The sequence below is a fragment of the Pseudoduganella rivuli genome (genome assembly GCF_009674485.1).
GTDB lineage: Bacteria > Pseudomonadota > Gammaproteobacteria > Burkholderiales > Burkholderiaceae_D > Rugamonas > Rugamonas rivuli_B.
The window spans coordinates 1-57,671 of sequence record NZ_WKJJ01000027.1; the positions used below are offsets into that span (position 1 = coordinate 1).

Annotated in this window: 46 protein-coding genes, 3 tRNA genes and 1 pseudogene (1 of these 50 running past the window's edge); 26 read left to right on the forward strand and 24 right to left on the reverse strand. The window is 62.4% G+C overall.

What is annotated here, in order from left to right; translation table 11 throughout:
* Together GJ700_RS35085 and GJ700_RS30490 are read left to right on the forward strand one after the other, a co-directional pair.
* Window positions 1–734: pseudogene (locus tag GJ700_RS35085) on the forward strand (hypothetical protein); the annotation flags it as partial.
* A 135-nt stretch (window positions 735–869) separates the two neighbouring features.
* On the forward strand, window positions 870–2,285 hold the full coding sequence (locus tag GJ700_RS30490) for a cytochrome P450 (RefSeq protein WP_154381189.1): 1,416 nt from the start codon (window positions 870–872) through the stop codon (window positions 2,283–2,285).
* Between the two features lie 13 nt (window positions 2,286–2,298).
* On the opposite strand, the gene GJ700_RS30495 is transcribed toward GJ700_RS30490, so the two are convergent.
* The gene (locus tag GJ700_RS30495; RefSeq protein ID WP_154381191.1) at window positions 2,299–4,305 is read right to left on the reverse strand and encodes a DUF6351 family protein; all 2,007 of its coding nucleotides are present in this window, start codon (window positions 4,303–4,305) and stop codon (window positions 2,299–2,301) included.
* 139 nt (window positions 4,306–4,444) lie between these two features.
* Here GJ700_RS30495 and GJ700_RS30500 point away from each other — a divergent pair, with 139 nt between their 5' ends.
* The gene (locus GJ700_RS30500) at window positions 4,445–5,203 is read left to right on the forward strand and encodes a substrate-binding periplasmic protein (RefSeq protein WP_154381194.1); all 759 of its coding nucleotides are present in this window, start codon (window positions 4,445–4,447) and stop codon (window positions 5,201–5,203) included.
* Window positions 5,204–5,261: 58 nt separating this feature from the next.
* Here the strand turns inward: GJ700_RS30500 and GJ700_RS30505 are convergent, their stop codons facing one another.
* The 7 genes from GJ700_RS30505 to GJ700_RS30535 form a co-directional block, all read right to left on the reverse strand.
* Window positions 5,262–5,960 carry a DUF3334 family protein gene (locus tag GJ700_RS30505; RefSeq protein WP_154381196.1) on the reverse strand — a complete coding sequence of 233 codons (699 nt, stop codon included), beginning with the start codon at window positions 5,958–5,960 and terminating at the stop codon, window positions 5,262–5,264.
* A gap of 172 nt (window positions 5,961–6,132) precedes the next feature.
* Window positions 6,133–6,333 (reverse strand): hypothetical protein, encoded by a 201-nt coding sequence (locus GJ700_RS30510; RefSeq protein ID WP_154381198.1) that lies wholly within the window; start codon window positions 6,331–6,333, stop codon window positions 6,133–6,135.
* 113 nt (window positions 6,334–6,446) lie between these two features.
* Complete coding sequence (locus GJ700_RS30515; RefSeq protein ID WP_195764057.1) at window positions 6,447–7,160, reverse strand: fused MFS/spermidine synthase; 714 nt, start codon at window positions 7,158–7,160, stop codon at window positions 6,447–6,449.
* A 569-nt stretch (window positions 7,161–7,729) separates the two neighbouring features.
* Window positions 7,730–7,909 (reverse strand): ribbon-helix-helix protein, encoded by a 180-nt coding sequence (locus GJ700_RS30520; protein ID WP_154381202.1) that lies wholly within the window; start codon window positions 7,907–7,909, stop codon window positions 7,730–7,732.
* Window positions 7,910–7,989: 80 nt separating this feature from the next.
* Entirely contained in the window at window positions 7,990–8,238 is a 249-nt protein-coding gene (locus GJ700_RS30525; protein WP_154381204.1) for a hypothetical protein, read from the reverse strand.
* A 90-nt stretch (window positions 8,239–8,328) separates the two neighbouring features.
* A tRNA-Asn gene (locus GJ700_RS30530) sits at window positions 8,329–8,404 on the reverse strand.
* 162 nt (window positions 8,405–8,566) lie between these two features.
* Window positions 8,567–10,762 carry a TonB-dependent receptor gene (locus tag GJ700_RS30535; RefSeq protein ID WP_154381206.1) on the reverse strand — a complete coding sequence of 732 codons (2,196 nt, stop codon included), beginning with the start codon at window positions 10,760–10,762 and terminating at the stop codon, window positions 8,567–8,569.
* A 272-nt stretch (window positions 10,763–11,034) separates the two neighbouring features.
* Here GJ700_RS30535 and GJ700_RS30540 point away from each other — a divergent pair, with 272 nt between their 5' ends.
* Window positions 11,035–11,457: a hypothetical protein gene (locus GJ700_RS30540; RefSeq protein ID WP_154381208.1), complete on the forward strand. Its 423-nt coding sequence runs from the start codon at window positions 11,035–11,037 to the stop codon at window positions 11,455–11,457.
* Here the strand turns inward: GJ700_RS30540 and GJ700_RS30545 are convergent, their stop codons facing one another.
* Window positions 11,458–12,357 (reverse strand): LysR family transcriptional regulator, encoded by a 900-nt coding sequence (locus tag GJ700_RS30545; RefSeq protein ID WP_154381210.1) that lies wholly within the window; start codon window positions 12,355–12,357, stop codon window positions 11,458–11,460.
* Window positions 12,358–12,480: 123 nt separating this feature from the next.
* Between GJ700_RS30545 and GJ700_RS30550 the strand changes: the two genes are divergently transcribed.
* On the forward strand, window positions 12,481–13,437 hold the full coding sequence (locus tag GJ700_RS30550; protein ID WP_154381212.1) for an alpha/beta fold hydrolase: 957 nt from the start codon (window positions 12,481–12,483) through the stop codon (window positions 13,435–13,437).
* Window positions 13,438–13,664: 227 nt separating this feature from the next.
* Window positions 13,665–14,252 (forward strand): YdeI/OmpD-associated family protein, encoded by a 588-nt coding sequence (locus tag GJ700_RS30555; protein WP_154381214.1) that lies wholly within the window; start codon window positions 13,665–13,667, stop codon window positions 14,250–14,252.
* Between the two features lie 43 nt (window positions 14,253–14,295).
* Here GJ700_RS30555 and GJ700_RS30560 read toward each other — a convergent pair whose 3' ends face one another.
* Window positions 14,296–15,051, reverse strand: coding sequence for a LytR/AlgR family response regulator transcription factor (locus tag GJ700_RS30560; RefSeq protein ID WP_154381216.1), 756 nt, complete (start codon window positions 15,049–15,051; stop codon window positions 14,296–14,298).
* Complete coding sequence (locus tag GJ700_RS30565) at window positions 15,048–16,139, reverse strand: sensor histidine kinase (protein WP_195764058.1); 1,092 nt, start codon at window positions 16,137–16,139, stop codon at window positions 15,048–15,050. The genes GJ700_RS30560 and GJ700_RS30565 overlap by 4 nt, the downstream gene beginning before the upstream one ends.
* A gap of 142 nt (window positions 16,140–16,281) precedes the next feature.
* Here GJ700_RS30565 and GJ700_RS30570 point away from each other — a divergent pair, with 142 nt between their 5' ends.
* Entirely contained in the window at window positions 16,282–16,716 is a 435-nt protein-coding gene (locus tag GJ700_RS30570; protein ID WP_154381220.1) for a hypothetical protein, read from the forward strand.
* A gap of 181 nt (window positions 16,717–16,897) precedes the next feature.
* Window positions 16,898–17,344, forward strand: a complete 447-nt coding sequence (locus tag GJ700_RS30575; RefSeq protein ID WP_154381222.1) for a hypothetical protein — start codon at window positions 16,898–16,900, stop codon at window positions 17,342–17,344.
* 84 nt (window positions 17,345–17,428) lie between these two features.
* Here the strand turns inward: GJ700_RS30575 and GJ700_RS30580 are convergent.
* The 3 genes from GJ700_RS30580 to GJ700_RS30590 form a co-directional block, all read right to left on the reverse strand.
* Window positions 17,429–17,504 (reverse strand) — tRNA-Asn (locus GJ700_RS30580).
* A 70-nt stretch (window positions 17,505–17,574) separates the two neighbouring features.
* On the reverse strand, window positions 17,575–19,548 hold the full coding sequence (locus GJ700_RS30585) for a UvrD-helicase domain-containing protein (protein WP_154381224.1): 1,974 nt from the start codon (window positions 19,546–19,548) through the stop codon (window positions 17,575–17,577).
* A 3-nt stretch (window positions 19,549–19,551) separates the two neighbouring features.
* Window positions 19,552–21,303, reverse strand: coding sequence for a DEAD/DEAH box helicase (locus GJ700_RS30590; RefSeq protein WP_154381227.1), 1,752 nt, complete (start codon window positions 21,301–21,303; stop codon window positions 19,552–19,554).
* A 139-nt stretch (window positions 21,304–21,442) separates the two neighbouring features.
* On the opposite strand from GJ700_RS30590, the gene GJ700_RS30595 reads away from it, so the two are divergent.
* Window positions 21,443–23,317, forward strand: a complete 1,875-nt coding sequence (locus GJ700_RS30595) for a tetratricopeptide repeat protein (protein ID WP_154381229.1) — start codon at window positions 21,443–21,445, stop codon at window positions 23,315–23,317.
* Between the two features lie 37 nt (window positions 23,318–23,354).
* Here the strand turns inward: GJ700_RS30595 and GJ700_RS30600 are convergent, their stop codons facing one another.
* A complete protein-coding gene (locus GJ700_RS30600) occupies window positions 23,355–24,338 on the reverse strand; it encodes a zinc-binding dehydrogenase (RefSeq protein ID WP_154381231.1) in 984 nt (327 codons plus the stop codon).
* Window positions 24,339–24,437: 99 nt separating this feature from the next.
* Here GJ700_RS30600 and GJ700_RS30605 point away from each other — a divergent pair, with 99 nt between their 5' ends.
* The 6 genes from GJ700_RS30605 to GJ700_RS30630 all read left to right on the forward strand — a co-directional run bounded on the left by GJ700_RS30605 (window position 24,438) and on the right by GJ700_RS30630 (window position 33,228).
* The gene (locus tag GJ700_RS30605; protein WP_154381233.1) at window positions 24,438–25,319 is read left to right on the forward strand and encodes a LysR family transcriptional regulator; all 882 of its coding nucleotides are present in this window, start codon (window positions 24,438–24,440) and stop codon (window positions 25,317–25,319) included.
* Window positions 25,320–25,405: 86 nt separating this feature from the next.
* Complete coding sequence (locus tag GJ700_RS30610; protein ID WP_371868209.1) at window positions 25,406–26,716, forward strand: ABC transporter substrate-binding protein; 1,311 nt, start codon at window positions 25,406–25,408, stop codon at window positions 26,714–26,716.
* A 22-nt stretch (window positions 26,717–26,738) separates the two neighbouring features.
* Window positions 26,739–27,452, forward strand: coding sequence for a response regulator (locus GJ700_RS30615; protein WP_154381237.1), 714 nt, complete (start codon window positions 26,739–26,741; stop codon window positions 27,450–27,452).
* A complete protein-coding gene (locus tag GJ700_RS30620) occupies window positions 27,445–28,905 on the forward strand; it encodes an ATP-binding protein (RefSeq protein WP_154381239.1) in 1,461 nt (486 codons plus the stop codon). Before GJ700_RS30615 ends, GJ700_RS30620 begins: the two co-directional genes overlap by 8 nt.
* A gap of 371 nt (window positions 28,906–29,276) precedes the next feature.
* Entirely contained in the window at window positions 29,277–31,883 is a 2,607-nt protein-coding gene (locus tag GJ700_RS30625) for a TonB-dependent receptor (protein ID WP_154381241.1), read from the forward strand.
* Window positions 31,884–31,893: 10 nt separating this feature from the next.
* Window positions 31,894–33,228, forward strand: coding sequence for a sugar MFS transporter (locus tag GJ700_RS30630; protein ID WP_229507334.1), 1,335 nt, complete (start codon window positions 31,894–31,896; stop codon window positions 33,226–33,228).
* A 74-nt stretch (window positions 33,229–33,302) separates the two neighbouring features.
* On the opposite strand, the gene GJ700_RS30635 is transcribed toward GJ700_RS30630, so the two are convergent.
* Window positions 33,303–34,709, reverse strand: coding sequence for a M56 family metallopeptidase (locus GJ700_RS30635; RefSeq protein WP_154381243.1), 1,407 nt, complete (start codon window positions 34,707–34,709; stop codon window positions 33,303–33,305).
* On the reverse strand, window positions 34,709–35,080 hold the full coding sequence (locus GJ700_RS30640) for a BlaI/MecI/CopY family transcriptional regulator (RefSeq protein WP_154381245.1): 372 nt from the start codon (window positions 35,078–35,080) through the stop codon (window positions 34,709–34,711). The genes GJ700_RS30635 and GJ700_RS30640 overlap by 1 nt, the downstream gene beginning before the upstream one ends.
* Window positions 35,081–35,248: 168 nt before the next feature.
* On the opposite strand from GJ700_RS30640, the gene GJ700_RS30645 reads away from it, so the two are divergent.
* Window positions 35,249–35,578, forward strand: coding sequence for a DUF2322 family protein (locus GJ700_RS30645; protein ID WP_154381326.1), 330 nt, complete (start codon window positions 35,249–35,251; stop codon window positions 35,576–35,578).
* Between the two features lie 58 nt (window positions 35,579–35,636).
* Here GJ700_RS30645 and GJ700_RS30650 read toward each other — a convergent pair whose 3' ends face one another.
* Window positions 35,637–38,096, reverse strand: coding sequence for a DUF3857 domain-containing transglutaminase family protein (locus tag GJ700_RS30650; RefSeq protein WP_195764059.1), 2,460 nt, complete (start codon window positions 38,094–38,096; stop codon window positions 35,637–35,639).
* A 623-nt stretch (window positions 38,097–38,719) separates the two neighbouring features.
* Between GJ700_RS30650 and GJ700_RS30655 the strand changes: the two genes are divergently transcribed.
* Window positions 38,720–39,031, forward strand: coding sequence for a hypothetical protein (locus GJ700_RS30655; RefSeq protein ID WP_154381249.1), 312 nt, complete (start codon window positions 38,720–38,722; stop codon window positions 39,029–39,031).
* A 350-nt stretch (window positions 39,032–39,381) separates the two neighbouring features.
* Here the strand turns inward: GJ700_RS30655 and GJ700_RS30660 are convergent, their stop codons facing one another.
* Window positions 39,382–40,164, reverse strand: a complete 783-nt coding sequence (locus GJ700_RS30660; RefSeq protein WP_154381251.1) for a hypothetical protein — start codon at window positions 40,162–40,164, stop codon at window positions 39,382–39,384.
* Window positions 40,165–40,173: 9 nt separating this feature from the next.
* Window positions 40,174–41,523 (reverse strand): caspase family protein, encoded by a 1,350-nt coding sequence (locus tag GJ700_RS30665; RefSeq protein WP_154381253.1) that lies wholly within the window; start codon window positions 41,521–41,523, stop codon window positions 40,174–40,176.
* Between the two features lie 817 nt (window positions 41,524–42,340).
* Between GJ700_RS30665 and GJ700_RS36165 the strand changes: the two genes are divergently transcribed.
* Entirely contained in the window at window positions 42,341–44,269 is a 1,929-nt protein-coding gene (locus GJ700_RS36165) for a DUF4214 domain-containing protein (protein WP_154381255.1), read from the forward strand.
* A 54-nt stretch (window positions 44,270–44,323) separates the two neighbouring features.
* Here the strand turns inward: GJ700_RS36165 and GJ700_RS30675 are convergent.
* Window positions 44,324–44,399 (reverse strand) — tRNA-Asn (locus GJ700_RS30675).
* Window positions 44,400–44,576: 177 nt separating this feature from the next.
* On the opposite strand from GJ700_RS30675, the gene GJ700_RS30680 reads away from it, so the two are divergent.
* The 5 genes from GJ700_RS30680 to GJ700_RS30700 are packed head-to-tail and all read left to right on the forward strand — an operon-like array spanning window position 44,577 to window position 48,926.
* Complete coding sequence (locus GJ700_RS30680; RefSeq protein WP_154381257.1) at window positions 44,577–45,236, forward strand: hypothetical protein; 660 nt, start codon at window positions 44,577–44,579, stop codon at window positions 45,234–45,236.
* Window positions 45,233–45,949 (forward strand): ABC transporter ATP-binding protein, encoded by a 717-nt coding sequence (locus GJ700_RS30685; RefSeq protein ID WP_371868210.1) that lies wholly within the window; start codon window positions 45,233–45,235, stop codon window positions 45,947–45,949. Before GJ700_RS30680 ends, GJ700_RS30685 begins: the two co-directional genes overlap by 4 nt.
* A complete protein-coding gene (locus tag GJ700_RS36355; protein ID WP_371868211.1) occupies window positions 45,939–47,177 on the forward strand; it encodes an ABC transporter permease in 1,239 nt (412 codons plus the stop codon). Before GJ700_RS30685 ends, GJ700_RS36355 begins: the two co-directional genes overlap by 11 nt.
* Window positions 47,170–47,916 carry an outer membrane lipoprotein-sorting protein gene (locus GJ700_RS30695; RefSeq protein ID WP_154381259.1) on the forward strand — a complete coding sequence of 249 codons (747 nt, stop codon included), beginning with the start codon at window positions 47,170–47,172 and terminating at the stop codon, window positions 47,914–47,916. Before GJ700_RS36355 ends, GJ700_RS30695 begins: the two co-directional genes overlap by 8 nt.
* A complete protein-coding gene (locus GJ700_RS30700) occupies window positions 47,913–48,926 on the forward strand; it encodes a hypothetical protein (protein ID WP_154381261.1) in 1,014 nt (337 codons plus the stop codon). Before GJ700_RS30695 ends, GJ700_RS30700 begins: the two co-directional genes overlap by 4 nt.
* A 147-nt stretch (window positions 48,927–49,073) precedes the next feature.
* Here the strand turns inward: GJ700_RS30700 and GJ700_RS30705 are convergent, their stop codons facing one another.
* The 3 genes from GJ700_RS30705 to GJ700_RS30715 form a co-directional block, all read right to left on the reverse strand.
* On the reverse strand, window positions 49,074–49,871 hold the full coding sequence (locus GJ700_RS30705; protein WP_154381263.1) for a LytR/AlgR family response regulator transcription factor: 798 nt from the start codon (window positions 49,869–49,871) through the stop codon (window positions 49,074–49,076).
* Window positions 49,872–49,874: 3 nt separating this feature from the next.
* Complete coding sequence (locus GJ700_RS30710) at window positions 49,875–50,942, reverse strand: sensor histidine kinase (protein ID WP_195764060.1); 1,068 nt, start codon at window positions 50,940–50,942, stop codon at window positions 49,875–49,877.
* Window positions 50,943–51,082: 140 nt separating this feature from the next.
* Entirely contained in the window at window positions 51,083–52,444 is a 1,362-nt protein-coding gene (locus tag GJ700_RS30715; RefSeq protein ID WP_195764061.1) for an HD-GYP domain-containing protein, read from the reverse strand.
* 230 nt (window positions 52,445–52,674) lie between these two features.
* Between GJ700_RS30715 and GJ700_RS30720 the strand changes: the two genes are divergently transcribed.
* From GJ700_RS30720 to GJ700_RS30730, 3 genes are all read left to right on the forward strand, one after another.
* Window positions 52,675–53,064, forward strand: coding sequence for an ASCH domain-containing protein (locus tag GJ700_RS30720; protein ID WP_154381269.1), 390 nt, complete (start codon window positions 52,675–52,677; stop codon window positions 53,062–53,064).
* Between the two features lie 92 nt (window positions 53,065–53,156).
* Window positions 53,157–55,955: a DUF4214 domain-containing protein gene (locus GJ700_RS36170; protein ID WP_154381271.1), complete on the forward strand. Its 2,799-nt coding sequence runs from the start codon at window positions 53,157–53,159 to the stop codon at window positions 55,953–55,955.
* 12 nt (window positions 55,956–55,967) lie between these two features.
* Window positions 55,968–57,671, forward strand: partial view of a DUF4214 domain-containing protein gene (locus GJ700_RS30730; RefSeq protein ID WP_154381273.1) — the 5' portion only. Its footprint extends 411 nt past the window's final position; 1,704 of the gene's 2,115 nt are visible here — the first part of the coding sequence; its start codon is at window positions 55,968–55,970; the stop codon falls past the right edge of the window.

Sequence of the window (57,671 nt, forward strand, 5' to 3'; positions counted from 1 at the left end):
CCCCTGCCGCATCGGCGGCGGCACAGGCGGCCCAGAGCGCGCAAGCGGCGCTGGCCGCATTGGCGTCGCAGGCGGCCCAGGCTGTCCAGGGTACGCAGCCGGCGCAACAGGCGCAGGCGGCACAGGCCGCGGCGCAGGCATCCGTCCCCGTGGCAACGCCGGACGCGCCCGGCCCGGCCCCGGTCGCGGCGCCGACCATGCCGAAAGGCCCGACCGCCACCACGCCGATCCAGCGCGGCGGCATGGGCAGCGCGGTGGCCATCGTGTATTCTGCGGACGGCAAGCCGCTACGCCAGGTGCAGGGCAAGGTGGCCAACGGCCGCCCCGTGTTTGCCGCCGAGCAGGATGGCGGCTCGGTCTTCGCGCCGGAAGCGGCCGCGCTGGCCCTGGCGCCGAAAAGCGGCTACCGCTGGCTGCCCGGCTATTTCGACAGCGTGCGCGCCACCCGCACAGGGCTCGGCACCGTCATGTGGTCCGGGCTGGAAGCCCAGCCGGGCGATGCGCCACTGCGCAAGCCGGGCACGGTACAAGGACTGGGCGGCGCGGTGGGCGCCTACATGGAAGCCGATGCGGTGTCCGTGTACGACGCCGCGCAGCGCCGCCGCCTGGCCCGCATCCCGGTGGAAAAAGCCACGGATGCCGCCTGGTCGCCCGCCAACCGCATGCTGATGGTGGAGTCGCCCGCCCCCGGCAACAGCGGGCGCATGCAGCTGAGCGCCTACGAGCTGGATTAGCCGGCGCATGGTGGCGCGCGGCAGCGCACTGAAGCGTACAGTGCCACGCAATGCCTGCCGCGTGACTATAATCCAGAGGACGTGCCCATGCGGCGCCAGCCGGCAAGCATGGTGCAAGGGACTTGGGAGGTTTTCATGCCGCCAGACACCATCGAACCCGGCATCCGCACCCTGGCGGAGTTGCCCGGCCCCAAAGGCATCCCGCTGCTGGGCAACGCCCTGCAACTGGACCCGGTACGCATCCACCTGATCCTGGAGGAATGGGTCAGGCAATACGGCCCCGCCCTCACGATCAGGCTGGGACCGAAGCAAGTGTTCGTCAGTTCGGACATGAACCTGCTGCAGACCGTGCTGCACGAGCGGCCCGACCGCTACCGGCGCTTTTCGCCGATCGAATCGGTGCTGTCGGAAATGGGCGCCAACGGCGTGTTTTCATCGGAAGGCGATGCCTGGCTGCCACAGCGCAAAATCATCATGCATGCGCTGGGCGCCAACCATTTCCGCGCCTTCTTCCCGTCCATGCAGGCCATCACGCAACGCCTGCTGGAGCAATGGCTGCGCGCCGCGCGCCACGGCGAAACCGTCGACATGTGCCGCGACCTGACGCGCTACACGGTCGACACCACCACCACGCTGGCGTTCGGTGTCGACCCGAACACGCTGGAACAGGCGGGCGGCGCGATCCAGGACCACATGGCGCATATTTTCCCGATGATCCTGTCGCGCGTGAACGCGCCGTTCCCATGGTGGCGCTATTTCAAGCTGCCGCGCGACCGCCAGTTCGACCATGCATTGCGCGAAGTGCAGCATTACGCATCCGGCCTGATCACGCGCGCGCGCCAGCGCCGCGCCGAGCATCCGGGCGAAGCGCCGCAAAACCTGCTGGAAGCCATGCTGGCGGCCGGCGAGGAAACCGGTTCGCCGATGGCGGACGACGTCATCTTTGCCAACACCTTCACGGTGCTGATGGCCGGTGAAGACACCACGGCGTTTTCGCTGGCCTGGGCCATGTATTGCCTGTGCCGGCATCCGCACGTGCAGGAACGTATGCACGACGCGGCGCTGCAGGCGTTCGGCGATGCCCCCCTTTGCCCGACGTTCGAAGACGTGCGCAAGCTCGATTATTTCGATGGCGTGGCCCACGAAGCCATGCGTTTGAAACCCATCGTTCCACTGATGTTCTTCGAACCGGTCAAGGACGTGGTGCTGGGCGGCGTGGCGCTGCCGGCCGGTATGCCGCTGTTCTTCGTGCTGCGCCCGTCGATGGAAGATGCGCAGCGCTATGGCCAGCCGGAGGCGTTCCTGCCGGAGCGCTGGGCCGCGGGCCACCAGCATGTGCAGCCGCACGATGCGCACGGTTTCCTGCAATTCGGCGCCGGCCCCCGCGTATGCCCGGGACGGCACCTGGCCAGCGTCGAGCAGCGCCTCGTGCTGTCGATGCTGGCGCGCCACTTCACGATGGAATTTGCCGGCGACCCGGACCTCATCAAGGAGGAATCCGCCTTCACGATGCGGCCGTCCTCGATGCCGGTGCGGCTGAAGTTACGTTAATGGACTGCGTCGATCACCAGCCGGGCGGCCGTCCCGCGTCGCCCTGGCTGTAATCGCACACGCCTTGCGGGAAGATACGCGCCAGCCACGCCTGCTGCTGCGCACTGAACGTCACGGCGCCATAGGTGCCATCTGCCAGCGCCGCCGATACCGGCTTCAGCGCGCATTTGAACAGGTCGCCCCGGATGCCGTCCCCCGCCACCATGCGCGGGCTGCCATGGACCGGATAAGCGCGCGTGCAGGCGCCCGGCGCCTTGCCGTCGAGGATGCCGTCCCACACGCCCGGGCCGGACGCCAGCACGGCGCCCTGCGCGCCAAAACAGGTGTCCGCAAATTCCGGCGGCGGCGCCTTGGCGGTGAGATAACGGTCCATCACGTCGACGCCTTTCAGCACCGCCTTCACCAGGTCGGGATCGGTCTGCGTGAACCACACCACCTGGTTTTTCAACTCGGCGGGATTGGCTTGCCGCAGGCGGGCGCGCACGGCGAATGACTGGCGCGCATTGTGCATGTTCAGCTCCGGTTCCAGGTAAGGCCGCAAGTCGATCACGGGAATGCCCAGCCGCGCCCCCGTAAACACGTGGCCGGACGTATAGGCCTTGCGCATGGCGTCGATGCTGCCGGCCCGGCGTGGCGCGGGCGCACCGTCCGGTTCTCGGCACGTTGCGCTGCGCCGCATGTTGCGGCTGTCGTACGGATCGCCCTTGTCATCCCACTGCACGAATTCCGGCTGTTCCTTCCAGCTGCCGACACAGGCATTGATACGCAGGAATTCATCCGGCGCCAGCTTGCCGTTCGCCAGCGCCGCCAGCCCGTATTGCACGCCCACGTTATCGACGGGAATCGGCGCATAGCCCTGGCTGTCGGTGCCGTAAATGTCGGCCAAATCGTTCCAGTGCGTCCATTTCACCGCGTCCAGCGTGCCTGGCGCATAGCCATAGGCTTTCGCACCCTTGTCGAAACGGGGATCGCGGTACTTCGGATTGATCACGGTGGGCATCGCGAATTTCCAGCCATTGATGCATTCCGTCGACCCGGTGCCGCCCGTCAGCGCGTTGCGCGCCGTATCGCTGGCATTCATACCCTCCACCAGGGTTTGATTGCTCCACTTCGCCCACGGCGACTGCGGGTCACGGGCCACCGCATCGGCAAAGTACTGTCCCAGCAGCGGGCAATCGGAGACGGGGATGGTTTGCGTCACCATGTCCGGATAGGAATAGATCGGGATGCCGCCATCGAGCAGGCCGGGCGCGTTTTGCGCGAACAGGTATTGCTGCACCGCGCCGCCGGAACCGCCGATGCCCAGCGTGTACGACGGCTGGCCATAGGCGGAGACAAAATAGGCCTTGGTCATGCGCGCGGTTTCCTCGGCCAGGCGCATGTTGTAATGCACGCCGGTTTCATTGCCGGACGACGTCACCACGGCATAGCCACGCCCCAGCAAATGCGGCATCAACGCCCGCTCCGATGAACCCAGCTGGCCGTTGAACCACATGGCCAGCCCCTGCTGGTGGCCGATGCCGACGCCACCGCGCAGCCAGTAAATCAGCTTGCCGTTCCACGCCAGCGACGTCGATTTGCCCGTGCCCGGCGCTTCCGCCGACGGCGGCCGGGGGGCCAGCATGGCCACCGTGTACATGAAGCGGTTGATGACGCCCCCTTCGACCCGGATCACGAACGGCGCCGGCGCGCCGTCATACGGGATGGTTTTCAGGTCGGCGGGCGGCTGCGCATAACCGGTGGCGGGATCGAACGGCTTGAAGGCGCTGCCGTTGAAATAAAAGTATTCGGTGCGCGGCGCAATGTGGCACAGGCGGCTGTAACCGGCCACCTTGCCGGTGGCGGCGTCCAGCACTGGATGGCCGACGCCATCCTGGTTATCGATCAGCGGCTGCCCCAGGCCGGATTCCTGCGTGCGGCAAATGAACGGTTGCTGCTGCTCCGCCGCCGCTGCCGGCAGCGCCGATGCGATGCCGATGGCCAGCGCTCCCGATACACTCCATACGCGATTTATCTTCATGCAATTCCCCTGTGCATTTGTTGCTCAAGTGTACATGCAAGCCTATCGCGGCGCAGTGCGCAAGAGTGCAAACAAAATAGCCACACACGGTTGACATACACATCGGACGATACTTTCCGTGGCATATCATGTATCCATCATGCATACCATATTGAAAGCCACATTGGTGCTGGCGGCCTGCGCCTGCGGGCCGGCCACGTATGCCCAGGATCCCGTGCGTTTCCTGGTGGTCGACGGCCGCTCGTTGCCGATGGGGCTGATGCGCAACACCCCCCATGGTCCGGAACTGGTCGACGGGCTGATCAAGGATTGGCAAGATGCGCTGGCGCAGGAACTGGGCCGCCGCCCGGTCCATTTAGTCTTGCCCCGCAAGCGCCAGGATTGGGCGGTCGAAGGGCACAAGGTGGATTTGCGCTGCTTCGTCAGCCCGGAATGGCTGACGCAGGACATCATTGCGGAATATGACTGGCCCGCACCGTTCATGGAAGTGGAAGAACGGGTGATCGGCCCCGCCGGCGCCCCGCCGGCGCAATCGCTGCACGACCTGGAAGGCAAGACCATCGGCGGCGTGCACGGCTATACCTACCGCAAGCTCGATGCGCTGTTTGCCTCCGGCAAAGCAAAACGGGAAGATGCGCCGGGCGAAACCGCGCTGCTGCTCAAGCAACAGGCGGGCCGCACCGACTATTCGGTAATGCGCATGCTGGATTTCCAGTATCTGCGCCGCAGCGATCCGCGCATGGCGGCGCTGGCGATTTCCCCGTTCGTGGTCAGCCGCTTTCCCATGTATTGCGCGCGGACCAAGTACAGTGCGGTGACGTTGCAAGAGCTGTCCGCCGCGCAAGAGCGGCTGCAGCAATCGGGGGCGCTGGAAAAGATGCTGCAGAAGTACCGCTGAAATGTACTGCCGAAATGAAACAGGGGGCTTGCGCCCCCTGCTTCGTTTGCGTCTTACCTTACATGCCCAGCGATTTCAGCAATTCGTCGCTGTCGTCCGACGACATTTGCTGCGATTCGCCTGCCGGCGCACCGCCGCCAGCCTGCTCCTCATCCAGCAGCTTGTCCGGATCCGGGATTTCCGCCGAGTCGAAATCGTGCAAGCGGATGAATTCCGTGCGGTCGATCGCCAGTTCCAGGTAAAACACGTTGTTCTTTTCCGTGTAGAACGACACGCGGCGCATTTCCGGACGGTCCAGCGGCGTGTCGACGTTCAACATCACCTGCTTGGTCAGCACCAGCATTTTCGGCTGGTTTTGCGTGATGTTGGTTTGCAGTTCGCGCCGCACCTTGCCGGTGAAGTCGCCGACGATCTGGTTCATCAGTTCGCCCATGATGTTCGACACTTCGTCGGACGTGTGCGAACTGGCCAGCTCCGACTTCGGCATGCCCATGTGCAGCATGTAGCGCTCATAAATTTCCATGGCCGTATCGGCCGAGAAATTCAGCACGACGAGGCCGGTAAAGCCGCCGTCGAACAGCACGAAGCAGCCGATATCCGGTTTCAGGCCGACCTTGGTGATGCGCTGCACCATGGCGGAATAGTGAACCTTGCTTTGCGTGGCGATGCCCAGCACGCGGGTCACCGAATTGCACAAACTCGTTAATAAATCTTCTGTACCGTACACAATGTTGTTATCGTCTACATCCACTGCCATGCTGCCCCCTGTTTTGGTCTGGTACTTGTGACAAGCATTGCTTGCCCTTAGTTAATACCATGAGAATACTGAAGCGGCCCAGTCCCGTCCACAGTAATCGCCGATTCCGTGGAAATGCCGCAGCGGAAATGTTAAAAAGCAAGATTTTAACATTTCGGGACGGTCGGCGTGATCAGGCCAGGGCTTCCTTGGCGGCTTCTTCGGGCGACAAGCCGTCATAGAACAGGTCCGTGAACCACTCGACCTGCTCTTCGATGTGCTCCTGGGCCTGCTCCACCGTGGCGCCGCCTTTCACGAGCCAGCCCTCCACTTCGATACACCACTGGATCAGTTCCAGGGTTTCAGGATCCAGCTCTTCTTTCTTCTTTGCCATTTTGATGCCTCGCTTGCGGTAACCCACCATTGTAGCAAGTTCGGTCCGGCAGCCGGCAAATCAGGGGTTGGCGAATAGATTGCCGCGATTTTTCATGTTCCGCTCCGCGACGGTCAGCCAGCCAGCTCTTCATCCAGGCCGAACCTGCCGGGTTGCAGCGGCAGCCCACGGCTGCCCGCCACCATTTTCAAAGTAAATTGCAATGCGCGGGCCACGGCGCCCAGTGCAACCGGATGCAGCATGTCCAGGCTGTCGACGCGGCGCCACAGCGCCGTGTCGTCCAGCGCCGGCAAGCCGTCCTTGCAGGCAAATACAATGCGGTTCTGCGAATCGACCGCGTCGACCGCCAGCACAGCCGCGCCGAAACTGGCGCGCATGCGCGCGATATATTCCTGCGTCTCCTCCATGTTGTCGCCCAACAGGTTCACCACCATGACACCGCCCGGCGCCAGCGAGCGGTGACAGTCGGCATAAAACGCCCGGCTGCACAACTGGGCTGGCTGGCCGCCGCGGTCGAAGCCATCAACCATCAGCAAGTCGAACAGCCTGTCGGCGTGGCGCACGAACTCCGCGCCATCGATACAGTGCACCGCCAGCCGCTCGCTGCCGTCGGGAATATGGAACTGGTCACGCAAGGCGATCACTTCCGGATCGATTTCCGCCACGCTGATTGCCGCCTCCGGCAAATGGCGGTGGCAAAACTTGAGCAGCGAACCACCGCCCAGTCCGATCATGCCGATGTGGCGCGGGTCGGGCTGGAGCAGCAGCGCCCCCATCATCGATTGCGTATACCCCAATATCAATTCATCGGGGTTATCGACATGCATTTCGCTCTGAACCGAAAAGGCGTCGAACATCAGCGATTGCGTGCAATTCTTCTTGATGACAACAGGCTTGCCGGATGCAATAGACCGCGAAAATTGGATGTATCGCTCCAGCAGCATGGCGATAGAAGTGTTATCCGGCAAAAGATTCTCCGCAAGCAACATCGATTCGATGTAATAACGCATCCGCACCCGCCAGCGGGGCGCCGGCATGGCGTGCGGATACAACTGCGCCGCCCGCGCAAGGCCGCGCGAGACGTGCAATTCAAAAAACGGAGGCGGACGCGAGGATGGCATGGGTTGGTAGCGCATGATGATCATTATATGATAATGTCACTCACATATAACCATCATGAAACGCGCACGTTATGCGCATTTCATTGGAACTTTATGCAACGCAGCCATAGCCGGGCCATCAGTTCATCCGGCACGGCGCGGCTACGAGCGTGCCGGGCTACGCCAACATGGCATAAAGGGAGATGTTGAGGTGTGACGCCACAGGCCGGCGCCGCTGCGCCGGCTTCTCTGCAGGTCAATGAGAAATGTTGGGCGGGTGAATTCCCCAGGCCGGCTCAGCGGCTACTGATCCTGGCCTTGGTCGCGTAATCCACGTTGTGCCGCTCAAGGTATTCGCGGATCATCTGGCGGATCACTTGCGATGGTGTCTGGTCCTGCAGGGAACACAGTTCCTCGAACGCTTTTTTCTTGGCAGGATCGATCAGTATCGTCAACCGTGCGGTCTTGGATTCCATGGCAGCGTCAATTTGCATGTTAATGTGATTAACATTATACACACATCCTGTCCGCACCTTTCCTGCCACGGGGCATAATGCTACTGGCCTACGCAGATGATCCTGGTCTCGTATTCGTGGGCCGCCGCCTTCTTCTTCCTGGCCCAGTCGATCACTTCCTGCGCTTGCGCAACCGTCATCACTGTCGCCTTTTCCTTATTCTTGATAAAGGAAACGCCTTCGAACACGCCCTCCTTGCTACGCATGACCTTGGCGAAGACCGGCGGCTTCTTTTCGCCGTCGCTGATTTTGTTCTGCTGAACCAGGTAACGTTGATCGGTGTTTTCCATGGGCGTCGCTCGGCTATAAGGGGGATTGAAGTATTGTAGGCATAAAAAAAGTGGCCGCACGATTTCTCGTACGGCCACTCTTCTGCATTCTGGCTCCCCGACCTGGACTCGAACCAGGGACCTGCGGATTAACAGTCCGTCGCTCTACCGACTGAGCTATCAGGGAAAAGAGGCCACATTATAGACAACGGGTTGCGGCCTGTCCAGTCGAAGTTGCAAGTTTCTTGCTTTCTCCGTCTAGGGGCCTGGCCCCTTTTTCACTATAGCAGCTTAGCTGGCAATAGCCAAAAAAGGGCCAGGCACCGAAATGTCGACTAGAGCAGCTTAATCAGAAACTGCCCTTGAATTGAACGCCCCACTGGCGCGGCTCGTTGATGAAGCCGGTCAGGTTGTTGAAGTCGATGGCGCCCGTGATGCGCTGGGTGTTGGTGATGTTGCGGCCGAACGCTGCCACTTCATACTTGCCGCCCGCCCAGTTGTAGCCCACGCGCAGGCCGCCTTCGGTCAGCGGTTTGCCCGTGAATTCCACCGCGTCGTACAGGAAGAAGTTCACCTTGCTGCGGTACGACCAGTCCGTCAGCACGAACAGGTTGCCATCGGCCAGCGGCACGTTGTAGCGGGCGCTGGCGTTGAAGATCCACTTCGGCGCCTGCGGCAACGCGTTGCCGTTGATGACCACGCGGCCTGCCGCGTTGATCGGGTCCAGCACCGTGCACTGCGCGCACTTGTTGACGGACAGCGACGGGTCGCGGATTTCCGTGAAGTTGTACGAACCGGACAGCGATACCTTGAAGTCGTTGGTAACGAAACCTTCGATCTCGCCTTCCACGCCACGGCCGCGGGTCTTGGCCGCGTTGATCAGCTTGGTGACGTTGGAATTGCCGCCCACCACCGTCAACTGCTGGTTTTTCACGTCATAGTCGTACACCGACAGGGCCGCACGCGCACGGCGGTTCAGCAAGTCCGCCTTGATACCGGCTTCATACGACACCAGCGTTTCCGCATCGGCCACCGTGATCGGCACCGCGACCGAAGCGGCCGCGATACTCGGTGCGCGGAAGCCCGTCGCCACGCGGGCATACAGGCTGACATCCTTGTTCAGCGTGTAGGTGCCGCTCAAGTCCCAGTTGAACTTGTCCTTGCTGGTGTCGACCGACTTCGGACCCGTCAGCGTGGTGTTGATGGTTTCCAGCGTGGTGAACTCTTTTTCATCCTTGGTATAGCGCAGGCCGCCGCGCACGGTCAGCACGTCGCTGACAGCGTAGTTGACGGAGCCGAACGCCGCCCACGCGGTGTTCTTCTGGTTGCTGGTGACGCGCGTGGTGCGGCCGCCGGCCACGTTGAAGTTGTCGGAGCTGCCGGTGGCGTCTTCATCGAAGTAATACACGCCGGCCTGCCAGCTCAACGGACCCGCGGTTTTCGACTCGACGCGGAATTCCTGCGAATACTGCTTCAAGTCGGGAATGCTGCCGGCCGTCTCCACCTGGAACGGCACGGTGCCCGGACCGTTGACCGGATTGCCGCCATCGATGTCGCCACGGCTGTAGTACTTCGCCACGGTTTCATAACCGGTGATCGAATACAGCTTGACCGCGCCCAGGTCCCACGACAGGCGGGCATTGGCGCCGCGCGTGTTCAGGCTCTGGTAGTTCTGGCCATTGGTGTAAATCTTTTCCGCATCGAAGCCATCAACGAAATCGTTGGTGCCCTTCTTGATGATATTGGCGCGGAACAGGCGCGAGCTGCCCGTGCCGGAACGCTGGTGCACATTGAACAGCGCATTGAACTCGGCATTCGGCTTGTACAGCACCTGAACGCGCTCGGCGTGTTCGTTGTAACCCTCCATCGAATCCGGCTGGTTCTGGAACACGTTCGACACGTAATCGTCGCGGTGCTGGCGCAAGACCGATGCGCGCAATGCCCACTCGGACGCCAGCGGCACGTTAACGGCCGCTTCCACGTTGGCGGTGGCGTGCGTCGCGTACGACAGGTTGTAATAGCCTTCCACGCCTTTCAGCGATGGTTTCGCCGATTCGAATTTCACCACGCCGGCCGGCGTATTACGGCCGAACAGCGTGCCTTGCGGGCCGCGCAGCACTTCCACGCCAGCCAGGTCGAACATCGGGTAACCCTTGAGGATCGGGTTTTCCTGCACCACGTCGTCATAGATCAGCGACACCGGCTGCGACGCGAACGTCGAGAAGTCGGCATTGCCGTAACCGCGGATGTAAAAGCGCGGGAACACGCGGCCGGTCGACGATTCCACGTTCAGGCTCGGCACCTTGCCGGCCAGAACGCGGATATCCTGGCCACCGGAGACCAGCACATCGAGTTTTTCATCCTTGATCGCGGACACGGACACCGGCACGTCGCGGATGTTTTCCGTGCGGCGCTGCGCCGTCACGGTCACGGTTTCCAGCTGGCCGGCCTGTTTAGGCTGTGCTTCCTGCGCCAGCGCGATCGATGGGGCCAGCGCGGACAGCGCCAGCAACGACAAATTCTGCATATTGGACATCTTGGTCATCACATTCCTTAGGGGTTGTGTACGTTGACAAGGCGTCTCCCTCTTCCGCTGTAATTGTTGTTGGCCCGGAAAGCAAAAAAGGCCGCGACTGTCGCGGCCTTAACATTTCGCTATTCCCGGGTCGGGAAGTGCGCAAATTATAGCTATCCGATATTACAAGGGCAATTACAATTTCCACCAACGGAATGTTAACATTGCAGGGAGCGGCTCCACAATTGCTCCACATTAATGTCATATCCTGGGCGCAAGCTAAATCACATACGGAGCCCCCCATGCCAGCAGCCCCAGGTGGAGCAAATGCCGCCATCCCTCCAGCAGCCCTGCCCCCTGCTGTCGTCAATGCGCCCCAGGTGCCCGCAGTCGAACCAGCGCCATCGGTGGCCCGCGTGCTGGTGCAGCGCGGCTGGGAAGCGGCGGGACGCAACGGTGATTTCTACTACCCCAGCGCCGATTTTCCGCGCATCCACATCGTGCTGTCCGCGAACGCCACGCCGTTCGATGCGCTGGTCAACCTGTACAAGGATGTGAAAACCGTTGAGGTGCAGGACGTCAAGGTCGGTGGCGGCGTCCTCAGCTACACGTTCTGGCTGGACGACGTCAAGCAGCGCGACGATAACGTGCGCCTGAAGGCCGCCTACGCACTGCTGGCGGCGCAGTCCCGCACGATACTGAACGACTTGCTGGTCGAAGCTTGATCAGCCGGCGCCACGCGCCAATTGCACGCGCAGCGCATCGACGAACACCCGCGTCTTTTTCGGGCGGTAGCGCGCGGCGGGAAACACCGCGTGCACGCCGCCGCCCGGCAAGCGCCATTGCGGCAACAACCGCACCAGCAAGCCGGCCTGCACGTGGGCTTGCACCGCATGGTGTGGCAAGATCGAAAAGCCGGCGCCATGCAGCACGGCGCCCAGCACGGCCAGCGCGGTATTGCAGGCGAAGCCCTGCCGCAATTTGACCGCGTGCTGGTCCTCATCGCGTGTAAACGTCCATGACCATGGTCTGGGCAGCACGGACAAGCCGATGAACGGCAACCCTTCCAGCTCGCCCGGTTGCTGCGGCAGTTGCAGCAGCAACTGCGGCGCGGCCACCACCCACTCTTCGAATTCCGCCAATTTTGCCGCCTGCAGCGACGAATCGCGCAAACGGCCGATACGCACGGCCACGTCGATTCCCTCTTTGACGAGATCCGCCAGCCCGTCGCCGGACAGCAGCTCGATGTCCAGTTCCGGATAGCGCTGCCGCAGCTGCGCCGCCACCGCGACGACGGGACCGCAGTAATCGATGGGCGCCGTCACGCGCAACATGCCGCGCGGTTCCACACTGGCCTGCCCCGCCTGCGCCACCGCTTCCGCCGCGTCATGCACGATCCGCTTGCTGGCTTCATAAAATGCTTCGCCCGCGTCGGTCAGGCTCAGGCTGCGCGTGGTGCGCAACAACAGCGATGCACCGGTCTCCTGCTCGAGCTTGCGGATATGGGCGCTGACCACGGTTTTCGTCAGCCCCAGCCGCGCGGCGGCAGCCGTCAGCGAACCAGCGTCCACGACGGTGACGAACACCAGCAGGCGGTTCAGGTTGAAATCGGCCAAGGGTTCCATTGTCAGCTCCTGACGCACAGTGAATAAAGAATTAGCTATCTTATCAAACATAATCGTTGGGCCTATTCTGTCTCCATCGCAGCAGACAACTCGATCACCCGATCACCTGACAAGGAGCCCATCATGAACATCGCCCACCTGACCGCCGCCATCGCCACCGCAACCGCCCTGCAGGCCTTCCCGGCCCATGCCGCCAGCGCAGGCAATGCAGCGCCAACCATCGGCCAGCACGTCATCGACGTCGACGGCCTGCCGATCGCGTACCGCGAAGCGGGCGACCCGTCGCTGCCCGCCATCGTGCTGCTGCACGGCTTCCCGTCGTCGTCGTACATGTACCGCAACCTGATCCCGCAACTGGCGCAGCGTTTCCACGTGATCGCCCCCGACTATCCTGGCAGCGGCGACAGCGTGGCGCCGCAAGGCTACACGCCCACCTTCGAACAGTTGAGCGTGGTGATGGAACACTTCCTGGCGAAAAAAGGCGTGCAGCGCTACACGCTGTACGTGCAGGATTTCGGCGGCCCGGTCGGCTTCCGCATCGCGGCGCGCCACCCGGAGCAAGTCAGCGCGCTGGTGATCCAGAACGCCAATGCGTATGACGAAGGCTTGTCGGACAAAATCGCATCGAACATCCGCACGCTGAAAGTGGGCATCAATGCGGAAACCGACGTGGTGCTGGAACACATCCTGAGTCCGGACGGCGTGAAATTCATGTACCGCCACGGCACGCGCCAGCCGGAACAACTGGATGCCAGCACGTGGACGCAGGACAGCGCCGTGCTGCGCCAGCCGTCGGCCAAGGCCGTGCAAAAAGGCTTGCTGGTCGATTACCACAGCAACGTGGCGCAATACGGCGCATGGCAGCAATACTTCCGCACGGCGCAACCGCCCGCGCTGATCGTGTGGGGTAAAAACGATCCCTTGTTCACGGCGGCGGGCGCGCAAGCCTTCGCCAGGGATTTGCCGAACGCGGAAGTGAAACTGCTCGATACCGGTCACTTCGCGCTGGAAGAGGAAAACGATGCGATTGCCGGCAGCATCCTGGCGTTCGCCGACCGCATCGGGCTTGGGCGCAAATAACAGCTTCGATCCACCGGGAGGCAACGGCGCGCTGCAAGTTGCGGCGGCGCTGTACGCTTCCCGGCAAGCGACGCGCGAGCCGTTCGTGCCGGACCTTGCCTATCATGGCAACATGGCCGATGATACTGCGCTGACCAGGTGGATAGCTGCGGAACTAGCAGAAACGAAGCCGGGACAAATACCACACGATTAACACGCCGCTCAGGCTCCAGACAGGGAGGTACGCCATGGCAGAAACGAATCCGAAAGTCGACTGGTTTTTTGACAAAGACACCCAATGGCAGCAAGCCTACCGCAAGCTGCGGACCATCATATTGGGTTGCGGCCTGACGGAGGACTTGAAGTGGGGCGTGCCTTGCTACACGCTGGATGGCCAGAACGTCGTGCTGATCCACGGCTTCAAGGAATACTGCGCCATGCTGTTCTTCAAGGGCGTGCTGATGAAGGATTTCAACGCAATCCTCGTGCAGCAAACCGCCAACGTGCAGGCGGGGCGGCAAATCCGCTTCACCAGCGCGGCGCAGGTCGAAGAAATGAAGCATGTGCTGAAGGCGTACGTGGAAGACGCCATCGCCGTGGAAAGATCCGGCCAGGAAGTGGAGTTCAAGAAGACCGAAGAATTCCCCATGCCGCTGGAATTCCAGGTCCAGCTCGACGAGCTGCCGGAACTGAAAACCGCGTTCGAAGCGCTGACGCCGGGCCGCCAGCGCGGCTACCTGCTGCATTTCTCCAGCGCCAAGCAAGCCAAGACGCGCGAATCGCGCGTGGAAAAATGCATCCCAAAAATCATGGAAGGCAAAGGCCTGGACGACTGACCGCAGCCCTGCACGCATGGCGGCTCGATACCCCCGATCCGCCCTACGGTGCCAGCGCCGCCTTGACGCTGGCCGCATACCGCTCGCTGACCGCCAGTTCCGCCCCGCAGCGCAGCGCCAGCACATAGCCGCCCTCCCCGCCCTGGCGCAGCGCCTGCATCTGGCTGCGCCGCACCAGCGTGCGGCGGTGAATGCGCAGGAAAACGGCTGGATCGAGATAACGCTCCAGTTCCGTCAACGTGCTCCGGTGCAGCAGCGAACGCTGCGCCATGTGCAGCTCCACGTAGTTGCCCGCGCTGTCCAGCCACAGCACATCCGCCACATCGACCCGTTCGATGCGCCCCACCGAGCGCACCGCCAGTTCCTGCCAATACCCGGGGGCCGGGTCGGCAAAGCTGCGCAAGGCCCGCGTATAGGCGGCGCGCTGGTCCAGCAGCGCAGAAGCGCGTTCCAGCGCCTGCCGCAGGCGGCGCTCGTCGACCGGCTTGACGATGTAATCCAGCGCGTGCACGTCAAACGCATCCAGCGCATGCCCCCGGTGCGCGGTGACAAATACCACCAGCGGCGGCGTATCCTGCCGGCTCAATTCGCGGGCCAGTTCCAGTCCCGACTCCTGCGGCATTTGCACGTCGAGCAGCAGCACATCCACGCCGCCCGCCGCCAGTTGCAACCGCGCGGCGGATGCACTGGCGCACTCGCCCGCCACGCGCCAGCCGGGCAGCTCCTGCAACGCCAGCCGCAAATTCGTGCGCGCGTGGGCTTCGTCGTCGACGATCAACACGTTCACGGGCCGGCTCATGCCGCCATCCTCGGAATGCGCAGCTCCGCCACGAAGCGGCCGTCCGCTTGCCGCGTCTCCAGCGAGGCGGCGTCGCCGTAAGCAAGGCGCAACCGGGCCCGCGTGCCGCGCAAGCCGATGCCCAGCCCCGCCTTCGGCGCGGCGTACCCGGCGACCGGATTGCTGACCCGCGCCAGCACGCATGCCCCCTCCTGCGCAAACGACAGCACGATATCGCTGTCCCCGTCATGGCACTCCAGGTCGTGCCGCAGCGCGTTTTCCACCAGCGGCTGCAGCAGCATCGGCGGGCACTCGATGCCGCCATCCAGCGCATGCGTCCCTTCGATGCGCACTTGCAGGCGGGGACCGAAACGCAGGCGCTGCAAGTCCAGGTAATCCTGTACGAATTGCAGTTCCTGCTCCAGGGTGATCCAGTCGCGCTCACTGGTGGTCAACGCGTATTGCAGCAAGTCGCCCAGGCGCGCCAGGCCATCCAGCGCCAGCGGCTTGTCGCCAACCCGCACCAGTGCGCCGATGGCGGACAGCGTGTTGAACATGAAATGGGGTTCCAGTTGGCCGCGCAGCGCGGCCAGCCGCTGACGTTCCAGTGTCAGCCGCGTTTGCGCCAGCTCGCGCGCCTGTTGCTGCCGCTGCCGCCACAACAGCCCCGCCGCCACGGCGCCAAAGGCCATCGTCAACAACACGAAGCCGACAAACCATTCGAACTTGTACATCGACACGACGTAGCCCCACGCGTTCTCGAACGTCAGCGCCTTGTGCTGCTTGACGGTGCGCCAGGCGCCCAGTCCCAGCATGGCGCTGGGCCAGCCCAGCACGACATACACGGCATAGCTGGCCGCGATGCGGCGCGGCGTCGACAACAGCACGGGGTAACGGCGGCACACCATGTACAGCAGGTAGCTTTGCACCATCATGACGACATAGCCGCGCCACCAGCCCAACGTCATTTGCCAGTAGCTGCGCGTGTCGCCATGCTGCTGCGCGTCGCCATAGGTGGTGATGCCGGCCAGCGCGCACAGCACGGCCCACAGTGCGAAATTGGTCACCAGCGCGCGCAGCCATACGGGGATGGAAAAAGGAGGCGTCATGGCGGCGCAGTATAGCAGCGCAACCCGGCCATTAAGCCTGGTATTCACCCCTTTGTTGGCGGCATTCATCACATTGCCGTCCATCGCACCGTCAGCGGGAAAATCGCTATAATTATTTCTCCACATCAAGGAGACATCACCCATGGGCTACCGCGACGATTTCTACAAAAAAGAAAATATCATTGGCTACACCGGCGACCTCAGTGACATCAAGTTCACGGTCTATTTCGCCGATGCGGGCGGCTTGAATCCCCGCACGGTGGAAGTGAATGGCAAGCAGCAAGTCCTAGTGAGTTTCGGCCGCATCACGCAAGACCACCCGCACAAGAACAACATCGGGCGCGGCAAGGTGCACGAAGCGTATTCGTATTCGATCTTCAACGACGGCGACCAGGCCAAGGAATGCGTCTACGGCCGCAAGGAACTGAAGGCCATCGGCATGAAGGAAAAAGGCGGCGACGACGAGCACTTGTCGTTCCATACCAGCCGGAACCGTTTTGAAGAAGTCACTGCGGGGAATATCGAGATTCTGGCGACGGCGATCAAGCGGTTTCCGAATGCGAAGGACAAGGTGTGACAGGCTGAGCGCAAAAAGCCCAGCCGGACCGGGGCTGGGTTTCAAGGTTTGCTGCGTATTGTGGCGCCCGACAAAGACTCACACCAAGGACCCGCGCATTAACAGTTCGGTCGGTCTGGCCGACACTCACGCATGGCCAACAGCTCACGGCCTAAACTGATGAAATCAGTGAAAGAACTTCATGGACTATCAAATTATTTTCTTTTGCGCCAATAATCAAATAAACAGCATATCCGGCGCACACCGCCATACCGCAGTCTACCTTCCTAACGATAGAGCCGCATTCAGCACCGGTGCCGCAGATACCCTGCTCAGTACCAATGGTCCGGCTGGCGCGCTAAGATCGGCGGGGCACAGTGCGCTGCCGCCTGGCGTGTATTACCGTAGTGATCTGGGCTTCGGCCATTGCGTACTGACAAGCACAACACGCGCGGGCGTCACCTTAAGCGAAGTGAGGACCCATGCAACCTCGTGGTCTGCCGCCCACCCGACAACCGGCTCTACTCATTACCCGCATAATTGCCGCGGTTATGCGGACGACTTCATCCGAAATTTTTCAACCTCGCTAAGTTCGGCTGAAGAATTGCGCCGGGGGTTACAGGCATTATTTGATCGCTGCAAATCTTAAATTTAAAACCAAAAAACAGCCGAATTCGGGTACAACCCAACGAAAACGGCCCCGTGATCGCTCACGGGGCCGTTTTTAGCATTCTGGCTCCCCGACCTGGACTCGAACCAGGGACCTGCGGATTAACAGTCCGTCGCTCTACCGACTGAGCTATCAGGGAAAAGAGGCAAGATAATAGCCGCTGGCGCCCCGCCTGTCCAGCCTCTTCGTGCATTTTTCATCAACGCGGCTTAGCCGGACGGGGAATGGACCGTGAACGCTTCCCGAATGGCCTCAGGCACCGGCTCCGACGAAATCACAATCAACCGCGCCCCTGCCCGCGTCATCGCCATATACAGCTTGCGCGCATTTTCCTCGCGGTCCGGCGCGGGCAGCCGGTCCACCGCCAGCAATTTCTCCACGCCGATCAAAAACACCACGCCGGCTTCCAGCCCCGTCGCCGTATCCAGGTTCGCCAGCCGCACGTGCGTGCGCTGCACGCCACCCGGCGGCGCCTTGCGCTGGTCGTCCTTGTTCAGCCACCACACGCGGCCGGTGCCGAAGCGCTGGCACAGGCGCCGGTAAAGCAAGGTTTTCTGCACCTGCTCGCCATAGATCACCAGCACGTCGGCCAGCGTAAAACGGTTTCCCTGCACACAGGCGCTTAATTCGTTGACCAGCCGGTCGACGGCGTCCTGCGGCGAGTCGGTATACACCAGCGCCGGTTTGACGCCCGGTTCCATGCCGTCCAGATCGGGCACCAGGAAGTCCTCGGGATCGCCCTGCGTATGCCGGGCCAGGACCACGCTGGCGGCGGCCAGGTTGGCCTGCGTGGTGCGGTAGGATTTGCGCAGCTTGCGCGTCCTGCCCGCCACGTCCAGCCCCACGCTTTTCCAGCTCAGCCGGTTCTTTGTAAACCCCTGGTTCGGATCGGCACACAGGAACAGGGAACTGCCCGGATGCATGGCCAGCCGCACCGTGTGGAACCACGACGGTGCGCAAAACTGCGCCTCATCCAGCAGAACGTGATGGTATTGCTCCAGGCGTTGCCGCTCTTCCGCCAGGCAGATTTCCAGCGGCAGCGCGCTCCACAGCGATAAGCCCTGCGCCTGCAACGACGACGTCACCGCGCCAAACAGCGACCACACGGCGCTGCGCTCCGACGGCCGCAACGCAAAGCCGCGTCCCGAGCGGCTGGCGTTGGCATATTGCGCCTCGCCGGTGATCAGCGACTCGTTGATGAAATCCAGTTCTTCCCTGAGCCGCTGCACGGGCAATTTGAGGTCGGGATAAAGGCCGCGAAAATGGTGGATCAGTTCCTCGACCATGCGCGTATTGGACGGCATACGCGGATAGCGCTGGTGCACGTTGCGCCATTGCCGGTGTACCCAGGCGGAAAAGGTGTTGATTTCCAGGTTGTCCGGCAAGCGGCCCCGCGTGCGGCGCAGTTTCGCGTGGATGTCGGCCACCACCGGCGCGTTATGGATCAGCATCAGGATGCGCTGCGCCGGATACATTTCCGCCAGCAGCAAGGCGCGCGACAGCGCGATCAAGGTCTTGCCGCTACCGGCAACGCCGTTCACGAGGCGCACCGCCACGTCCCGCGAGATGGCCGCCTGCTCCTGCGGCAGCGCCAGGTCCAGCTTCGCCGCGCTCTCCTGCTGCACGTCGAGGAAATAGCGCTGCAGGGTGGCCGAGTTGTCCCGGTTGAAATGGCGGCGCGTGGTGCAGATGGCGGCGATTTCAGCTTCCGCAAAGTACCGCTCCATCAGCGCCTGTTCCGTCTCTTCCGTGATCGGGGTGGCCAGGCGCGGCGCCAGCGTGTCGCCCGTTTCCAGGAATTCGGCTTTCGACACCAGCCGGATCCCGCACTGCGCGCCCATCCGGGCAGCCACGCGCCGCACCTCTTCCGTATTGCACTGCCACAGGACGACCAGTTTTCCCGGCCCCTGCAGCGCCGCCATCTGGCTCAGCAGCGCATCGAACGCAGCGCGTCCCTCGTCATCGAATAACTGGCCGCCCGCCAACGCGTCGTAGGGCGTCTCGCTGACGGCGATCGCCAGCCAGCCTTGCACGGGATGCTGGATAAAGAAGTCGGGCGCCCAGCCGTCAGGCCGCAACGGCGTGCGGACCACATAGGCATCGTCCAGGCGGTTGAGCGCGCGCTTGATGTGGATGCTGCGCGCGCCCAGTGCGCCGACCCGGGCTGGAATAAAAGTCGCCATGGATTACAGGACCACGTGATGGCATTGCGCGATCAGTTCACGATACCAGTTTATCCATTGCCGCAGCGATGGTTTTTCATGGGCCGACGCCGCTTCAACGTCCGGCCCGATCACAATCAGCTTGGTCTTGGCGCGTGTGATGGACACGTTCAGCCGCTCGGGCTGGAAAAAGAATTCCGCCACCGCGCCGAGGAATACTTCATCGCCGGTGGCCAGCGACAGGATGATCAACTCCCGCTCCTGGCCTTGCATGCGCTCCACGGTATCGGCCACCACCTGCCGCGCCACGCCGTGGCCGAAACGCTGCACCAGGCAATTACGGATGGCCCTGCCCTGCGCGCGGTAGGGCGACACGATGCCGATGTCGGCCGGCGCCAGGCCGCCGGCAATGGCGGCCTCACAGATGTCCGTCACCAGCTTCGCTTCTTCCCAGTTTTTCATCCGGGCAGAACGGTCGGGGGTCCGGATAAACACGGATGAATGGACGCCGTCGAGCACGCCGGCGAAGCGGGCATCGACCACGTCAAGCTGAAAGCGCCGCTCACGGTTGCCCCCTGCCGCCCGCAGCGCGCCGCCATAGAAAGTCTTGCTGGGCCACGCGGTCAGCCAGCGGTTCATGCGGTACGTTTCTTCCAGCATCACCAGGTGTTCGGCATTGCGCGCCGTCAGCCGAGCAAACACCGAGTGGGTTTGCTTGTCCAATACTGAACGAGACAGCAGCACCGGCGGCAATTGCCGCTGGTCGCCGATGAAGATGAAGCGCCGCCCCTTGCGCATGGCCATCAGCGCCAGCGGGACCGTCACCTGGCTGGCCTCGTCGAACACGATGGTATCGAACGTATAGTTTTCCAGCCGCGTGGTACAGGTAGCGAACGGCGTCGCGCCCACCACGTAGCCATTAGTGGGCCGCTCTTTCCAGCCATCGAGGCTGTCGACATTGCGCACCCCGACGGCCAGGCCCCTGCGCTGCGTAGCGGCGCCCACTTTCACCACCGGCACGCCTTCGTCATGGATCTTGTTGAGCGCGTGGTTGATCGCCATGTGCGTGTGCGACGTGACGAGGATGCGCTCGCCGCGTTCCACCGCCAGGCGCGCAATCAGCGCCAGTACCCGGGTCTTGCCGGTCCCGGGTGGTCCCTGGATACAGGCGACATGGCGCGCGCCATGCGCCCAGCCGACCGCCTCCGCCTGCTTTTCATTGCATCCTTCCGCGCGCGCAATGCGGATGGCGTCATCCATATCCCGCTCATCGAACGCAATCGTCAACCCGTTCTGCAGCAGGGGCAACACGACTTGCCGGCCGATGTGGCTGGTTTCGATGTCGTCCAGCGCGGTTTCATAAAACGGCGTCAAGTCCATCGTATCGGGATCGGCATAGCAATAGCCGCCCTTGTACGCTTCCAGCGCCGCGCCCGCCCGGTTGCCGCGCAGCAGCCAGCGCTCGTCGTCCTCGAATTCAAACTGCAGGCGGCGGCTCAAGGCTTCCTGGCAATTGCCCTGATGCAGGCAAAGCAGGTCGCCTTCGCGGAAGCGCGATTCGCCGTCATCGGGATACGCCCACAGCGTGCCGGGCTCCTCGCCCCGCTCGATGTGCGAGAACCGCTGCGTCCAGCCCTTGGCGAGCTTTTCCGCCAGCGGGCGCTCCCAGACGTCCAGCAAGCGGTAAATGCCGGCATCCCGCTCGTCGTGGATCAGGGTCTTGAGTCCCGCCAGCAGTGATTCCGATGGCGACGTGGGTGGTATCAGCGTAGGCATAGCGCCGATTTTACAGGGGCCGTTGCATGGCAGGGCCGCCGCCCGCACCAAATTACGAAATCCACCAAATCCACTTATGTTTTTTTCGCACCGCAGTAGTTGGACTTGCCACGACGTGCCTGTCGTATAGCATCGCCGGATGCATACTCACACCCTATCCCCCCGCCCCCACCTGATCGATGCCGCGCGTGGTTTTACCATCGCCTCCCCGCTTGCCCGTTGCGCGCTGACCTCGCTGGCCGCGTTGACCCTGCTGTGCACGCCCGCAGCCCGCGCCCAGCAAGCCAACCCGGCCCCGGCCGAGCCAAGCATCACGATCCAGGGCCAGAAAAACCCGTCCGCCTGGTTCAAGGCGGAAAGCCAGCACTTCGTGGTCTACACCGACTCGTCCCGGCAAGACGTCGAGGATCTCTTGCGCAACATGGAGCGCCTGGACTTCCTGCTGCGCGTCTATACCAAGTCCTACTTCAAGGCCCGGGCGCACGAATCCAAGCTCACCCTGTATTACCACAACAAGGCGAACGACCTGGCCGACCACGCCGGCGGTGCGCCGGCCGACGCCATCGGCCTGTACAACAGTTGCAGCGCGGGCGTGCAGGCCGCCGGCGTGAAGCTGGACCCCATTGCCCGGATCGAGAATGCGCGGTTGGTCACGGCGCCCGCCAACGACACCCTGTCCTACCTGTTCGAAGGCTACGCCCGCCACTTCCTGTACCGCCACACCGATATCCGCGCGCCGCTGTCGTTCATCGAAGGCTTCGCGCAGTATTTTGCCAATGTCCGCTTCTCGGACGATCAGCTGGCGATCGGCAAGACGCCGCTCGACGTCGGGCGCTACCTGAACTTCATCGAGGATGGCCACCGCTACAGCTTGTCCTATGAGGACGTGCTCAACGATAACGACAGCCAGAGCCAGAATTACGCCGGCACGGCGGGCGTCAAGCTGGAGTTCGCGTCGCGCTCGTGGCTGCTGACCCACTTCATGCTGTCCACGGAAGAGAACCGCACCAAACTGGCGCGCTATCTCAACCTGGCCAACCGCGACATGTCCGCCGCCAAGGCCTTCGAAACGGCCTACGGCATCAAGACGGACCAGCTCGGCGAAATGCTGTGGCGCTATCGCCTCAGCTCCGTCAAGGTGATGCAGGTGGAGGTGCCCACCCTGCCCGCCGCCCAGATCGCATTTACCAGCCTGCCCGACTCGGTGAGCAGCTATGTGATGATGGATGCCAGGCTGAAAACCTGCCCCGGCCGCGCCGTCGGCGAATCCCTGTTGCGCAAGATGAGCGCGCCGGCCGGCGGCGCCCCCAACCACCCGCTGGCACGCATGGCCCTCAGCCGCGCCCAGATCGACTGGGGCAATCCGCAGGACGCCATCCCCTACCTGAGCAAGCTCGCCGGCGACGGCAAGGGCAATCCCGAAGCGCTTTATCTGCTGGGCCTCGCGCACCTGCGCACCGCAAACCAGCAGCAAGGCGCCGCCAGGGCCGGCACGCTGGATATTGCCCGCCGCCACCTGGTCGACGCCGTCAATGCCGATCCGGCATCGGCCGAAGCGGCTTATGCGCTGCTCCGCACCGAACTCGATTCCGGGGAGGCGCTGACTGAAACGGCCATGACGGCCGCGCAACTGGCCTGGACCAACGGGCGCGAAGTCAATGAATACGCGCGCACCGCCGCCCTGATGTACGCATTTGGCGGCAACAGCGCCATGTCGCGCCAGGCCCTCAGCATGCTGGCCCACAACCGGCGCGACCCCGCCATGGCCGCCTGGGCCACCCGGTGGCAGGCGCGCCTGGCGGCCGGAGTGCACCGCGACGAACTGCTGGCCGAGTTGCGCCGCGTCCCTGCCGACGAACCGGCATCGAAGGAATGGACGATAGACAACGACAGCGTCATGCGGGCCGTCGTCAGCGGCGCAGGGGTCGAAAGCGCGCGCCACTACCTGCAAGGCCAGCCGCAAAACTTCGACACGCCGGAAAAAAACATCAACAACACGCCATTTACCCGCTGACGACATGCCGCGGCCATGCGGCATGAGCGAAGGGCCGTCATTGGCGGTCCGTTGCGTCAAGTTGCACGACCAGCTTGCCGTTCGCCCGATGGCTCTCCATCAGCGCGTGCGCCTCCCGGATTTGCCCGAAATCGAAAGTACAGGCAGGACGCCCGCGCAATTGGCCGTTGGCCATGGCATCGACGATGTCCTGGTAAGGAATGGCATCCATGCCATGGCCCGGGCCGCCGAAATTGAAACTGCCAAAGAAACTGAGTTGCACCGTGGAGGGCATGTCGGCCAGAGGATTGAAACCATCCAGTGGCGCAAGGCCGGCAAGGAATCCCGCCAGGCACACGCGGCCGCCCGGCACGGCAAGGCGCAGCGAATCGCGCAAGCTGCTGTTGCCCAGCACATCCAGCACCGCATCGAACTGGCCCGCCTCGGCGGCGCTCAGCGATGTCCCGGCAACGATCACGCGCCCGGCGCCCAGCGCTTCCAGTTCGGCAATGTGCCCCGCCGAACGCGTGGTGCCCGTGGCGTGGGCGCCGAGGAAGCGGGCCAGGTCGAGCGCGGCGCGGCCCAGCGACGAGTTCGCGCCGCGCACCAGCACGCGCTGGCCCGGCTGCAGTTGCAAACACTGTTTCAGGCAACTCCAGGCGACGCCATACGATTCCGGCACGATGGCCAGTTGCGTCCACGGCAGGCGGGTCTCGACCGGCACCACGTTCGCCTGCGGCACGGCGACAAATTCCGCATAGCTGCCCGCGATGGTGCGGCCCATGCCTCCCATGGCGGCCAGCACGGTTTGACCCGGCGCCAGCCGCCCGTCCGGGTCGTCGGCCACGGTGCCGACGCACTCGATCCCGCTGACGGGCGCCACGCTTCCCCATTCGCCGCGCCTCATGTAGAGTTCGGCGTGGTTCAGGCCAAACGCGCGCACCTGGATCAGGATGTGTCCCGGCGCCGGCGCCGGCCGTGGCAACGTCTGTTCAATGAGGACTTCGGGACCGCCGAATTGCTGTCGTACGATGGCGCGCATGGTGTACTCCGGTTGTGAGTTGAGAGACCCGCAGCTTAGTTCGGCCAGGCGTCCACGGATATTGGCCATTTCGAACCATCCTGTTTCAAAAACCTGAACATGTCCCGTACACCCAGCCTGCACCAGCTTGAATGCTTCCTCGCCCTGGCGGATGAAGGCAGCTATGCGGCCGCCGCGCAGCGCCTGCACAAGTCGCACACGGCGGTCTTCGCCACCATCCGCAACCTCGAAGAAACGGTCGGCGTGGCGCTGCTGGACCGTGGCGGCTACCGCGTTACCCTGACGCCAGCCGGCGAATCTTTCCGTGAAGAGGCGGACCGCGTGGTGCGCTCCCATGCGGCGTTGGCACGGCACGCGCTGCAGTTGCGCAGCGGCGCCGAAGCCGAACTACGCATTGCGCTGGGCGACTTGTGCCCGCTGGACAGCACGCTGGCGCGCTTCACGGGCTTCTTCCGCGACGAACCGCAGACGCGCCCGGTGTTCCGCAGCGAAGTGCTGGCCGCACCGTGGGCATCGCTGCTGCGCGGGGAAGCCGATCTCGCCATCCACCACATCGACCAGCCGCGCCCGGAGCTGGAAGCATGGCACCTGTTCGACGTGCGTGTGATCCCGGTCGCCGCACCGGGCTTGCTGCCGTTCGCGCCGCATCGGCAATTGCAGCCGGCAGACTTGCGGTCCCTGCGCCAGTGCATCCTGCGCGACGGGGCGCTGGACTGGCCCGCACCTTCGTATCATGTGCTCGATGGCGCGCCGCAAGTGAGCGTGGGCGACCAGGCGACCAAGCGCGAAGTGTTATTGCAAGGGTTGGCCTGGGGGCATATGCCGGAGCATCTGGTCCAGGCCGACCTGGAAGCGGGACGCCTGCTGCCGCTGACGGGCGAACATTTGCGCGGCGCCACCCTGCCCCATTATGCGCTGCGGCTGCGCGAGGTGAAGCATGGGCCGGTGGCGCAGCGGTTGTGGCGGCGATTGCAGGGTTGACGCCGAAGCAGCGCTCCGCATCGGCATCGCGCCGGTGGCGATATCGTTATCCGATATAATTGCCCGTCAATTTTGGGGAGGATTGGGTGGGTGCGTCGATTCGTCAGGTGACCTGGTTGGCCACGCGCGGCAGATTGCTGCGGCTGGCACTGCTTGGCCTGGCCTGTGCGGCACCGCCGCCGGCGTTGCCGGCAGCGGCCCCGGAGTCCTCCCTGCAAGTGCTGCATTGGTGGACTTCCGCCGGCGAGCGGCGCGCGGCCCGGGTGCTGGCCAGCCGCCTGGGCGACGAAGGCATCGAGTGGAAGGACAATGCCGTGCCCGGCGGCGCCGGCCTCGGCGCCGGCAAGGTGCTCAAGAGCCGGGTCCTGGCGGGCGACTCGCCCGGCGCCACGCAGATCATCGGCGTCTCGGTCGGCGAATGGGCCGCACTGGGCCTGCTGCGCGAGTTCGACAGCGTCGCCGCCGCCGGCAACTGGAGCCGGGTGCTGTTCCCCACGGTCTACGCGCTGGTGCAGCACCAGGGCCATATAGTCGCCGCGCCGCTCGGCATCCACCGCATCAATACCCTGCTCTACAACCGCAAGCTGTTCGCCCGCCTGCAACTGGCGCCGCCCGCCAATTGGAACGAATTCGAGCAAGCGGCCCGCAAGCTGCGCGCGGCCGGCGTGGCGCCGCTGGTGCAAAGCAGCGAACCTTGGCAGGTCGCCACGCTATTCGAGAACCTGCTGCTGGCCGAGGGCGGTCCGGAATACTACCGCGACCTGTTCGTCCGCCTGAACCCGCAGGCCGCCGCCGACAAGCGCCTGCCGGACACCCTGTCGCGCCTGCGCGCCATGAAAGCCTGGATGCAGGCGCCGCTGGAAGAACAATCGTGGACCGATACGGTGCGCCGCTTCGCGCGCCGCGAGGCGGCCATGCTGGTGATGGGTGACTGGGCCAAGGCCGAACTGAATGAATGGGGCCACGCCACCGACGATGAATTCTCCTGCGCCCCCATGCCAGGCACCGCCCGGCTGCACCTGTACAGCGTCGACACGCTGGCCATGCTGGGCTCGGACAGCAGCCGCATGACGGCGCAGGAAAAGCTGGCAAAGCTGGTCGTCACGCCCGCCGTGCAGCAGCAGTTCAATGCGGCGAAAGGCGCGGTGCCGGTGCGGCGCGATGCCGACACCGCCGGCATGGACAGCTGCGCCCGCGATTCCTGGATGACCTTCGCCAGCGGCGCGGCGGCCCAGGTGCCCAGCCTGGTGCACCGCATGGCGGCGGACGAGGAAAGCCGCGACGCGATCATCGCGGAAGTACACCGCTATTTCATGAACGACAGCATCACCGAAGCCGACGTGCAGCGCCGCCTGGCGACGGTGCTGCGCGCGCTGAACCTGCGCCGGCGCAAATGACCGGCCACCACGAGGAAAGAGCATGGCACGCAAGATCCTGATTGTCGACGATGACCAGAAAACCCGGATGCTGCTCAAGACGTACCTGGAAAAGAACCAGTACGAAGTGATCCTGTCGCACAACGGCGAAAGCTTCCTGTCCGAGCTGCACCTGCAGGCGGGCCAGCTGTCGCTGGTGATCCTCGATGTGATGCTGCCCGATACGGACGGCTTCGCACTGTGCCGCATCGTGCGCCAGCAATCGAACGTGCCCATCATCATGCTGACCGCCAGTTCGGACGAGACCGACCGTGTGGTGGGGTTGGAACTGGGCGCCGACGATTACATCGCCAAACCCTACAGCCCGCGCGAACTGCTGGCCCGCATCAAGGCCATCCTGCGCCGCGTGGCGGTGGAACCGGCTGCCGCGCCGCGCTACTACCGCTTCAACGGTTTCACGCTCGATGCGCTGGAACGCAAGGTGGTCGACAGCGACGGCCAGCCCCTTGCGCTGACGGGGCTGGATTTCCAGCTGTTGAAATACTTCGTCGACCATCCGGGCGATATCCTCGACCGCAGCGTCCTGTGCGAGGAAACCCGCGGCCGCGACGCCGGCCCGCTGGACCGCTCGCTCGACGTGCAGATCAGCCGCCTGCGCCTGCGCCTGAATGACGACGGCAAGCAACCCATGCTGATCAAGACCGTGCGCGGCGCCGGCTATGTGTTTTCCGCGGACGTGAGCGTCTCGCATGTCTGACATGCCTGCGCGGCGGCGCTGGTGGACGCGCTGGTGGCCCCAGTCCCTGCTGGGCCGGCTGTCGCTGGTGATGGTGGCGGGCTTGCTGGTCACGCAGGTGGCGGGCAGCGCCATCTGGGCCACGCAATTGCGCGCCAGGGCCGATGCGGACGCCAGGTCCGCCGCCCAGTACCTGGGCCAGGGCGCGGCCAGCTCGATCCGCTTCTTCCGCAGCCTGCCGCCCAGCTACCGCAGCCTGCTGATCCAGCAATTGCGCGAAATGGGCGGCACGCGCTTCTTCGTCAACCTGAACCGCGCCTATGTGCCGGTGCCGCCGATCGCGCCCAACGCGCTGGCCGACACCGCGCTCGCCACGGTGGACGCCACCTTGCGCAAGGACTTGCAGCACGACCAGTTCCGCCTGGCCTTCGCCTGGCCCGAGCGGCTGGCCGTTTCGCCGGATGGCGTGCACCTGGGCGAATTGCCGGAAAACTGGGTGCGCCATATCCTGCTGCCCAAGCCGGATCCGGCGCCGATCCTCGTGATCCAGACCGAGCTGGAGCCTGGCAACTGGCTGTACATGGCGACGCTGATGCCCAATCCCTACTTCCTCAGCAATAACGACCCGCTGTCCTCGGACCGGCTGGTGTTGCAGGGCTTGTCGCTGGCCGCCGTGCTGCTGCTGTCGATCCTGGTGGTGCGGACCATCACGCGCCCGCTGGCCGCGCTGTCCGATGCGGCCGAAGCGTTCGGCAAGGACGAACACACGCCCGCCTTGCCCGTCACGGGCAGCCGCGAGTTCGTCAACACCGCGCGCGCCTTTGCCGCCATGCGCGACCGCATCGCGCGCTACATCGAAGACCGCGAACGCCTGTTCATCTCGATCTCGCACGACCTGCGCACCCCCATCACCCGCCTCAAGCTGCGCGCCGAACTGCTGGACGACGAGAGCCTGCGCAATGAGTTCGAGGAAGACCTGGACGAACTGGACATGATGGTCAAGGGCGCGCTGCAATGCGTGAAGGACAGCGACATCCATGAAAACCCGACCGACATCCGCCTCGACAGCCTGATCAAGCGGCTGGTGCGCAGCGCCGAGCTGGCCGGCCACAGCGTGGCCTTCGACGGCACGAGCGTGGTCGTGCGCGGCAAGCCGCTGGCCCTGAAACGCGCCATCGGCAACCTGCTCGACAACGCGCTGTTCTATGGCGAGCGCGCCGAGATCAGCGTGCGCGAGGTGGACGGCTGGGTGGAGATCGCTGTGCGCGACCACGGCCCCGGCGTGCCCGACGACGCGTTTCCCAGCCTGTTCGAGCCCTACGTGCGCCTGGCCCACGGCCGCGAGCGCAATGACGGGGGCATGGGGCTGGGGCTGGGCATCGCGCGCGGCGTCATCGAAAGCCATGGCGGCAAGCTGCTGCTGGCCAACCATCCCGACGGCGGACTCAATTCCGTGATCCGCCTGCCCGCCTGACGCGTGAATGACACACACGTGGTCACCCCCGTGTTATTTACGCATGCGTTTTGTAATGTTTTGTAAGCCTGCCTGACCTGCCGTTACACGGCCGGCGGCGGCTTGGCGGGCGTACTGTAAATATACGTAAGCAAGCCGCTCTCCTCCCCACGCCATTTCCCAACAAAATCAACAGGTTACGATATTCAAGCCGTGGCAGGCGGCGTGCTGGTGTCACACGGCGCCCCGGTGCTAGCATGAATTTATCGGCAACATTTACTACCGTTCACACTCCCCCTTGGTGTGTGATTTTGTCCGGCGCCATGCTGGCGGCGCCGGTCTTTTTTGGCCGAACGATGCCGGCATTGATAACAATATTTAAGGGAAATCGCATGTCTGAGTCACTGATTCGCAAGAAACACCTGCCCCAACTGATCGCCATGATGCTGGGTACCCTTGCCGTACCGGGCCACGCGGCCGGCCAAACCGACGCCCCAGCCGCCGATGGCGGCACTGTCGTGGAAGTGCGCGGCATCCGCGAAACGCTGAAGCGCAACCTGGCGGAAAAGCGCGACGCGATGAACATCGTCGACAGCGTGACGGCGGAAGACCTGGGCAAGTTCCCGGACAAGAACGTGGCCGATTCCCTGCAGCGCGTGCCCGGCATCTCGGTCGACCGCACGTGGGGCGAAGGACGCGACATCTTCGTGCGCGGCACCGATAAAAACCTGAACATGACCCAGCTGAATGGCCAGTCGGTGGCGTCGGCATACTGGTGGAAAAACGATTCGCAAAGCCGGGGCTTTAACTATGACATCCTGCCGTCCGAACTGGTGGGCAGCCTGGACGTCTACAAGAGCCCTTCGGCCGACCTGGATGAAGGCAGCATCGGCGGCCTGGTGATCGTCAAGACCCGCAAGCCCCTGCAATTCAAGCAGCCACTCACGGCGCAGTTCTCGGCCGAAGCCACGTACAGCGAACTGCCGCGCAAGACCGACCCGCAATTGTCTGGCCTGGTGGCATGGAAAAACGATGCGAAAACCTTCGGCGTGCTGGCCGCGCTGAGCCGCCAGCAGCGCACCATGCGCCGCGACGGCCTGGAGAACTTCACCGACGCCACCAAGTACAACATCGTCGACCAGAATGGCGCGAGCACGCCGAACGCCTACGCATCCTGGGGCGGCGGCTCGGCCATCTTCCGCCAGGACCGCGAACGCACCACCGGCAACGTGACGCTGCAACTGCGCCCCACGCCCGAATCCGACATCTCGCTGAACTACCTGAATTCGTCCATGGACATGGACAACAACAACCAGAACTACCTGTGGCAGGCGGGCGGCCTGGCGGACGCCAATGGCGTGCTGCGCGTCACCAATCCGCGCTTCATCACCACCTCCGACGGCACCAAGGCGCTGGTTGGCGGGACAGTGGGCCCGACCACGGGCGTGTCGTTCGAGCCGATCTACCGCGAAGCCTACATCAAGTCCAAAGTGCTGGACCTGGAAGGCACCTACGACGGCGACAACTGGAAACTGCATGCGCAGGCCGGCACCACGTCTGGTGCGGGCGGCAGCCGCCACGACCGCAATTTCTGGTTCACCGGGAATACCCGCGCCACCATCAACCTGGCGCCGGATACCTATGAAGTCTCGTACCTCGACATGAGCCCGCTCGATCCCACCAAGCTCACGCTGCAGGGCGCGCGCGACTGGATCCGCCGCATGGAGAGCAAGGAAAACTATGGCCAGGCCGACCTCACGCTGGACTTGAACAATCCGTTCATCAAGAACGTGAAACTGGGCGCCAAGCTGCGCGACAATACCGTGCAAAACCACCGCACCATCGGCACCGTCGGACCGGGCAGCGCGGGCTGGCAATCGTTCTCGCTGGCCGACCTGTCGACCGGTCCGTCGCCGATGCTGAGCCAGGAAGCCGCCACCAAGGGTTCGCTGACGCAATACGCGTGGGTCGACGACAACCTGGCCTTCAGCAAGGGTTTCCCGATGTACGACAAGGGCATGGTGTATGCGGAAGCGAAAGGCGAGTACTACCGCATCAAGGAGCGGATCTCGGCGCTGTACGGCAAGGCCGAATTCGCCTATGACAAATTGCGCGGCGACTTCGGCCTGCGCTATGTGCGCACCCGCCAGACGTCGCAGGCGAACCAGGACTTGAGCGGCACCGGCACCTACACGCTGGGCAGCGTGGAACGCAACTATGACGACTTCCTGCCGAACCTGAACTTCGTCTATGAATTGCGGCGTGACTTGCTGGTGCGCGGCGCGGTGTCCCGCGTGATGGCGCGCAATACCTTCAGCGACCTGAGCGCCAGCACGGAAGTCAGCGGCACGACCAACGCGGCCACGGCCGGCAACCCGCTGCTCAATCCGTACCACGCCAACCAGGCCGAGATCGGCGCGGAATGGTACTTCGCCGAAGCGTCCCTGCTGTCGACCACGCTGTTCACCAAGCGGCTGGACACCTTCATCTATACGTCCACCGCCGTGGAAAACGTGGCCGGCGTATCGCGCCCGGTCACCCGTCCGCACAATGCCGACAACGGCGCCACCATCAAGGGCCTGGAAGTGCAGTGGCAGCAGGCGTTCGGCAACGGCTTCGGCGCCATCCTCAACTACACGTACACCGACGCCGTCGCCGGTTCCGTGCCCGGTGGCCGCAAGCTGAACGTGGTCGGCAATTCCCGCAACCAGCTCAACGCCAGCGGCTACTACGAGCGCAACGGCTACAGCCTGCGCCTGTCCTACAACTACCGCTCCAAGTCGTACGGCGGACTGGATGAAGGCGGCCAGGACGTGACCAGCGCCTACGGCCAGTGGGATGCCACGGCAAACTGGGACATCACGCCGAAGTACAGCGTGTACGCATCGGCCGTCAATATCGGCAACGCCGTGATCCGCACCAACACGACGGACGGCCTGCCGGTCGGCGTCTATGAGAATGGCGCGCGCTACAGCGTTGGTTTCCGCGCGAAGTTCTGAGACGATGACGATGAAGAACCAAGCAATGGCACACGGTGCGCGGCCGGGCGCGGCCAGGGATGTGGTGGTGGCGATGGCTTTTATCGGCCTGCTGTTCTTCATCCTCGGCTTCGTCACCTGGCTGAACGGCTCGCTGATCCCCTTCCTGAAAATTGTTTGCGGCCTTAACAATTTTCAGGCCCTGTGGGTCACCTTCGCGTTCTACATCGCCTATACCGTGATGGCTCTGCCCGCGGCCTCCGTGCTGCGCCGCACCGGCTACCGCAAGGGCATGGCGCTGGGGCTGGGCGTGATGGCCGCCGGTGCGCTGCTGTTCATCCCGGCGGCGATCACTACGTGGTACGGGCTGTTCATGCTGGCCCTGTTCACGCTGGCCAGCGGAATGACGCTGATGCAGACGGCAATCAATCCCTATATTGTCTGCATCGGCGCACGCGACAGCGCCGCCATGCGCATCAGCGTGATGGGACTGCTGAACAAGGCGGCCGGCGTGATCGTGCCCTTGGTGTTCTCCGGCCTGATGCTGTCCGGCATCGGGCATTTTTCGGACGCCGAACTGGCCGCGCTGACGCCGGCGGCGCGCGACGCGCTGCGCGCCGAATTGTCCATGCGGCTGGTGTTGCCGTATGCGGCGATGGCCGGCTGCCTGCTGCTGGTGATGCTGCTGGTGCGTTTTTCGCCGCTGCAGGAAATCGCCGGCGAGCAGGCGGAAAAACCGGTGGAACGCTTCGGCATCCTGCGCTTTCCGCAACTGGTGCTGGGCGCGCTGTCACTGTTCGCCTACGTTGGCGTGGAAGTGATCGCGGGCGACACCATCGGCTTGTATGGGCGTAACCTCGGCGTGGAAAAATTCGGCATCCTCACCTCGTACACGATGAGCTTCATGGTGCTGGGCTATATCGTGGGCGTACTGGCGATACCCAAGTTCCTGTCGCAAAAGGAAGCGTTGCTGCTGTCCGCCATCAGCGGGATCGGTTTCACGGCCGGCGTCGCGCTCAGTTCACCGGCCAGCACCGGCATCGCGCAAGTGCTGGTGACCTGGGCCGGCGTGCCCGCGGTACCCGACACGGTGATGTTCCTCGCCATGCTGGGCTTTGCCAACGCGCTGGTGTGGCCGGCCATCTGGCCGCTGGCGCTGGAGGGGCTGGGCAAATACACGGCCAGCGGTTCCGCGCTGCTCATCATGGGTATCGCGGGCGGCGCCCTGCTGCCAATGCTGTACGGCCACCTGTCCGACAACCGTGGTCCGCAGTCCGCCTATTGGGTCATGCTGCCCTGCTACCTGCTGATCCTGTTCTATGCGGTGAAGGGCCACCGGCTCCGCTCGTGGCGCATCGTCCCCTGAGTGAGACAGGCCCGATGCTTGCGCATCGGGCCTGTCGTATTCCGGCCGGACCGATGCGGCCCGAGCGCCCGGCATTATTCGGCCTTGCTCACCATGACAGACATGTCGAACCCTTCGAAGCGGCCGGCCTTTTGCTCGCCAGCCCGGATGCGCGATGGCTGCCCCAGTTTGGCGACCAGGCGTGGCGCCGAGGAGAGTCTACCCGCGCAGACCGACCTGGCGCTGACCTGGTAAAAATCCGTGCCCGGTGTCGGCATCACGCGGAACTCATAGTCGCAGCGCTCGCTCCCCTCCCCGGAGGAAAAGGTGGCCGTATTGTCGCCGACACCGACGCCCTTCATGGCGATGGATTGCTCGCTGCTGTCATTCACCTTGAGCTGGATGTTAACGTCGACGCGGTCCGCCGCCGGCGCTGCCGCCGGGACAGCGCCGCCCGCCGTGGCAGCCGGCGCGGCGCGCGCTGCGCCTGCCGCTGAAGCCAGCACCGGCGCCACCTCGGCTTTCTTCGGCGCAGGCGCCGGCTTGACGCCAGGCGTCGCTGCCGCCTGGGGCGCAGCGACAGGCTTGGCGGCAACCGGCGCCTCGGCCTGCGCCCCCAACGCCCACGCCGCGCCGCAACTCGCAGCGATACCGACAGCCAGCGTCCATTGACCGGCGATGCGAACGTGCTTCCCAACAGGTGGCCTTGCGATGCTCATAATGCGTCCTTTTAACGGGTGGGTGGATTGCCATGTGCAGGCAAATGCTTGCCCGCTGCTGGCCAACTGCGTCTTAAAGATGGCGTCCGCATAGCTGCGGCGGGCGCCGGGGAAATCATCGAGGACAGCCGCGTCGCAGGCCAGCTCCTGGTCCAGGCGGAAGCACCGCACCGCGACATGCGCCAGCGGGTGAAACCAGAACAGCGCCAGCAACGTGCCGGCAACGACGTTTGACAGCGCATCGCCGCGGCGCGCGTGCACGCGCTCATGCGCAAGGATCAGTTCCTGCTCCTGCGCGGTGTAGCGCAATTCAAAATCATGGGGCACCACTATTTTCGGCCGCAGCACGCCAACCAGCGCCGGCCCGGACCTGTCACTGGCGGCGCGATAGACCCCATCCACGGGCGTCGCATGCAGTTCGCCCATGCCGCGCACGAAGCGGCGATGTTGCATGGCCATGGCTCCCGCCACCAGCACGGCGCCGGCCAGCCAAACCGCCAGCAGCGGGACAACGGGAATGCGCGGCGCACCAGGCGCCGCAACGATGACAATCGCTTCCCTGACCATGGCGGGCGCGGAGAACTGCGCCGGACTGATCAGCGCCTCCTGCTGCGGGCGCGGAAGCAAGCCGGCAACCAGCATCATTGGCACCAGCAGCCAGCATGCGTAAGAAACGCCGGCGCCAAACACCCGGCGCAGCACCGGCCGCATGGCAAGCACCAGCAGCGTCGCCGCCGCCAGCGCAGCGGACAGCAAGGCCAGCACGTGGAATGCGTCGTCCATCAGGATTCCATCTCGTCGATGATACGGCGCAACTCGGCGATATCGCGCTTGCTCAACTTGCGTTGCTTGCTGAAGTGGGCCACCAATGGCGCGACGCGCCCGCCAAACAGGCGTTCGAGCATGCTGGAACTCTCTTGCGTCAACCAGGCTTCGCGCTCCAGCGTGGGGCTGTACAGGTAGCGGCGGCCATCCTGCGTCGCGCTGACGGCGCCCTTCTTCAGCAGGCGGCCAATCAGGGTCTTGATGGTGGCGTCCTGCCAGTCGCGCTCACGGCGCAAGACCGCCACGATATCGTCGGCCGCCAGCGGGTGACGCGACCACAAGACTTCCATGACGGCGGATTCGGCTTCGCTGATTGAAATGGCTTCCATGGCACATATCGGTTACACGTGTAATTGATTGGATGATTACAGGTGTAATTGGAAATGTCAACTGCGGAATCCGAACGCAGGAACGGCAACTTCGACACCGCTACATTTGCCAAAACGCGATATATGACAAAATACCGTTTTCACTCAACGAACACTGTCAGCGTACCTATGCAACCACCAAGCTTCAGCGATAAATTTTCAGACAACCTGTCCCTGCTTCCCGCCATGGATGCGGTTGCCGCAATTGAACTCGTCGACCAATCCGGCACGCCGGTGGCAAAAATCGAAAATAAACCGGGCCAGGCGGGATCGCTTCGCGTCTACTGCTGGCTTGCCGAAACGCTGGGCGCGATCACTCCGGAAGCGGCGGAAGTCGGCCTGAAGATTTATGCCGAACATACGCAGGATGCCCGCGACAATCCGGGCAAGCATCCCAATATCGACCGGCTGTTCAGCATTAAAACGGCGGAGCAAACCCTGCGGGTGAAAGGACTGTAAGCGCAGCCGTGGCAGCCGGCTGTGGTCCGGCTGCTCCCTTTCAGGCCTCAATCTTCTCTTAACTCACCATATGCAACAGGCCTAGCGTCATACCAATCCACATGAACGTGGATGGCAGCTTGGTCATTCCCTTGATCAAGGTACGCTCAGCGGCCTTACGCTCCGCTAACACGTCAGCCTTGCCGATGCCATGCAAAAAATGGGTTTCGGGCGCGCTCTCCGCCACCAGAATCAGCAGCCAGCTGCCAATGCAGGCAATCGCTACACAGCTCATTTGCACAATCCAGCCATTGGGGAGGTTTCGCGCAGCCAGCAGCAGGATGGCGCAAACGGACATGAATACCATCACCAGCGACTTATTTGCCTGACGGTGCTCCGGTCGGGAAAGTCGGCATGCACCCAGCATCAACGCCCACACAGCCAGCAAGCAGCCTGTGGCAAGCGTCCAATATTTACCATCCCACCGCGACGCCGTGCCGGCCACGCCACCTTTGGGTTTATAGCGCAAAGTCAGCCCTACCATGTCGTCGGCGGTTTCAAGGTTGGCGGCATAGTTACGTACCGCGTCCGGCGGCACCTCGCCCGCCAGCGCGCGATAATGATCCGTCAATACATAGGTCGCCCGCGCACCTCCACCCTCGGTCGTGTGCTGGAATTCGAACGCAGGATCCTTGACCTTGCCGCTGGATGGCGTCACTTTCCAATCGCTGTCCAGTTTTACTTCCGTCACTTCCCGGATCCAGTCAGGGAAGTCGACCCGCAGTGGCGCTGTGCGGATCAGTGTTTCCGGCTGCCGCAGGCGCGAGCGGATTTCTGCAGACCGCACGTACGCCAGGCGCCGACCATCCTTCTCCGCCCCGAAGAAGCCGCTAATGGCATAGGATTCGGTCGTCACCAATTCGTTGCTTACTGGATCGTCCTCTACCTTCAATGGCGCAGCGACCTTAATCCCAGGGTAGCGCTTCGCGTAGAAATTCAGGTAGTCGGATTGCGTCTCCGCCTGGCCATTCGCGGCAATGCTGGAGCGAAGCCGTTCCGCCACTTCGGCGCGGTGCGTCGTCCGGATCGTATAACGAACCGGCTGGTCAACCCCTGCCGTGGCGTCGAAAACGGAATGCACGTCAGTCCGCATCTGGGCAGACAGTTTGGGTGTCATTGAAATCAATGCGGTCTGGCCTGACGCCAGGACCAGCGCCGGGCCGTAGTCGGCTTGCACCAGATGGGCAAGATCGCCACTCTGCGGCGAGCGTGTCGGATCCAGCCAATACTTCGCGCCATTCACATTGACACGCACCAGCGCATGGTTAAACACCAGCGGTGACGGCGGCAAGCTTTCGATCAGGCGGCCGCGCCGTGTGTTGGCCAACGCCACGTCCGCGGTGACGCCCAGCGCGCGAAGCATGGAAACCATCAGGAGCGCCTTGTCCTTGCAATCGCCAAAGCGGCGCTGGAAAACCACGTCGGGAGAATTCGGCACGTATGAGCCCTGGCCCACTTCAATGCCGAGATAGCGGATATCGCGCTGCACCAGTTGTAGGACAGCCTGCACGCGCTCGGCCGGCGAGGCCGCCACCTGCCGGATACGGTCGATGGCCAGGGCCAATGCCGGCCCTGCCTGTGGAGGCGGCTGGTAAAGCGGCGCTCCCCAGTCGACCACGGCTTTCCAGTCCGGGAACTCGGTCCAATGTGCAGCCGCATAGGGATCGTAATGACCAGGAGTCTGGTCATCGATCTTGATCGGAGCAACATTACGCTGCTCCCATCGATAATCACGGTAGCCTTTCGCCTCCGTCAATTGCGGCTGGATTGACGAATTGCGCGTCGTTACCGTGATATTGCGGGTCGCTGGCACCAACAACCGGGCAAAGGTATGGGCCACGGGTACGCTCCATTGCATGCCGCTGCCGCCGGCCACCTGATTTTTGAACGCGGGATTCAAGCCGCTGCGGCTGTACGCATATTCAACGATATCGCCGATGCGCACGTCGTCCAGCACGACATGGACGGTTTTACTCCCGTCATAGATGCGGTATTCCAGCTCGGTTTCGCGCTGCAGTACGCTGATGCGGGCGCTGCGCAACTTGTCGATGAGCTGGCCATCACGCACAATGTTGATGGCATGAATAACCAGCTTTTCGCTCGATGGGTCGAAAACGAAGGAAATGTCCGCCACCTGTTGTACCCCCCGGCTGTCCAGCGCTTTGCCCGCGAAATGGTGATAGGTGGTCTTGCCTGCAGTTTCTACACGCGTCTGGACATCGCTTAGCAGGGCCCATTCCCCATTTACGACCTTTTCCGGCGGCGGCAAATCGGCGGCAGGCTTGATTGGAACGACCCAGTCGGGCGCCACTCCTACCCGGTAATCCGCGGCGCCCGCTGGCAACACGATTGTCGCCCAAGAGATTAACGCCAGCACCACATACCGCATTACGCCGCCACTGGCGGCCCGGGAAAGATCTTTCCGCATAAATCCCATCTTCTGGTTGACGGCGCCAAGGCACTTCAGTGCCAAACGCAAAAAGGCCGCATCTTTCGATGCGGCCTTGAATTCTGGCTCCCCGACCTGGACTCGAACCAGGGACCTGCGGATTAACAGAACGGGGCTCTGAGCGCATGGTAAGCGGAAAGTTGATGATTTGCAACGAGTTCTTGGGGCCATGCTACGACCGCTGCCAGACACCGACCTTATACCGAAACCCTATGGCATCTGCCGGCGCCGTCCCTGCTAAAAGTCGAATCGGGTCAAGGGCTTACCTTAGCGGGCACCGAACAGGGACCGAAGAGTCTTCTCGGGAGAAAGTTATAGACTATTTTGCATCAGCCTTCTATATCACAATTAAATCAATACTTACTTGTGGTGCTATTGGCTGGCCAGACCTTTCGAGCAACCAAGATAGGATTGCCACCTATTTTCGCTAGTTGTACCTGAATCAGGGAATTTTTAGGCCCAAAGAATTCCTCTGCATCAATCCATATAGCTTACTTTTATAAAGAAATGGGGCACTAATCAAATTCGCGAGTTTTTGACAAAATAATTTTCTATTCTTGCTTATCCAGCCAAAACCATCAGGCACAGCAGGAATTTCCAAATTTTTCATATCTAAAATAACCATAACCTCTACCGATTCACCATCAAACCAGATGATGAAACATGCATCTATTCCTCAATTTGACCGAGCAGATCCGAGAGAGATGTTAGACCGGGGATTACTCACAAAATCAGTCCATTGGAGCTATGAAAAAGAGTGGCACCTAATTGGGCACCAAAAAGGTTTCGGCTCAGTTGAATTCAGACCAGAGAACCTTACAGGGCTTATTTTTGGAGCGATGACACCGCCAGCCACAATCCAGAAGGCTCAAACTATGCTTTCCAAGCGGGCTTTGCCATTACCGTTGTTTCAGGCGAAAGTAAGTAGAACCGCTTTCGCAGTCTCTATCGAAACAATGAAATAGCATTCGAATATTGCTGAGTAGCCAAATCCAGTGCAGAATCGCCCCCTACTAGCCCCAGTCCCGCATAGTGGGCCCAGGTGCCACGCGGAAGCCCTCCCATACCCTCGGGATGCCCCGCCCCAACGGCCTCCCAGCGGCCCAATAAACCGGCCCTAAAAAGCAAAAAACCCACCCGGGTAAGGGCTGGGTTCTAGGCTTGCTGCGTATTCTGGCTCCCCGACCTGGACTCGAACCAGGGACCTGCGGAATAACAGGTCGCCACTCGAACAGTCTGCAAGGAATTGATAAATAATGGGTTTTTAGAAATCCGTGGTAATCACTTCGTCTATCTCAAAATCACATCTTTCGGATTACGTTCTAACTGAAATGCCGGGATTGATGAAGCCGAGAACGTTGCTATTGAGCCTTCTTTCTCTCTCAGCTACGGCACCACCGTTTGCGTCTGAACCTTTCGCCCCTTCAGGACTGGTATTGAATTCAACAGTCTTCAGTTTTTCTCCGCTAATACTCTTCAAAATTCCAATGTGATGATCGGACTTATTCCACTTGAACACCACTAGCCAGCCCGGCATAGGATTTGCCTTACCGCTAACTACATTAGTTACAGGGACCCACCGCCCATGAACAGAAGCGACGGTAACCATGTTCGCAACGCCGGGGCAAGGATAAAAGTGATGGTGATCAATATCTCCGAGGCATTGAATGACATCTGCGTAAGTAGCGTCCTTTACTCGAGTCTTGGCATACACTCTGGCAGCGACGTAGCCGATTCCGGCGGCGCAGAAAGCGTATGGATGACCTTTCGAATCCGCAAAGCCTAAGCCAAAGACCTCGAGCATATCAGCAATCCCGTCTCGATTTTTTTGGCGATTAAAACCTATATATCTTGACGCTTCCTCCAGCAAAAGCTCGCCGAAGTCTTTCAGTTTGGGCAAATAGTCCGCTTTCGTATCCTTAATGTTGGATGCCACTTTACTGGAATTAAAGCTGACGTATTCCCGTGGTCCGCTAGGATCGCCTCGCTGATACTCTCTAACGTCGTCTATCATAATATTCTGAGCACGCAGGATAAATGGCGATCCAGCAAGCGCTGCACCTGCAAAAGTAAGAATGGACCTGCGCTGTAAATTCATGACATCCTCCTATGACTTCGACTCAAGACTTCGGCAACTATTGATGCTATCAATCTCAATTTCTGATAATGGCTTCAGGTTTTGCTTGAAAGATCTCGTGATCGGATCAATCCCGTTGGCCGTCGATAGAACCTCAATTCGACCTTGTTTTGCTTGAGCGTTATTATATGGAGCAATTCGCGCGATAGGTACCCCATCGCGTATCAGAGCGCGAGCGAGAGCTTTGATTGCATTTGGAGGTGTTGTTGGGCCGCAAGCCAAACCATTCGTGACGAGAGAGTCGGGCAATTCGGGCGGTCGTGCGATATAGTCCACGCCTAGTTTGTTCATTGCATTTACTACCCGAAGATCATCCGAAGTCTTTCGATAATAGTAAACTTGAGTTTTTGGGTATATGGCGCGGAATGTACCGCTTTCAGAAATTCGTGTCTGTTGAGCAGCTTCTTCTCGAGAGGGCACGATGATGGTTTCTTTTATTGAAGATGCCCCCACAATCTCATCAGATTTTGTCTTGGTTAGAAAAACCATGTCCCCGTCCGGAGTTGGATAGTCGGCGTACACGGGAACCTGATTGGATCGCTTCGGCAGTTCAAAAAATAACCAATTTGCAAGCTGCCTGAAAGTAATGAAAGTACTTGCACGATCATAAGCCGCAGCTCCGCTTAATCCGGAAACGAACATATCGGCAAAGGTCCCATCGCCAGCCACACGCTGATTTTTCTGGCCGGAGGCAAGGATTTGATATACAGGTTTTTTTAGCTGCTCCACTGCCAAACGCGTAGGTGATGCTGCAGATTTGGTCTGTAATATGGCTCCGGAATAGCAACTATCTAGCACAAGCAATGTGTGCAATGCTCGACTTATGACGTGCAAATCCCGTAGTGTTGTCACAGAAAGCATACGGGCGAATTGTGGTTGTGACGTAGGTCCTGGTAATGCAGCATCGGAACCAACAAGATAAGTTACCCCATTGGGGTCGGTCCATCCGTGACCAGTTACATAAACAATCGTTCGAGTTTCGTGGCCGGTATCTTTCGCAACAAACTCTTGGATACGCGGAAGGATATCTCTGCCATCGAGATTTTCAGCAATAGCAACTTCATCAAATCCTTGAGTAGTCAGTGCGTCTTTAATCTTCTTCAAGTCGGCCGGCACGTGCGTTAATTCGTTCCAGCCGAGCCCAAATTTGCTCTGGCCTATTAACAGCGCTCGACTGTAGTTATAAAGACGTACTTTGTTATTGGTTTGCGTGGCTAGCCATAACTCACTTGCATGTGAGCTGCTGACAAGATTGCTGAATAAAAGCAATGCTACGCCAAGTATTCTGGCCGATCTCGATTTACTGAAAGTCGATCGCATAAGGCTATCCCCCACTATTGCTTAAGCACGACATGCTTGTAGGACTATAATCATGCCCCCACTCCGATCGAAGTTATCACTCTCGCAATCTTTAACATGTTCGGGCGACTTCTCGAATACTACTAAGCTCGATCTGCACCACCCGATATTCGCCAGAGCAAACAACATCGTGCTAATTGGCTTAGTAGGCGCAATCCACTCTTGTTATCGAAGGAGCGCTTCTATAGCATCGAACAATTGTATTGCATTTTTGACAGTGCGTGATCATAAATCGCCTCGAATTTACTGGGAAGCAGCGCTTTTGCTTCAACATAATTCGCTACATCGCGTCGCGCTTGTGATACTGCCGGGCATCTAGAAAAATCTACTTTTGAAACTTGACTGAGTTGCAAGCTTTCGATTCGTAAGAAACTGGTTCAGAAAGTGGAGGGGGTCTCAAGGCGTCCTGCATTCCTAATTGAGCATCGCTGGTGTCGCGCGGACGCCTCCGCAATGTCATGCCCTCGGGATGCCTCCCCCCCCCCCCGCAACATCTTCTTAGCGTCCGATAAACTGGCCAAAAAAAGCAAAAAACCCAACCGGGTCAGGGCTGGGTTTTGGGTCTGCTGCGTATTCTGGCTCCCCGACCGGGACTCGAACCAGGGACCTGAGGATTAACAGTCCATCGCACTCCAGGCTGAGCGATCACCGAAACGCGACAAACAACCAGGATGATAGTCGTGCGACCCCGCCCCAATCCTGCCTCTTCGCGCATTTTGCCCTACACAACAAGCCAAGTTAAAATTGCAAAAATAGCAACCAGACCAACCACCATTCCATGACTTCCCCCACCCTGCTCTCGGTATCCAACACGCACGACACGCTGAACCTTTCCGGCAATATTGTTCTCACGTTCGATATGCCTATTGCGGCCGGGGAAGGCACAGTTCGTATCGACCTGTTCGGCAGTCCGCTGTTCATTGAAGACATCGGCGTCAGCCGGTATGTGACAATTTCCGGCAATACCCTGACCATCAATCCGCCGCAAGACCTCGCCTATGGCAGCAATTACCAGTTATATCTGTTTCATGGTGTCGTGACCAACGCGCAAACCGGCGAACCGCTGAAGGCAACTGAGCACTTCTTTACCACCGGAGCCAGTCCCCATCCGTTGCAATTGACGGGAACCAGCGGCGACGACCATTTGATCGGTTCCGCCTGGGACGATGTCCTGTCAGGAGGAGACGGCCGCGACGACCTGCGCGGTGGCAACGGCAACGATCGCCTGGACGGCGGCGCCGGCAATGATTACATCAATGATTCCGGGGGCAACAACACGCTGCTGGGCGGCGACGGCAACGACAGCTTGTCAGCCGCCGGCTTCGACGAGTCCGACGTTAACCTGCTCGATGGCGGGATGGGCGACGACTGGCTGGATGCATCCCACGGTATCAGCACTCAGCTCGGCGGTGCCGGGGACGACAACCTGACCATCTGGGGCGGCAGCGGCACGCTGGACGGCGGCGATGGCAACGACTTCATTGCCGCCAACAGGATCAATGCCGTCACGACCGCCCATGGCGGTGCCGGCAGCGACAGGTTCCAGATCGCCCCCGACCTGTCGGCGCCACTCGTCATTTCCGATTTCGCGACAGGCGCAGGCGGCGATGTCATCGACCCTTACGTGCAACTCTATTTCCCGGCAATGCCGAACGTGGGTGAAGTGACCAATGTTGTTCCGCCGGCGAATTTCCTGTACACCACCGGCCACGTATCCTGGCGGCAGGATGGCGCGGATGCGGTGCTGCAAGTCGACCGCGATGGCGAAGCAGGCCAGGTGTTCCAGTTGCAAACTATCGCCATCCTGCGCAACACGCAGACTACGGCGCTCACAGCCGACAATTTGGCGTACGGCGTAACAGCCTGGCAAGGACAGCGGGGAATCACGCTCACGGGCAGCGCTGGCGCCGACCAGCTGACGGGCGGCATCTACAATGACGCATTGTACGGCAGCTATGGCAATGACAAGGTTGATGGCCTGGCCGGCGACGATTTCATCGAGGGTGGCGACGGCGACGATCGTCTGGCCGGACAGGGCGGCAACGATGCGCTGTATGGCGGCGACGGCAATGACATGCTGGAAGGAGGCGCAGGAAACGACTGGATTGATGGCGATAACGGCATGTGGGCACAGGACAGCGGAAGATTGGACAGCGTCTATTACGACACACCCTTTGCCAAGGTCCGGCTCACGCATGAGCGTTTTTCGGCCCCGGAATACTGGACAGTCCAGGACACCACAGGCGCACTGGGAACCGATACGCTGACACACGTCGAGCGGCTGATCTTTACCGATCAATGCTGGGCGCTTGACGTCGGGCTCTTCGGCTATGCCGGGCAGGTTTACCGCTTGTACCAAGCCGCCTTTGATCGGCAGCCCGATATCGCCGGCCTCAGTTACTGGCTGAACAAAGTGGATAAGGGCCTCGACACCCTCATGGTGGCCGACAGTTTCACCCGCTCCGATGAATTCCGTCAGGTGTTTGGCGCAACCCCATCCAATACAGAGCTGGTCAACCGCCTGTACCACAATATTTTGCACCGGGAGCCGGATGCGCAAGGCAAGGCATACTGGATCGATGTACTGGACAAGAAGCAAGTCACCACGGCAGAGGCCCTGTTTTACTTCAGCGCCAGCCCGGAAAATTATCAAAATGTCGCCAAGATCATCGGGGATGGCTTTGCCTATGAAGTAAGCCCATCCTGAGTTTGCGCGCAAAGCAAAAAGCCCAGCCGGTGAAGGCTGGGCTTTTCTGTATTCTGGCTCCCCGACCTGGACTCGAACCAGGGACCTGCGGATTAACAGTCCGTCGCTCTACCGACTGAGCTATCAGGGAAAGGAGGCCGAATTATAGCGACCTGTTCCGGATTTGCAAAGGGTCCCGATACTTAATTTTTTCCCAATCCCGGCCAATCCGGCTTCGCTCCCGCGAATCCCGGTTTCGTCGCATGGCGGTCGCCACCCTGCCCGCCCCTCCCTAAGCTGTCTCCATCGACCACCCAAGGAGACCGCCATGAAACCAACCATCCTCGCCCTCATCTTCGGCAGCGCCGCTGCCTTTGCCTGCGCGCTGGCCACGGCCGCGCCGCAGGAAGTTGCGCCGCACGGCTTCGTGGAGGCGCGCCAGCAATTCATGGCCGCCCTGGCCGGCGATGGCAAGGCGCGCGACGCGGCCATCAGCGCCTTCACGCACATGGCGGCGGCCAATCCGGGCCATCCGCTGCTGGCCGCCTATGCCGGGTCCGCGACGTCGCTGGCCGGGCGCGATGCGCTGATGCCGTGGAATAAGATGAAGTATTCGGAAGATGGCGCCGATGCGATCGAGAAGGCGCTGGCGCAGCTGACGCCGGCGCACGATGAGGCGCTGTTCAACGGTTCGCCGGAAAGCGTGGAAACGCGCATGGTGGCGGCCTCCACCTTGCTGAACCTGCCCGACTTCATGAACCGCCGCGCGGCCGGCAAACGCGCGCTGGATGCGGCGCTGAAGTCGCCCGTGTTCGAACAGGCGCCCGTGCCCGTACGCACCCGCCTGTACGCGCTGGCCGCGAAAACCGCCGCCGCCGACAAGCGCGCGCCGGACGAAGCGGCGTACCTGAAGCAACTGGTGCAACTGGCGCCGCAAGCGCCGGAAGGCCAGCGCGCCGCCGGCCGCCTGAAGGAGCTGGGCCTGTGAACCGCCTCAGTGATCCAATCAGCCAGCCATTGATGTCGCTGCGCGGCGTCAGCAAATCGTTCACGCTGGGCGACAACACCATCCACGCGTTGCGCGACGTGGAACTGGCCGTGGTGCGGGGCGAGATTGCCGCCGTCACGGGACCGTCCGGCAGCGGAAAAAGCACGCTGCTGAACCTGTGCGGCCTGCTCGACACGGCCGATCACGGCGAACTGCTGTTCGGCGGCGAACCGCTGCCCGCGGCCGACGACGTGCGCCGCACGGCGCTGCGGCGCCAGACCATCGGTTTCGTGTTCCAGAGCTTTAACCTGGTGCCGGTCATGAACGCCTATGACAACGTGGAATTCCCCCTGTACCTGCTGGGGATCGATGCGGCGGAACGGCAGCGCCGCGTGCACGATGCGCTGCGGCGCGTCGGCCTGGAAGGCAAGGAAAAGCACCGGCCCGACCAGTTGTCCGGCGGCCAGCGCCAGCGCGTGGCGATTGCCCGGGCCATCGTCAAACGCCCGCAACTGGTGATTGCCGACGAACCCACCGCCAACCTCGACGCCGTGACGGCGGCGCAGATCGTCAGCCTGATGCGCGAACTGGCGCACGAACATGGCACGACGTTCCTGGTCGCCACCCATGACGACCGCATGATGCGCCACTGCGACCGCGCGCTGCGCCTGAACGACGGGATCTTGATGGAGGGAGAACGCCGTGTTCACTAAATTCAAATGGCTGTCGATGGCGCTGAAAAACGCCATGCGCAACCGCCGGCGTTCACTGGTGACGCTGGCCATCACGGCCACCGGCACGGCCGCCGCGCTGCTGGGCGGCGGCTTCGCACTGTACACCTACCAGTCGCTGGCGCAGGCCAGCGCCCGCGACACCGGCCACCTGGTGATCGCCGCCCCCGGCCACTTCGACGGCATCGACAACCTGCCGCTGGAACACGGGCTGGAACAGCCGGAATCGCTGGCGCAACAATTGCTGGCGCGCCCGGACGTCAAGCGCGTGCTGCCGCGCCTGCAATTTTCCGGCTTGATCAGTAATGGCGACAAGAGCGAAATCTTCCTCGGCACCGGTGTCGACGCGACGCAGGAATTCGTCGTCAAAGGCCCGTTCATGAAGCGCGAAGCGGGCGAACTGCTCGATGCCCAGGAGGCCAACGGGAAAACCGCGCCCGGCATCGTGATCGGCAAAGGGCTGGCGAAAATCCTCAATGTGCAGCCGGGCAGCGCGCTGACCTTGATGTCGACCACGGTCAACGGCGCCCTCAACGCGGCCGACGTGACCGTGACCGGTATCGTCAGCACCGGCATTGCCGACATCGACAAGCGCCTCGCCATGGTGGACCTGTCGACCGCGCAAACGCTGCTGCAAACGAAGAAGGTCAGCACCCTGAGCGTGTACCTGAACGACCTGGAACTGGCCGACGGCACGGCGGCGCAGTTGCGCGCACAGCATGGCGCCAGCCTGGACGTGCGCACATGGCTGGACCAGGCCATGTTCTACAAGAGTGTGAAAAGCCTGTACGACCGCATCTTCGGCTTCCTTGGCTTGATCGTGCTGGTGATCGTGCTGTTCTCCGTCACCAATACGCTGGCGATGGCCGTGATGGAACGCACGCGTGAAATCGGCACCCTGCGCGCCATGGGCGCCACGCCGGGTGAAGTGATGCGCGTATTCACACTGGAAGGCATGGCGCTGGGGACAGGCGGCGCGGTGACCGGCATGGCGCTGGCGGGCGGCATTGCGTTGTTCCTGCTGGTGGCCGGCGTGCAGATGCCGCCACCGCCGGGACGCACCGATGGCTATCCGCTGGCCGTCGCGGTCTCGGCACCGATGTATGCGGGCGCCGTGGTGATCGTCGCGCTGCTGTCCGCATGCGCATCGTGGTTCATCAGCCGCAGGGCTGCCCATCAATCCGTCGTGGAGGCGCTGTCCCATGTTTAAATTTTCCATATTGACCGCCCTGCTGCTGGCCGCGCAGTGCGCCACTGCCTCGGCGTCCGCGCTGGATGCGGAAGCCATCCTGAAAAAAGCCGACACCTATCGCTTGCCTGACGCATCGTCGCAAGTGGAAACGCTGGTACAAACCTTCAAGGGCGGCAAGCCGGACAAGGAGAAGCGCTACCAGGTGCTGGTGAAACCGGGCGGCAAGTCGCTGGTGCTGGCGCGTACGCCGGGCGAAGTGGGACTGAAAGTGCTGATGTCGGGCGATGATTTCTGGCTGCTTGCGCCGGGCAGCGCACGCCCGATGCGCATCACGCCCATGCAGAAACTGCTGGGCGAAGCATCGACGGGCGATATCGCCAATATGACATGGTCCGGCGATTACCAGGGAACTGTCGTGCGCGAACTGGAGGTCGATGGCGTGCCTTGCCTGGAGCTGGATTTGACGGCGCTGCGCAAGTCGCTCAGCTACCAGCGCATCGTGCTGCAAGTGGCGAAAAGCGATTCCCGGCCCGTGCATGCGGACTTGTATGCCGCGTCCGACCGCAAGCTGAAACAGGCGCACTTCAAGGTGGAACAGCGCGACGGGCGCCCTGCCGTCACCGTCATGAAGCTGGTCGATGAAGTGCAGTCCAGCCGCGTGACACTGGTGGAAACCGTCAGCCGCAAGCCGCGCCAGTTTGGCGATGAATTGTTCAACCCGATGTACTTGAGCCGCAACGACAACAACGTCCAATGAAGCATTTAATCAGTTGCGCGCTGCTGGCGTTTTCCCATGCCGCGCTGGCCGAAGACAGTACCGTGTTTTACCTGCGGGCGCAGACCGAATCGCTGGAAACCGCGTCGAACCGCGCCAACCATGGCTTCGGCATGGGCGAACTGCGCTGGCAAACGGATTTGCTGCGCGGTGTTGTCACGGCGCGGCACGACACCCGCGATGGCGACGTGCTGCGCGTGAATGAATTGTCGCTGGAACGGCCGCTGGCCGGCGGCTTCGCCACGGCCGGCAAAAAAGTCATGAGCTGGGATGTCGGCTATGCGTTCCGGCCGCTGGACGTGGTGCAGCAGGAAGACCGTCGCGCGTTGAATCCCGTGACCTTGGAAGGCGTTCCCATGCTGGCGTGGGAAGCGTTTGATGAAAGCCGCGCCGTTACCATCGTGTGGACCAATCCGGGGCACGGCAAGCGCGAACAGCCGAAAGGCGATGGCGCGCTGGCGGTGCGCCTGTACCGCCAGCAGGGTTCCACCGACCAGTATGCGGTGCTGCGGGTATCGGCGCGCAATGGGGTTGAAGGAGGCGTGTCGTTTTCCCATGTGGCCAGCGATGCGCTGGAATGGCATGGGTCGGTGCTGCTGCAACAGCGGCATGACGAGTGGATCGTCAGCCGCACGGCGCCGCCACGGTGGCAGCGTGTTGACGGCGGCGGCAAGGCGCTGGCGGGGTTGACGTGGACCACGGAGAGCAAGTTTTCCGTGCTGGGCGAGGCATGGGTGGATCGCACTGCGGCGCGGGGGCGGCAGCGCAACGTGCTGCTGCGGGCGTCGCAGACCGAGGGAGATCTGGAGGTGGCGGCGGATGTGCTGTGGCAGCCTGGCCAGGGGGCGTATCGAGGGAGCCGCGTTGCTTCCGTGGGGACCACGTGGAAGGCGTCGCCGTGGCTACTGAGTGCGAGCTTGCGGCATTTCAGTGGTGCGGCCAGCCATGTGGCGCGCAATGTGGCAGTCGCCACTTTGCAGTATGCATTCTGATCGGTGGCGCTTGCGCTATGTAGGGCGGACTTTACAAGGCCGCCGTGCTGGCGTGGCCACTGGCGATTGTTTTGTCGGGATGCTGGCAATGGCGGCTTCGCTGGCGCGAAACCGCCCTACGCGTTACAAGGCGCGGGTCGGATTGCGCTACATCTGGCGGAACAGGTGCGCATACAGCGGGCTGACGCGCACCTTCTCGCTGCGGCCCCGCATGTGCAGCGCCAGCTTGCCTGCTTCATCCTTGACCGCCGACAGCACGCACGTGGCGTTCACGATCGTGCCCCGGTGTACTTGCCAGAATACCTTGTCGTCCAGCTGCGGCAGCAATTCCTTCAAACTGGTGCGTATCAGCGCCTCGCTGTCCTGCGTCACCACGTTGACGTATTTATCCAGCGCTTCGAAATACACGACATCGCCGATCGGGATCATTTTCACCTGGTTGCCGACCGCCGCGCGGATTACCGTCAGCCGTTCCGGCGCGGCGGCGGGCGCACCGGCCAGGGCCGGCATCAGCGCCCGCATCTGGCCCAGCAAATCTTCCAGGCCGCCGCCCGGCGCTTTGGCGGACAGCCGTGCCTTCAGGCGCTCCACGGTGCGCGCCAGGCGCGCATCCGTGACGGGTTTCAGCACATAATCGGCTGCTTCGCGGTCGAAGGCGTCGACCGCATATTCGTCGTAGGCCGTCACGAACACGATTTGCGGAAACGGCTTGTCGCCGTCCCACAATTCCGCCAGTTCTTCGGCTGCTTCCAGGCCCGTCTTGCCGGGCATTTTGATATCCAGGAACAGCACATCGGGACGCAGCGCCAGCGCCTTTTCCACGGCGGCCACGCCGTGCGGACAGGTGGCGGCAATCGTCAACTCCGGCCACAGGCGTTGCAATGCATGCGCCAGGGTGGCGGCGAGGATCGGTTCGTCTTCGGCAATAATCGCGTGCAGGGTCATAAGTTAAACCGGTAAGGTGATGCGGGCCAGCGCGCCTTGCGGCTGCGCGGGTTCCAGGGTCAGGCTGGCATGGTCGCCATACAGCGCGCGCAAGCGTTCGCGCGTATTGGCCAGCCCCACGTTGGTGCCTTTCTTGCCGGGCCCCGCGTCGGGACCACGGCCATTGTCCTGCACCGTCAATGCCAGTGCGCCGTCGTGCAGCGCGGCGCCCACGGCGACGTGACCGCCTTCGATCTTCGGTTCCAGTCCGTGGGCAATGGCGTTTTCCACCAGCGGCTGCAACAGCATCGGCGGCACTTCGTGCGCGCGCAGTGCTTGCGGCAAGTCGAACGAATAGCTGAGGCGCTCGCCCATACGGATCTGCATCAGGCCAAGATACGCTTCCATCTGCGCGAACTCCTGTTCCAGCGTATTGCTGCCGGCGCGCGACGACGTCAGCGTGGCGCGCAGGTACTGGATCAGCAAGTCCAGCATTTGCTGGGCGCGCGGCGGATCGATCGCGATCAGGCCCTGCAAGTTGGCCAGCGTGTTGAACAGCATGTGCGGCTCGATCTGCGCCTGCAACGATTGCAGTTGCGCTTGCAGCGCCTGGCGCGCCACGGTTTCCGTGCGCGCTTTTTCCTGCGCCAGTTCCGCTTCCGCGCGCATGGCTTTTTCGCGGTGCGCGAAGAAGACCGTGGCAAAACCTGCCGCGATCAGGGTGATCACCAGGCTGCTGGCACCGCCGGCACTGGTGAACGAAAACAAACCGGTCAACGGATAGCCAAGGATTTTCCCCGCCAGCCAGCCGCCCGCCATTTGCGCCACCGGCGCCACCGCAGCAATGATCAGCGCAAAGACCAGCCAGTTGGGCCGCCCCGACTCGCCCCAGATCGACAGGCGGATGCCGTCGATCAGCAGGAACGCCGTGGTTCCGATGCAGGTCGAGATGATCAGGCTGCTGACGAAGTTGCCGTCGGACTTCAACACATAGGTCACCACCAGCGCGCAGGCGACATTGAACACCATCGCATAGCAAAAATCGCGCGCCAGGCGGTGGAAAGGAAACGTGGATAACTTCTGGGCAGTCATGACGGCGTACATGGGGAAGGATGCCGCATTCTCGCGTGCCGTTAGCGTAAAGGCAACCCGGATGCGACGAAACCGTTGCGTGGCGGCGCGAAACCGGTTGCCGGCGGAGCGAGACCGGGAATCCCGGTGCCTCAAGGGCCTCAGGTGCCGTAGCGGCGTACGCTGGCGACGTTGGCGGGCGGCGTGAACAGCTTCGGCTGCGGTGGCGCCACGGGCGCCGGCGCGGCCATCGAGCGGTCATCGTCCAGCATGCGCACCAGCGGCGCCAGCACGATTTTTTCGTCGGGGGTGGTGGTGTGCAGTGCCACGTCGCGCGCAATGTCGCGCAGCCGCCATTGCAGTTCGCGGCAAGCCACTTCGCGCTCGAACAGTAATTCGTCGCAGCCGCCGTTGAAGCCGGGCTGCTGGCGCACATACACATCCAGCCCGGTGCTGATGAAGGCGCGCTGGATATGGCGCACGCGGCCCACGGTGGTGTCCAGCAACTGGCGCGTGGTCGGCGATTTCGCGGCCGGGCCTTCGAGCAGGTTCCTGCCGATTTCCAGGATGGTCGAAATGCGCCAGAACAGGCGCTCCACGCTTTCGCCACCCAGCGCGCGCACGTCGCCGCCCTGCTCCGGGCCGGCCATGCGCAACGCGCCGGAAATGGCCGACAGCAATTCGTGCGAGTGTTCGCCGGGGATGATTTTCAATGCCAGTTCGGCCCGTTGCAACGGGTGGTCTTTCAACAGCACACCGGCAATCATTTCCGCCACCGACACCGCCTGCCCCGCCGCGCTGATCTGGTTGCCGGAAATCTGGCGCGGATAACCCGTGCCGTCATACCGTTCGTGGTGTTCCGCCACCGCGCGGCCGACCGCGGCGGGATAGCCGCCCAGCTCATCGATCAGCATCTGGCCGATGCGCGGGTGCACAACGATGTGCGACCATTCGTGCGGCAGCAGGCGCTTGCCGCGCGCCAGGTACGCGGGGTCGATATACAGTTCGCCGATATCGTGCAGCAGGCCGGCCAGGCCGGCAATGGTGACGTCGTTTTCACTCAGGCCCAGCTTTTTCGCCATGCAGATCGACAGCAGGCTGACCAGCACGGCGTGTTCCAGCGCATTGGCGCCGTTGCGCTGGGAGACCGTCAGCATCAGCGACAGCGCATTGCCGAACTCCATGCGCGACAGGTGCGCCAGCGCGGACGAGCCGCCCGTGCTGGTGGCGCGCAGGATATGGGCGACGGGCGGGCTGGTATCGATCAGGCGCGCGGCAATGGCAACGATGGTGTTGGCGTCCACGCCGTCGCGCACGCGCACGCAGCTTTCAAACGGGCGCTTGAGCTTATGCAGGATCAGCTTTTCCTGCAGGGCGCGCGTGACACGGGCGCCCTTGGCCACCAGTTTCATGCCGCGCACGTCGAGGATGTCGACGATCACTTCCACCGCCATGGTCTCGGCCACGTCCATTACCTTGCCAAGGTAATGTTTGTTGACTGGGAGTGCGTTCAGGGCGGACATCGCGGCTACCTCGGTGGTTGTGACGGAAAGCTGATTAACTATCGTTATGATAGCACCATTCATTGCCGTATGGAAATTTACATTTCCACATAGCAATTAGTCGAAATAGCGCATACCATCTAGTCACGGGCCCAACATAATTGCAGGCTCCCCACTTTGCGCGTTGTTAAAAGATTGCCTTTTACTTAAGCAACGCTACAATGGAACATCCCACTCTGTGAGGTTTCACCATGTCGAATACCTCTTCTCACTGCGCTTTGGCCATGCTGGCTGAAGAAATGCTGATGCTGGTCCTCGCCGGCAGGAAAACCGCGACCTGCATGCCGCTGGCAAAGCTCACCGCGGCCGGCACGCCTATCCCCGAACCGGGCAAGCGCGACGTGGTGCTCGATGGCGACGGCGTTCCCGCCTGCACCGTGGAAACCGTGGCGGTCGTCACGTGCCGGTTCGATGAAGTCACGGAAGAATTCGCCCGTGCCGAGGGCGAGCCGTCACTGGACGCGTGGCGCATTTCCCATTCGCGCCACTTTGCACGCAATGGCGGGTTTACGCCGGCCATGAAGCTGGTGTGCGAGCAGTTCAAGGTGGTGGAAATGCTGGGAACGTACAAAAAAGTTTGAAACGGGAATACCGGCTTTCGTCAGGTCCACACGCGGCTATAATTGCAAAATAATTAACTGTGCTGATTTGGCACTTCCCAAGACATTATTGCATGGCTTACCTGACCCTCACTTCGATCTATCCCTACCGTAACAACACCGACATTCCAGCCAACGCCAGCCTGGAGCTGGGCTTCAGCGAACCGGTCGCCGCCGGCTGGGGCTCCATCCAGATTTACCACGGCTACGACTCGGCAGTGACGATCGATATTCGCAGCCCGCTCGTTACCATCACTGGCAACAAGGTGCTGGTGGATCTGCCGGACATGCTGTATGGGCATGGGTATTCGATCATTGTGTCCTATGGCGCCCTCACGTCCATCGACGGCGCAACCTTCAACAACTACGAATCCACGGCATTCAGCATCATCCGCAGCACGGAGCCGCAGATCGTCACGGGCACGGATTTGTACGATCAAATCAATGGCCGCAACGGCGACGATGTGCTGAATGGCGCCGGCGGCGACGACTTGATCCACGGCTGGGAAGGCAACGATACGCTGTTTGGCGGCATAGGCAACGACACGCTCAATGGCGGCCTGGGTGACGATGTGCTGGACGGCGGCGATGGCGATGACTGGCTGGCGGACAACGATCCCGGTGTGCTGGAATATGCCGGCGACGGCAACGACACGCTGCGGGGCGGCAACGGCAATGACAACCTGCGCAGCACCACGGGCGACGACGTGCTGGAAGGCGGCGACGGCAACGACTACCTGGATGCCCTTTATGGCCACGATACGTTGCGGGGCGGCGCCGGCAACGACCAGTTGAGGGTGTTTGCCAGCGACGGTTCCACCGCGGATGGCGGTGACGGCAACGATGACCTGCGGGGCGGCGTCAATGACACGTTATTGGGCGGCACCGGCGACGACAAGCTGATACTGGCGGGCTGGAGCGCCGCCGGCAAGGGCGTTGCCGACGGCGGCGCCGGCAACGATTTCTTCGAAATCCGGCCTGACCTCGCTCAGCTGGAGGCCGTGCTGACGGGCGGCCCGGGCAGCGACACGTTCCAGTTCCTCGCCGGCGGATCGGAGCCCCTGACGCACACCATCACGGATTTCGAACCGGGCAAGGACAAGCTGGACTTACCCGACGTGAAGCTGGCTTACCCCAACGGCAACCCGTTTGCGGGCGGCTACCTGCACGCGGAACAGCGTGGCGCCGACACCGTGATTTCCCTCGATCCGGATGGCCCGGCCGGCAGCAAGTCGGTGATTGCGCCCTATCTGATCCTGGAAAATGTCGCGCTGGCGGCGCTTGGCCCCGGCGACTTCGACGGCTACCTGGCGCCGGACGGCAGCAGCACCGGCTTCCAGTTGCAGGGCGCCGGCGGCAACGATACGCTGACCGGCTCGCAAATGGCCGACACCCTGTCCGGTGGCGCCGGCCAGGACCGTCTCGATGGCTTGGGCGGGAACGACTTGCTCGATGGCGGCGACGATGCCGACACCATCAACGGCGGCGCCGGCAATGACACGCTGCGTGGCGGCAATGGCGCGGATACGCTGACCGGCAACGATGGCGACGATACCTTCGATGGCGGCGACGATGACGATTACCTGTTCGACGGCAGCGGCAGCAACGTGCTGCATGGTGGCGCCGGCCACGACAACATCCGGCTCAGCGGCGGCGACAACCGCGTGTATGGCGACGCGGGCATCGACTTCGTCACCATTGAAAAGGGCTCGGCCATCATCGATGCGGGCGACGGCAATGACCGCATCGCCGTGACCGGCATCCAGACCGATGTCACCGCCACTGGCGGCGCCGGCCGCGACCGCTACACCTTCGCGTCAACGCTGGAAAAGCCGGTCACCATCACGGATTTCGCCACCGGCAAGGATGGCGACATTGTCGACCCGTTCACCTTCTTCAGCGATACCAGCCACCCCGCCAACTTGTTCCTGACGGGGCAACTGCGCCTGCAGCAGCAAGGCGCCGATACCTGGCTGCAGGTGGACAAGGACGGTCCGGCCGGCGCCGGCGAATTCAAGACCATGGTCATCCTGCGCAACACGCAAATGGCCGCGCTGACCAACGATAACTTCGCCCAGGGCATCCACCCGTCCGGCACCAGCCAGGGCGAAACCATCATCGAAGACGCGGGCCGGGACGAACTGATCGGCGGCTTCCAGAATGACTACCTCGACGGCGGCGGCGGCAACGACAGGCTGGTGGGCAATGGCGGCAACGATACGCTGATCGGCGGCGCCGGCAACGACGACCTGACGGGCGGCGCGGGCAGCGACAAGCTCGATGGCGGCGACGGTTTGGACTGGGCGCACTACGACTCGGCGTTTGCCAACTACCGCGTGACGCGCAGCGACGGTGTGCTGCGCGTGGAAAACAGCATCACGGGCGACGTCGACACCATCGCCAACGTGGAGCGCATCGAGTACAGCGAAGTCTTGCCACTCGTCTTCAGCTACAACATCACCCGCGTCGCGTATGACGTCGACGCCAACGGCAATGCAGGCAAGGTCTATCGCCTGTACCAGGCAGCCTATGACCGCACGCCCGACGCCTACGGCTTCCGCTTCTGGCTGGGCAACGCGGACCGGGGGCAAACCATGGCGGAAATGGCGAAATTCTTCATGGGGTCGGACGAATTCAAACAACTGTACGGCGAGCAACCGTCCAATGCGGATTTCGTCACGCGCCTGTACCACAACGTCCTGCACCGCGATCCGGAACCGGATGGCTATAGCTACTGGGTGGCCTTATTGAATCGCAATGGCGCCACGCAGCTGGATATGTTGAACACCTTTGCCGAGAGCAAGGAGAATATGGAAAACGTGGCGAAGATTATTGGTGAGGGAATTTCCTATAACTATTACGGTCCGTACTGACATGGAACTGTCATGGCGCAACTGAACATCACGGGCGGCGCGGGCGACGATATCCTGAACGGCACCGACGGCGACGACAGCCTCGATGGCGCGGGCGGCAGCGACCTGCTTTGCGGTTTCGGTGGTGATGACCGCCTGGCGGGCGGCGAAGGCGACGACCGGCTCGAAGGCGGCAGCGGCAACGACGTCCTCGATGGCGGCGCCGGCAATGACGTCCTGGTGGCAGGCGCCGGCCGCGACACATTGCGCGGCGGCCCGGGCAACGACTTCCTCGGCCTGGTCCCGGAAAGCCGTGGTTCCACGGCCGAAGGCGGCGACGGCGACGATGAAATCAGCAGCGGTGGCAACGGCAATACGCTCGATGGCGGCAATGGCGATGACGTGCTGCGCGCCGACGTGTATTCGGGCCCGGAGCCAGGCATCGTGCGCCTTGCCGGTGGTAATGGCAACGATACGCTGTACGTCATGACTGGCGGCGCCCGGGCTGCGCCTGCCGAGATGAGCGGCGGCGCCGGCCGCGACAGGTTCATCATTGGCGGCGCCACACCCCCGACGCCGCACGTGATTACCGACTTCGAACCGGGCATCGACACCATCGAGTTCACTTTGGCCAGCGAGCTCAGCCCGGATACCAATCCGTTTGGCCCCAACGGCTACCTGCGTGCAAGCCAGCACGGCGCCGATGCCGTGATCTGGCAAGACGATGACGGCGCGGCCGGCCGGTCCGCCTCGGAGCGCGCATTCGTGGTGCTGAAAAATACTTTGCTGGCCAGTCTCGGCGCGGCGGATTTCTTCGGCATGGCGCCGGATGGCAGCACGGCGGGCCTGCAATGGCAAGGCACGGACGACGACGGCAGCGTCAACGGCTCGCCCGACAGCGATCGCCTGGCCGGCGGCGCAGGCAACGACAGCCTGTATGGCCATGGCAGCAATGACGTGATCGGCGGCGGCGACGGCAACGACAGGCTGTGGGGCGGCGGCGGCAATGATCAACTTACCGGCGGCAATGGCGATGATCAATTGACCGACGACTATGGCAACGACAACTTGTCCGGCGGCGATGGCAACGATGTGCTGACTGATTATGGCGGGACCAACCAGCTCGATGGCGGCAACGGCAACGACAGCCTGACCATGTATGGCAGCGGCAGCACGATGTCGGGCGGTGCTGGCAACGATGTGATGTCCGGCCATGGCGACGGCAATGTCCTGTCCGGCGGCGATGGCGCCGACCGGCTCACCTTCAACGGCAGCAGGAATGTCCTGTCCGGCGGCGACGGCGACGACGTGCTGCACCAGGATAACGGCGACAACCGCCTCGACGGCGGCAATGGCGACGACAAGATCACCATCATGGGCGGCAATAATTTTATCCAGGGAGGCGCCGGCAATGACGTGATCACCATGCTGGCCGACCGCGCCTTTGCCGATGGCGGCGACGGCAACGACATCATCGCCGCCCGTGGCGGCGCCAGCAGCGGATCGTTCGGCCTGTACGGCGGCAACGGCAACGACTGGCTGTCAGGCAGCGCGGGCAACGATATCGTCGATGGCGGCAGCGGCATCGACACGGTGGCGTTCCTGACGGCGTACAGCAATGTGCTGATCACCGCCACCGGTGGCGGCTATCGGGTGCAAGACCTGGCAGGTTTCAGTGGCACGGATACCGTGCGCGGCGCGGAGCGCCTGGCCTTCATCGACAGCGACTTACGCATC

What these genes read in the sequence shown, in the direction of transcription:
- GJ700_RS30490 (WP_154381189.1), top strand. Translation starts at nt 870, where the DNA reads ATGCCGCCAGACACCATCGAACCCGGCATCCGCACCCTGGCGGAGTTG.
- GJ700_RS30495 (WP_154381191.1), bottom strand. Translation starts at nt 4,305, where the DNA reads ATGAAGATAAATCGCGTATGGAGTGTATCGGGAGCGCTGGCCATCGGC.
- GJ700_RS30500 (WP_154381194.1), top strand. Translation starts at nt 4,445, where the DNA reads ATGCATACCATATTGAAAGCCACATTGGTGCTGGCGGCCTGCGCCTGC.
- GJ700_RS30505 (WP_154381196.1), bottom strand. Translation starts at nt 5,960, where the DNA reads ATGGCAGTGGATGTAGACGATAACAACATTGTGTACGGTACAGAAGAT.
- GJ700_RS30510 (WP_154381198.1), bottom strand. Translation starts at nt 6,333, where the DNA reads ATGGCAAAGAAGAAAGAAGAGCTGGATCCTGAAACCCTGGAACTGATC.
- GJ700_RS30515 (WP_195764057.1), bottom strand. Translation starts at nt 7,160, where the DNA reads ATGCATGTCGATAACCCCGATGAATTGATATTGGGGTATACGCAATCG.
- GJ700_RS30520 (WP_154381202.1), bottom strand. Translation starts at nt 7,909, where the DNA reads ATGGAATCCAAGACCGCACGGTTGACGATACTGATCGATCCTGCCAAG.
- GJ700_RS30525 (WP_154381204.1), bottom strand. Translation starts at nt 8,238, where the DNA reads ATGGAAAACACCGATCAACGTTACCTGGTTCAGCAGAACAAAATCAGC.
- GJ700_RS30535 (WP_154381206.1), bottom strand. Translation starts at nt 10,762, where the DNA reads ATGACCAAGATGTCCAATATGCAGAATTTGTCGTTGCTGGCGCTGTCC.
- GJ700_RS30540 (WP_154381208.1), top strand. Translation starts at nt 11,035, where the DNA reads ATGCCAGCAGCCCCAGGTGGAGCAAATGCCGCCATCCCTCCAGCAGCC.
- GJ700_RS30545 (WP_154381210.1), bottom strand. Translation starts at nt 12,357, where the DNA reads ATGGAACCCTTGGCCGATTTCAACCTGAACCGCCTGCTGGTGTTCGTC.
- GJ700_RS30550 (WP_154381212.1), top strand. Translation starts at nt 12,481, where the DNA reads ATGAACATCGCCCACCTGACCGCCGCCATCGCCACCGCAACCGCCCTG.
- GJ700_RS30555 (WP_154381214.1), top strand. Translation starts at nt 13,665, where the DNA reads ATGGCAGAAACGAATCCGAAAGTCGACTGGTTTTTTGACAAAGACACC.
- GJ700_RS30560 (WP_154381216.1), bottom strand. Translation starts at nt 15,051, where the DNA reads ATGAGCCGGCCCGTGAACGTGTTGATCGTCGACGACGAAGCCCACGCG.
- GJ700_RS30565 (WP_195764058.1), bottom strand. Translation starts at nt 16,139, where the DNA reads ATGACGCCTCCTTTTTCCATCCCCGTATGGCTGCGCGCGCTGGTGACC.
- GJ700_RS30570 (WP_154381220.1), top strand. Translation starts at nt 16,282, where the DNA reads ATGGGCTACCGCGACGATTTCTACAAAAAAGAAAATATCATTGGCTAC.
- GJ700_RS30575 (WP_154381222.1), top strand. Translation starts at nt 16,898, where the DNA reads ATGGACTATCAAATTATTTTCTTTTGCGCCAATAATCAAATAAACAGC.
- GJ700_RS30585 (WP_154381224.1), bottom strand. Translation starts at nt 19,548, where the DNA reads ATGGCGACTTTTATTCCAGCCCGGGTCGGCGCACTGGGCGCGCGCAGC.
- GJ700_RS30590 (WP_154381227.1), bottom strand. Translation starts at nt 21,303, where the DNA reads ATGCCTACGCTGATACCACCCACGTCGCCATCGGAATCACTGCTGGCG.
- GJ700_RS30595 (WP_154381229.1), top strand. Translation starts at nt 21,443, where the DNA reads ATGCATACTCACACCCTATCCCCCCGCCCCCACCTGATCGATGCCGCG.
- GJ700_RS30600 (WP_154381231.1), bottom strand. Translation starts at nt 24,338, where the DNA reads ATGCGCGCCATCGTACGACAGCAATTCGGCGGTCCCGAAGTCCTCATT.
- GJ700_RS30605 (WP_154381233.1), top strand. Translation starts at nt 24,438, where the DNA reads ATGTCCCGTACACCCAGCCTGCACCAGCTTGAATGCTTCCTCGCCCTG.
- GJ700_RS30615 (WP_154381237.1), top strand. Translation starts at nt 26,739, where the DNA reads ATGGCACGCAAGATCCTGATTGTCGACGATGACCAGAAAACCCGGATG.
- GJ700_RS30620 (WP_154381239.1), top strand. Translation starts at nt 27,445, where the DNA reads ATGTCTGACATGCCTGCGCGGCGGCGCTGGTGGACGCGCTGGTGGCCC.
- GJ700_RS30625 (WP_154381241.1), top strand. Translation starts at nt 29,277, where the DNA reads ATGTCTGAGTCACTGATTCGCAAGAAACACCTGCCCCAACTGATCGCC.
- GJ700_RS30630 (WP_229507334.1), top strand. Translation starts at nt 31,894, where the DNA reads ATGAAGAACCAAGCAATGGCACACGGTGCGCGGCCGGGCGCGGCCAGG.
- GJ700_RS30635 (WP_154381243.1), bottom strand. Translation starts at nt 34,709, where the DNA reads ATGGACGACGCATTCCACGTGCTGGCCTTGCTGTCCGCTGCGCTGGCG.
- GJ700_RS30640 (WP_154381245.1), bottom strand. Translation starts at nt 35,080, where the DNA reads ATGGAAGCCATTTCAATCAGCGAAGCCGAATCCGCCGTCATGGAAGTC.
- GJ700_RS30645 (WP_154381326.1), top strand. Translation starts at nt 35,249, where the DNA reads ATGCAACCACCAAGCTTCAGCGATAAATTTTCAGACAACCTGTCCCTG.
- GJ700_RS30655 (WP_154381249.1), top strand. Translation starts at nt 38,720, where the DNA reads ATGATGAAACATGCATCTATTCCTCAATTTGACCGAGCAGATCCGAGA.
- GJ700_RS30660 (WP_154381251.1), bottom strand. Translation starts at nt 40,164, where the DNA reads ATGAATTTACAGCGCAGGTCCATTCTTACTTTTGCAGGTGCAGCGCTT.
- GJ700_RS30665 (WP_154381253.1), bottom strand. Translation starts at nt 41,523, where the DNA reads ATGCGATCGACTTTCAGTAAATCGAGATCGGCCAGAATACTTGGCGTA.
- GJ700_RS36165 (WP_154381255.1), top strand. Translation starts at nt 42,341, where the DNA reads ATGACTTCCCCCACCCTGCTCTCGGTATCCAACACGCACGACACGCTG.
- GJ700_RS30680 (WP_154381257.1), top strand. Translation starts at nt 44,577, where the DNA reads ATGAAACCAACCATCCTCGCCCTCATCTTCGGCAGCGCCGCTGCCTTT.
- GJ700_RS30695 (WP_154381259.1), top strand. Translation starts at nt 47,170, where the DNA reads ATGTTTAAATTTTCCATATTGACCGCCCTGCTGCTGGCCGCGCAGTGC.
- GJ700_RS30700 (WP_154381261.1), top strand. Translation starts at nt 47,913, where the DNA reads ATGAAGCATTTAATCAGTTGCGCGCTGCTGGCGTTTTCCCATGCCGCG.
- GJ700_RS30705 (WP_154381263.1), bottom strand. Translation starts at nt 49,871, where the DNA reads ATGACCCTGCACGCGATTATTGCCGAAGACGAACCGATCCTCGCCGCC.
- GJ700_RS30710 (WP_195764060.1), bottom strand. Translation starts at nt 50,942, where the DNA reads ATGACTGCCCAGAAGTTATCCACGTTTCCTTTCCACCGCCTGGCGCGC.
- GJ700_RS30715 (WP_195764061.1), bottom strand. Translation starts at nt 52,444, where the DNA reads ATGTCCGCCCTGAACGCACTCCCAGTCAACAAACATTACCTTGGCAAG.
- GJ700_RS30720 (WP_154381269.1), top strand. Translation starts at nt 52,675, where the DNA reads ATGTCGAATACCTCTTCTCACTGCGCTTTGGCCATGCTGGCTGAAGAA.
- GJ700_RS36170 (WP_154381271.1), top strand. Translation starts at nt 53,157, where the DNA reads ATGGCTTACCTGACCCTCACTTCGATCTATCCCTACCGTAACAACACC.